This window comes from Ulvibacterium sp., assembly GCF_028285715.1.
Taxonomy (GTDB): domain Bacteria; phylum Bacteroidota; class Bacteroidia; order Flavobacteriales; family Flavobacteriaceae; genus Ulvibacterium.
In genome coordinates this window covers 519,044-576,714 of record NZ_JANQOO010000035.1, presented here as the reverse complement: position 1 = coordinate 576,714, position 57,671 = coordinate 519,044, and the positions used below count along the sequence as shown (strand labels likewise).

General features: G+C 42.2%; 52 protein-coding genes (2 of these 52 running past the window's edge). 24 read left to right on the top strand and 28 right to left on the bottom strand.

Going from position 1 to position 57,671, the window contains the following annotated elements; genetic code table 11:
* The 5 genes from Q0993_RS20475 to Q0993_RS20455 form a co-directional block, all read left to right on the top strand.
* A protein-coding gene (locus tag Q0993_RS20475; RefSeq protein WP_299536869.1) for a Gfo/Idh/MocA family oxidoreductase crosses the window boundary here: on the top strand, positions 1–294 show its 3' end. 795 nt of this gene lie to the left of the window's left edge; 294 of the gene's 1,089 nt are visible here — the last part of the coding sequence; its start codon lies off the left edge, out of view; the stop codon is at positions 292–294.
* 321 nt (positions 295–615) lie between these two features.
* On the top strand, positions 616–1,341 hold the full coding sequence (locus tag Q0993_RS20470) for a hypothetical protein (RefSeq protein WP_299536866.1): 726 nt from the start codon (positions 616–618) through the stop codon (positions 1,339–1,341).
* A 264-nt stretch (positions 1,342–1,605) separates the two neighbouring features.
* The gene (locus tag Q0993_RS20465; protein WP_299536863.1) at positions 1,606–2,847 is read left to right on the top strand and encodes a cell envelope biogenesis protein OmpA; all 1,242 of its coding nucleotides are present in this window, start codon (positions 1,606–1,608) and stop codon (positions 2,845–2,847) included.
* Between the two features lie 205 nt (positions 2,848–3,052).
* Complete coding sequence (locus tag Q0993_RS20460) at positions 3,053–4,858, top strand: PorP/SprF family type IX secretion system membrane protein (protein ID WP_299536861.1); 1,806 nt, start codon at positions 3,053–3,055, stop codon at positions 4,856–4,858.
* A gap of 845 nt (positions 4,859–5,703) precedes the next feature.
* Positions 5,704–6,333 carry a response regulator transcription factor gene (locus Q0993_RS20455; RefSeq protein ID WP_299536859.1) on the top strand — a complete coding sequence of 210 codons (630 nt, stop codon included), beginning with the start codon at positions 5,704–5,706 and terminating at the stop codon, positions 6,331–6,333.
* Positions 6,334–6,532: 199 nt separating this feature from the next.
* Here Q0993_RS20455 and Q0993_RS20450 read toward each other — a convergent pair whose 3' ends face one another.
* Positions 6,533–7,465, bottom strand: a complete 933-nt coding sequence (locus tag Q0993_RS20450; RefSeq protein WP_299536856.1) for a hypothetical protein — start codon at positions 7,463–7,465, stop codon at positions 6,533–6,535.
* A gap of 150 nt (positions 7,466–7,615) precedes the next feature.
* The gene (locus Q0993_RS20445; RefSeq protein WP_299536854.1) at positions 7,616–8,197 is read right to left on the bottom strand and encodes a recombinase family protein; all 582 of its coding nucleotides are present in this window, start codon (positions 8,195–8,197) and stop codon (positions 7,616–7,618) included.
* Positions 8,198–8,610: 413 nt separating this feature from the next.
* Here Q0993_RS20445 and Q0993_RS20440 point away from each other — a divergent pair, with 413 nt between their 5' ends.
* Both Q0993_RS20440 and Q0993_RS20435 read left to right on the top strand, forming a co-directional pair.
* Positions 8,611–8,781, top strand: a complete 171-nt coding sequence (locus Q0993_RS20440) for a DUF6747 family protein (RefSeq protein WP_299536852.1) — start codon at positions 8,611–8,613, stop codon at positions 8,779–8,781.
* 748 nt (positions 8,782–9,529) lie between these two features.
* Entirely contained in the window at positions 9,530–9,673 is a 144-nt protein-coding gene (locus Q0993_RS20435; RefSeq protein ID WP_299536850.1) for a hypothetical protein, read from the top strand.
* 357 nt (positions 9,674–10,030) lie between these two features.
* Here the strand turns inward: Q0993_RS20435 and Q0993_RS20430 are convergent, their stop codons facing one another.
* The 7 genes from Q0993_RS20430 to Q0993_RS20400 form a co-directional block, all read right to left on the bottom strand.
* The gene (locus Q0993_RS20430) at positions 10,031–11,347 is read right to left on the bottom strand and encodes a serine hydrolase (protein WP_299536847.1); all 1,317 of its coding nucleotides are present in this window, start codon (positions 11,345–11,347) and stop codon (positions 10,031–10,033) included.
* A gap of 371 nt (positions 11,348–11,718) precedes the next feature.
* On the bottom strand, positions 11,719–13,254 hold the full coding sequence (locus Q0993_RS20425) for a YifB family Mg chelatase-like AAA ATPase (protein ID WP_299536843.1): 1,536 nt from the start codon (positions 13,252–13,254) through the stop codon (positions 11,719–11,721).
* A 5-nt stretch (positions 13,255–13,259) separates the two neighbouring features.
* Positions 13,260–15,659 (bottom strand): penicillin acylase family protein, encoded by a 2,400-nt coding sequence (locus tag Q0993_RS20420; protein WP_299536840.1) that lies wholly within the window; start codon positions 15,657–15,659, stop codon positions 13,260–13,262.
* Positions 15,660–15,755: 96 nt separating this feature from the next.
* Positions 15,756–17,756, bottom strand: coding sequence for a protein-disulfide reductase DsbD (locus Q0993_RS20415; RefSeq protein ID WP_299536837.1), 2,001 nt, complete (start codon positions 17,754–17,756; stop codon positions 15,756–15,758).
* Entirely contained in the window at positions 17,753–19,060 is a 1,308-nt protein-coding gene (tilS, locus tag Q0993_RS20410) for a tRNA lysidine(34) synthetase TilS (RefSeq protein WP_299536834.1), read from the bottom strand. Before tilS ends, Q0993_RS20415 begins: the two co-directional genes overlap by 4 nt.
* A 94-nt stretch (positions 19,061–19,154) precedes the next feature.
* The gene (locus Q0993_RS20405; RefSeq protein WP_299536832.1) at positions 19,155–20,453 is read right to left on the bottom strand and encodes an anthranilate synthase component I family protein; all 1,299 of its coding nucleotides are present in this window, start codon (positions 20,451–20,453) and stop codon (positions 19,155–19,157) included.
* The gene (locus Q0993_RS20400; protein ID WP_299536830.1) at positions 20,450–20,989 is read right to left on the bottom strand and encodes an NADPH-dependent FMN reductase; all 540 of its coding nucleotides are present in this window, start codon (positions 20,987–20,989) and stop codon (positions 20,450–20,452) included. Before Q0993_RS20400 ends, Q0993_RS20405 begins: the two co-directional genes overlap by 4 nt.
* A gap of 164 nt (positions 20,990–21,153) precedes the next feature.
* On the opposite strand from Q0993_RS20400, the gene Q0993_RS20395 reads away from it, so the two are divergent.
* The 6 genes from Q0993_RS20395 to Q0993_RS20370 all read left to right on the top strand — a co-directional run bounded on the left by Q0993_RS20395 (position 21,154) and on the right by Q0993_RS20370 (position 27,435).
* A complete protein-coding gene (locus Q0993_RS20395) occupies positions 21,154–22,338 on the top strand; it encodes a heparan-alpha-glucosaminide N-acetyltransferase domain-containing protein (RefSeq protein WP_299536827.1) in 1,185 nt (394 codons plus the stop codon).
* 57 nt (positions 22,339–22,395) lie between these two features.
* Positions 22,396–22,626 (top strand): CDGSH iron-sulfur domain-containing protein, encoded by a 231-nt coding sequence (locus tag Q0993_RS20390; RefSeq protein ID WP_299536825.1) that lies wholly within the window; start codon positions 22,396–22,398, stop codon positions 22,624–22,626.
* A gap of 120 nt (positions 22,627–22,746) precedes the next feature.
* On the top strand, positions 22,747–24,507 hold the full coding sequence (locus tag Q0993_RS20385) for a serine hydrolase (protein ID WP_299536822.1): 1,761 nt from the start codon (positions 22,747–22,749) through the stop codon (positions 24,505–24,507).
* A gap of 90 nt (positions 24,508–24,597) precedes the next feature.
* Positions 24,598–26,097, top strand: coding sequence for a DUF5060 domain-containing protein (locus Q0993_RS20380; RefSeq protein ID WP_299536819.1), 1,500 nt, complete (start codon positions 24,598–24,600; stop codon positions 26,095–26,097).
* A 9-nt stretch (positions 26,098–26,106) separates the two neighbouring features.
* On the top strand, positions 26,107–27,015 hold the full coding sequence (locus tag Q0993_RS20375; protein ID WP_299536816.1) for a family 16 glycoside hydrolase: 909 nt from the start codon (positions 26,107–26,109) through the stop codon (positions 27,013–27,015).
* A gap of 48 nt (positions 27,016–27,063) precedes the next feature.
* On the top strand, positions 27,064–27,435 hold the full coding sequence (locus Q0993_RS20370; protein WP_299536813.1) for a nuclear transport factor 2 family protein: 372 nt from the start codon (positions 27,064–27,066) through the stop codon (positions 27,433–27,435).
* A gap of 52 nt (positions 27,436–27,487) precedes the next feature.
* Here Q0993_RS20370 and Q0993_RS20365 read toward each other — a convergent pair whose 3' ends face one another.
* A complete protein-coding gene (locus Q0993_RS20365) occupies positions 27,488–28,096 on the bottom strand; it encodes a TetR/AcrR family transcriptional regulator (RefSeq protein WP_299536811.1) in 609 nt (202 codons plus the stop codon).
* A 73-nt stretch (positions 28,097–28,169) separates the two neighbouring features.
* On the opposite strand from Q0993_RS20365, the gene Q0993_RS20360 reads away from it, so the two are divergent.
* The gene (locus tag Q0993_RS20360) at positions 28,170–29,033 is read left to right on the top strand and encodes an alpha/beta hydrolase (RefSeq protein WP_299536808.1); all 864 of its coding nucleotides are present in this window, start codon (positions 28,170–28,172) and stop codon (positions 29,031–29,033) included.
* 120 nt (positions 29,034–29,153) lie between these two features.
* Here the strand turns inward: Q0993_RS20360 and lpdA are convergent, their stop codons facing one another.
* A complete protein-coding gene (gene lpdA, locus Q0993_RS20355; RefSeq protein WP_299536805.1) occupies positions 29,154–30,560 on the bottom strand; it encodes a dihydrolipoyl dehydrogenase in 1,407 nt (468 codons plus the stop codon).
* 165 nt (positions 30,561–30,725) lie between these two features.
* Between lpdA and nhaC the strand changes: the two genes are divergently transcribed.
* The 7 genes from nhaC (at position 30,726) to ribB (ending at position 38,941) form a co-directional block, all read left to right on the top strand.
* Positions 30,726–32,213, top strand: a complete 1,488-nt coding sequence (gene nhaC / locus Q0993_RS20350; protein WP_299536803.1) for a Na+/H+ antiporter NhaC — start codon at positions 30,726–30,728, stop codon at positions 32,211–32,213.
* Positions 32,214–32,329: 116 nt separating this feature from the next.
* A complete protein-coding gene (tpx, locus tag Q0993_RS20345) occupies positions 32,330–32,836 on the top strand; it encodes a thiol peroxidase (RefSeq protein WP_299536800.1) in 507 nt (168 codons plus the stop codon).
* Positions 32,829–33,194, top strand: coding sequence for a diacylglycerol kinase (locus Q0993_RS20340; RefSeq protein WP_299536798.1), 366 nt, complete (start codon positions 32,829–32,831; stop codon positions 33,192–33,194). Before tpx ends, Q0993_RS20340 begins: the two co-directional genes overlap by 8 nt.
* A gap of 62 nt (positions 33,195–33,256) precedes the next feature.
* Complete coding sequence (locus tag Q0993_RS20335; RefSeq protein ID WP_299536797.1) at positions 33,257–35,620, top strand: DNA translocase FtsK; 2,364 nt, start codon at positions 33,257–33,259, stop codon at positions 35,618–35,620.
* Between the two features lie 6 nt (positions 35,621–35,626).
* Complete coding sequence (locus tag Q0993_RS20330) at positions 35,627–36,271, top strand: outer membrane lipoprotein carrier protein LolA (RefSeq protein WP_299536796.1); 645 nt, start codon at positions 35,627–35,629, stop codon at positions 36,269–36,271.
* 4 nt (positions 36,272–36,275) lie between these two features.
* Entirely contained in the window at positions 36,276–37,799 is a 1,524-nt protein-coding gene (locus Q0993_RS20325; RefSeq protein WP_299536795.1) for an LptF/LptG family permease, read from the top strand.
* On the top strand, positions 37,796–38,941 hold the full coding sequence (gene ribB / locus Q0993_RS20320) for a 3,4-dihydroxy-2-butanone-4-phosphate synthase (protein ID WP_299536793.1): 1,146 nt from the start codon (positions 37,796–37,798) through the stop codon (positions 38,939–38,941). Before Q0993_RS20325 ends, ribB begins: the two co-directional genes overlap by 4 nt.
* Here the strand turns inward: ribB and Q0993_RS20315 are convergent.
* The 13 genes from Q0993_RS20315 to Q0993_RS20255 form a co-directional block, all read right to left on the bottom strand.
* Positions 38,935–40,140: a DegT/DnrJ/EryC1/StrS aminotransferase family protein gene (locus Q0993_RS20315; protein WP_299536792.1), complete on the bottom strand. Its 1,206-nt coding sequence runs from the start codon at positions 40,138–40,140 to the stop codon at positions 38,935–38,937. The two genes, ribB and Q0993_RS20315, sit on opposite strands and share 7 nt — an antisense overlap.
* Positions 40,141–40,211: 71 nt before the next feature.
* Complete coding sequence (locus tag Q0993_RS20310; RefSeq protein ID WP_299536789.1) at positions 40,212–40,847, bottom strand: NAD(P)H-dependent oxidoreductase; 636 nt, start codon at positions 40,845–40,847, stop codon at positions 40,212–40,214.
* A gap of 51 nt (positions 40,848–40,898) precedes the next feature.
* Positions 40,899–41,654, bottom strand: coding sequence for a sulfite exporter TauE/SafE family protein (locus tag Q0993_RS20305; protein WP_299536786.1), 756 nt, complete (start codon positions 41,652–41,654; stop codon positions 40,899–40,901).
* A 90-nt stretch (positions 41,655–41,744) separates the two neighbouring features.
* Positions 41,745–42,524 carry an HAD-IIA family hydrolase gene (locus Q0993_RS20300; protein WP_299536784.1) on the bottom strand — a complete coding sequence of 260 codons (780 nt, stop codon included), beginning with the start codon at positions 42,522–42,524 and terminating at the stop codon, positions 41,745–41,747.
* Positions 42,525–42,613: 89 nt separating this feature from the next.
* Positions 42,614–43,513 carry a DUF5777 family beta-barrel protein gene (locus Q0993_RS20295; RefSeq protein WP_299536781.1) on the bottom strand — a complete coding sequence of 300 codons (900 nt, stop codon included), beginning with the start codon at positions 43,511–43,513 and terminating at the stop codon, positions 42,614–42,616.
* On the bottom strand, positions 43,503–44,048 hold the full coding sequence (locus Q0993_RS20290; RefSeq protein ID WP_299536779.1) for a YceI family protein: 546 nt from the start codon (positions 44,046–44,048) through the stop codon (positions 43,503–43,505). Before Q0993_RS20290 ends, Q0993_RS20295 begins: the two co-directional genes overlap by 11 nt.
* Positions 44,041–44,466: a hypothetical protein gene (locus Q0993_RS20285; RefSeq protein WP_299536776.1), complete on the bottom strand. Its 426-nt coding sequence runs from the start codon at positions 44,464–44,466 to the stop codon at positions 44,041–44,043. Before Q0993_RS20285 ends, Q0993_RS20290 begins: the two co-directional genes overlap by 8 nt.
* 132 nt (positions 44,467–44,598) lie before the next feature.
* Complete coding sequence (locus Q0993_RS20280) at positions 44,599–45,795, bottom strand: hypothetical protein (protein ID WP_299536773.1); 1,197 nt, start codon at positions 45,793–45,795, stop codon at positions 44,599–44,601.
* A gap of 163 nt (positions 45,796–45,958) precedes the next feature.
* The gene (locus tag Q0993_RS20275; protein WP_299536771.1) at positions 45,959–46,276 is read right to left on the bottom strand and encodes a hypothetical protein; all 318 of its coding nucleotides are present in this window, start codon (positions 46,274–46,276) and stop codon (positions 45,959–45,961) included.
* Positions 46,277–46,291: 15 nt separating this feature from the next.
* Entirely contained in the window at positions 46,292–47,143 is an 852-nt protein-coding gene (locus tag Q0993_RS20270) for a DUF5777 family beta-barrel protein (protein ID WP_299536768.1), read from the bottom strand.
* Between the two features lie 24 nt (positions 47,144–47,167).
* On the bottom strand, positions 47,168–47,563 hold the full coding sequence (locus Q0993_RS20265) for a hypothetical protein (RefSeq protein ID WP_299536765.1): 396 nt from the start codon (positions 47,561–47,563) through the stop codon (positions 47,168–47,170).
* Positions 47,560–48,126, bottom strand: coding sequence for a YceI family protein (locus Q0993_RS20260; protein WP_299536763.1), 567 nt, complete (start codon positions 48,124–48,126; stop codon positions 47,560–47,562). The genes Q0993_RS20265 and Q0993_RS20260 overlap by 4 nt, the downstream gene beginning before the upstream one ends.
* A gap of 22 nt (positions 48,127–48,148) precedes the next feature.
* On the bottom strand, positions 48,149–48,514 hold the full coding sequence (locus Q0993_RS20255; protein WP_299536761.1) for a hypothetical protein: 366 nt from the start codon (positions 48,512–48,514) through the stop codon (positions 48,149–48,151).
* Between the two features lie 287 nt (positions 48,515–48,801).
* On the opposite strand from Q0993_RS20255, the gene Q0993_RS20250 reads away from it, so the two are divergent.
* The 3 genes from Q0993_RS20250 (at position 48,802) to Q0993_RS20240 (ending at position 52,433) form a co-directional block, all read left to right on the top strand.
* Complete coding sequence (locus tag Q0993_RS20250; RefSeq protein ID WP_299536759.1) at positions 48,802–49,902, top strand: LytTR family DNA-binding domain-containing protein; 1,101 nt, start codon at positions 48,802–48,804, stop codon at positions 49,900–49,902.
* A 155-nt stretch (positions 49,903–50,057) separates the two neighbouring features.
* The gene (locus Q0993_RS20245) at positions 50,058–50,699 is read left to right on the top strand and encodes a hypothetical protein (protein WP_299536756.1); all 642 of its coding nucleotides are present in this window, start codon (positions 50,058–50,060) and stop codon (positions 50,697–50,699) included.
* A 102-nt stretch (positions 50,700–50,801) separates the two neighbouring features.
* Complete coding sequence (locus tag Q0993_RS20240) at positions 50,802–52,433, top strand: hypothetical protein (protein WP_299536753.1); 1,632 nt, start codon at positions 50,802–50,804, stop codon at positions 52,431–52,433.
* 14 nt (positions 52,434–52,447) lie between these two features.
* Here Q0993_RS20240 and Q0993_RS20235 read toward each other — a convergent pair whose 3' ends face one another.
* The 4 genes in view from Q0993_RS20235 to Q0993_RS20220 are tightly spaced (at most 47 nt apart) and all read right to left on the bottom strand, a layout consistent with a single transcriptional unit that may run on beyond the window.
* On the bottom strand, positions 52,448–53,068 hold the full coding sequence (locus tag Q0993_RS20235) for a potassium channel family protein (protein ID WP_299536750.1): 621 nt from the start codon (positions 53,066–53,068) through the stop codon (positions 52,448–52,450).
* 47 nt (positions 53,069–53,115) lie between these two features.
* Positions 53,116–56,232 carry an efflux RND transporter permease subunit gene (locus Q0993_RS20230; protein ID WP_299536748.1) on the bottom strand — a complete coding sequence of 1,039 codons (3,117 nt, stop codon included), beginning with the start codon at positions 56,230–56,232 and terminating at the stop codon, positions 53,116–53,118.
* A 28-nt stretch (positions 56,233–56,260) separates the two neighbouring features.
* Entirely contained in the window at positions 56,261–57,352 is a 1,092-nt protein-coding gene (locus Q0993_RS20225; RefSeq protein WP_299536746.1) for an efflux RND transporter periplasmic adaptor subunit, read from the bottom strand.
* A gap of 23 nt (positions 57,353–57,375) precedes the next feature.
* Positions 57,376–57,671: the final stretch of a TolC family protein gene (locus tag Q0993_RS20220; protein WP_299536744.1), read on the bottom strand. It continues 2,032 nt past the right edge of the window; the window shows 296 of its 2,328 coding nt (coding positions 2,033–2,328); the start codon falls outside the window, past its right edge; it ends in the stop codon at positions 57,376–57,378.

Sequence of the window (57,671 nt, the reverse complement as noted above, 5' to 3'; positions counted from 1 at the left end):
GCATGCCATACCAGTTTTGGTATCCGTATGAACTATCTAAATATCACTTATGATAAGGGGTGGGTTAAAATGGAACCACACTCCTCTTATGGTGGCAACAAAGGTTCAATGTCCAACGGAACGCCAATCAATTTTCCATTGGAAAACCAACAAGCCAAACAAATGGATGATGACGCCCTCGCCATCAAAAACAATTCTGCCTTGATCGTTCCCGGGGAAGAAGGATTGCGGGATATTCGTGTTGTTGAGGCAGTCTACAAGTCGGCCGCAAAGGAATGTTTGGTAAAGATGTAAATTGAGGACAGGGCGATAGTGTACTTATTATGATTTAAGAGTATCACCACCAATTACATGTGCTTGAGAGAACGAGTCTATGACTTTTTTGTAAGAAAACTTCTCTGTATTCCAGCTTTTTACAATACAATATTCTTTTTTTCGTTAATTCTTTATCAAAAAACATTTCAAGAAATTCCGCAGGTGAAAGCTTCCTATATTAAGTACTTTGGGATTACATGGAACACATGTCTTCTAATTTTTGGTATTAGCTTATCATTTATTCAAAGTGCCCAGGCAAACCATAATCTTCTAGCCTCCCATAAAGCGGATTTGTTTAAAATGCCTAAAACTGCCATCAAAATTACCTACCCCCATGGCCAAACGATTTGGAATACTGCGGACACGGTGACATTGAAATGGACTACGAGGAACATTGAACGGAACAAAACCATAAAGTTCTATTTATCCAAGGATGATATGGTAGTACAAGAACTTGGTATTTTCGAAAATTCGGAATATGCGGAAGGGATTGTACTTCACAGAGGCTTGCCTGCTGGAGACAATTATCGGGTTATCGGTATTGAACTCTTCCCCGATGATAAATATAGTATCGCCAAATACGCCACATCGTTTTTCACTATTAAAAAAGCCCCTAGGCCAACGAAACAGGCAGCGCCAAAACCTATAGAAAAACCGGCCAAACCGGTTGTTCGCAACATTTTTGATGGTCGAAAGCTTACCTATGTAAAAGAATTAACCGTAAAAGGTAAAGAGATACGCATAAATCTATGGGACCATGGTCGGAAGGATGGTGACATCGTTTCCATATACCTAAACGGGGAAGCGGTGGTCTCTGAATATTATTTGGAATACCGAAAGAAGACCTTTGAGGTACAACTAGATCCTACCAAACCCAACGACCTCTTCCTTTACGCCCACAACCTCGGTAAATTCCCTCCCAATACGGTTTCTATAGAAATTCTGGATGGAGCGGACTCTGAGAATATTGTTCTCAATTCAGATTTAAAAAGTTGTGAAGCCGTTTTAATCAATGTTAAAGAATAAGCAGTTGTTCAAAATCTTTCAAAAAAGGTCGATTTTTGACCGAGGCTTTTAGAGATTTCTTGAATATTCCCGCAAATCAAGTTATAACTATTTGATTTACAATGGTTTTTAAAAGTCTTTAAAGCTAAAATAGCAATACTTTCCGGATTCGATTTTAACAAAATAAGAGGTAAGAGCACCCGAAACCTATGAATTTTTGTTAAGTAAGGGGCCAAGACAATTTGTGAACTTTGTCGATGATTATTAACCCTTTATCGATCCACTATGAAAAATACCACGACCCACAACCTCATCTTCGGATGCCTTGCACTCTTCCTTTCATGTGCGCTCTCCGCGCAACGAAACAGTGCAACAGACCCCAATGTTCTAGATCTCTATAGTACCTACCAACAACTGGACAGTTATCTGGAAATGAAAAGAATGGGCTATGATGACCAAGCCATCTTTGAAGACTTGGGAAATGCCAATTTTTTAGCCGAGAACTATGAGAAAGCCGTTTTTTGGTACACTAAACTAAAGGACATCAGCAAAAGCGGTACACTTGAAACCAGCTATCAGAAACGATACCATCATGCCCTGAAGAAGACCACCGGAACTGCTTCCGCGAACCAGTCGGATAATAGGGACTGGGTGGCCGATGTCCGAGCAGATTATCAATTGGAGGATAAATCCACAAGTAAATATTGGGATTTTGAATTCGGCCCGAACGGTGAACTTATTACAAGCGCGGAAAAGCCTATAGACCAAAACCTTACGGCTTTATTGGACAATGAAACAGATAACCCGAACGGTTACAAGGCGCCTGTAGCCCTAACCGCAAATGGTACTGTAGCCTATTTCAGCAAGTCGGTTTTAATAAAGCCCGAATATGGTATTTTTTCCAAAAAAGAGAAAATACAGAAAATATATAGGGCCGAAAAGATCAATGGTCAATGGAAGAACGTAACAGAACTTGCCTTGTGCCCAAAACGGTACTCGGCTACCCACCCCACTATTTCTGAGGATGGCAAACGTTTGTTCTTTGCATCCAATATGCCCGGAACTTTTGGCAAGTTTGATATCTACGTCGCTGCTATACAGGGAGACGGAACCTTTGGAGTTGCCAAAAACCTTGGCGAAAAGGTGAATTCAAAAAAGAACGACCTTTATCCGAACCTAGCGGCCGGTAACACCTTGTTCTTTGCCTCGGATGGACGAAACGGATACGGTGGCCTTGACTTGCATATGGCCCAGGTAGGTAGAAAAAAAGTAGATTGGTCCGTGAATCTCGGTAGTGATATCAATAGCAAGGAAGATGATTTTTCCATTGTCCTTCCCACAAGGGATAGACAAGGCTATGTAGTATCCAATCGCGGAATGGACCAGGACCACATACAGCGTATCGCTTTTACATATGACCGTAAAAAATATAGATCTCATTTGAAAAGCGAACATGATATCCTCGAGGCATTGTATAGCGAAAACAATATCGACTACTCCTCTACTCTTTTTGAGGACGAACAATAAGAAATTCGTTTGTTAACCACTGCTATCCCCTATCATATATATCCTGTTCAACGAGAATACCAACACCCGAACAAATTTTAAGATATATAGGGGATAGTAATTAAGCGATCGGATCTTAAGGAGTCCACTACCTCAATTCCGACCGTAGTAAATTAAAAGGTATTTCGGAGCCTTATCCGATAACACAACCATAATATTTGCCAAGATGAGCCGTATAATCCATTTAATGAACAAGATAGGTTTACTTCTTCCAGTCCTGTGCATCGTACTGGTCAGTAATATGGCCCATGGTCAGGAGGAAGAATCCACCTTAAGCTCTAGCAGTACATATCACAATCAATTGTTTTTTAATCGATTTTTGATCAATCCCACATTTTCATTGGTAAGGGAAAACAAATCCTACATAAATCTGTTGCATAGAAATCAGTATGCCACTTTTGAAGATAACAGCCAGAACTACTTTCTGGGCTTTAGCAACAAATTGAACGAGAACACCGCATTGGGCATCAGTGCCTACACCCAATGGTTAGGCGTGGTGCAAGAGTTTGGTTTCAATGCCAATTACGCTACTTCGGTACGATTGAGCCCAAATAGCAGACTCAGTTTTGGTACCAATATCACCTATTTCAATAAAGGACTGGACCAGAATCGTGTTGTAACCACGGAATCGGATGAGCGGATCAATGAATCCAGAAAAGAGAGTAATCTGGCCATTCAGCCGGGGATTACGCTTTCCCTGGGCAGATTCGATTTTGGCCTATACGCTACGGATATGTTGCGGTACAATCAAACCACTAATAGTTTTTTGACCAGTCTTAATGATAAAAGTCTTAAGGCATCGCTCCAATACACGCATTCTTTTGAGGCAACACGTGGATTATTTGAGGAGGCCCGTTTAATGCCTTTGGTGCAATTGGGCAAAAATCCAGATGGAAGTTTGGCCTATGTAGGTTCCGTATTACTCGATTTACCGAACTATGGCTGGTTACAGACCAATTATGATAATACCTATGGACTGGCTATGGGGTTCGGGGTAAACCTGAACAAAAAAATGTCACTGGGCTATTTGGTAGAAAAGGACATTACCACGCAGGACACAGATTTGGGATGGAACCATGAAGTATCCTTGGCCTATACCTTTCAAGACCGAACTACCAGTCTTGGGGGGCTTGTAGACGCATCGCAGGACCAGAAGATCGATGGCATCGTGAGAAACTACGAGGAGCAGATCTTACAACTTATCGAGGAGAACAAAAAACTGGCCCAAAGGGACAAAAGGGAGTTGACGGATCAAGTATCGAAAAAAAATAAGAAAGTTAAAAAGGACAGGACCGTGACGGCAGATGAGGAGGAGGATTACGCTGGCTCCCTAGCCTATGAAAATCGTCTGATTCTGGATGAACTCATCCTAAGGCAGGATTCCATTGAGGCCGCACGTACGGCAGCCTTTGAGAAACGATTCGAAACTATGGTACGATTGTTACGAAACGATGTCAAAAACAGTATCAAGTCCCTTTCGCCAGAACCTAATAGCCCCGTTCATACTCAACTGGCTTCAGCCACAAAGACCGGAACGGAAATCAAAAAGAAGCTAAAGAACAAGGAAGAGGTAAACCCGGTTAAAAAAACATTGACAAGAGACTACAACGACCCCCTCGCCGTTTTGGAGAATACAAAACGTAAGGATTATGAAGAACTACCTATTAAAAGATTGGATCAGTCCAATATTGTGGGTGTAAAGTCGGGCTACTACGTTATAGCCAATGTTTATAAGAATAAAAAATACTTAAATGCCTTTATGAAACGTTTAAAAGACCAAGGATTGGATGCCAGGCACTTCTATAATAAGGAGAACGGGCTGCACTATGTATATCTGGCCGATTTCAATTTTAAAGACGAGGCACGAACAGCTTTTGTATCTGACTTGGATGGAAAATATCAAGATGAGAAATGGATAATGGAAGTAGCCGATAACAATTCCGCCATTGTTTATAATACCTATTCAGAGTAACATGGTCTGAAAAAGATTACGATTAGTGGGTCCTAGTTTTTGTGGTTGGAAACTGGGTAAAAAAATAGCGGGGCACGTCCCCGCTATTTTCTATTTATACCTCCTGAATATTTTTACACGCCTAGGCACAATATACATACACTACACGTCGTTAAGATTATAGTAAAAAGACGTATACCCCCGAATATGATTTCTTTACTTTCTTTTGTGACCTTTCCAATAGGCTGGTCCCAGTCCGATGCAATGGAATCGTTTTCAGCATAACCACTTTAAATCTGCAGACCAAACAGTCGGTTTATCGACCAAATGCACGAAAAAGTCTATAAAGTGTGCATTTGAACGAAAATACGCACGTGGGATATGTTTTTTTAAAAATTTTTATCTAGGTTTAAAATCAGATAAGAGCATTAAAAACTATTGTCTAACCCCAAATCCCACTACATGAAAACACCACTACATTTTAATTTCAGCCAAAAAAGTAGCGCCAGTAACTACTCTAGACTTAGAGTCTTTATAAGAGATTTTCTGGCACCGTTCTGTAACCCCTTTTAGATGATTTAAGCCCAGCTTAACACCCGAGCACTTTTATTCTTTTAGTGCAAGAGGGATACTGTTCCATTTAGGCTTCATGCCTTATAAAAGGAAGTCCGCACCATATTATGGCAATACAATGGTCATGGACGTTACCCACAAACCATATGGATTTTAGGGCCGTATCTGCTTGTGCTATGGTATAATACCGTTAAATATGATGCAATTGAGAATTACAACCATAATTTCCCCACAACCACAGCTACCCATGGCTTTTGCGAAGTTTACGGGTATGCTACAAAACCCAAATCATTATGTACCAGGACCCACTAAAAATTATTGTTATTGACCATGAACGATCATTTTACACCACTTATGAAACCTACTTTGACTCGTTTCTGGAATATGCGTTAAAGGGCGTCTACCCCACCATAAAAGACGCCCTATGCGCATATGACCACATATTTCCGGATGTGATCTTTTCGGAAATAGGATTGCCCGATCAATGCGGCATAGATAGCATGCGACTATTTCGGGAAAAGGACCCGGAAGTCAAAATTATCATGTTAAGCAACAACAATGACTTTGAGCTAATTAAAAAGGCCTTTAAACAAGGAGCTAATGGCTATGTTACCAAGCCCCTCAATGAAAGAAGTTTGTTTAACGCATTGGATGCCGTACAGCGCGAAGGTGCGACCTTAAGCAGTGATATTGCCAAAAAGCTCATTGCCATGTTCCAAAGAAAATCAAGGCAGTACTTTTCGGAACGGGAAAATCAGGTCATCGACTACCTTTCCCAAGGTGCCACCTACAAAACCATTGCCGAAAAATTATTCGTTACGCCCAGTGCGGTAAACTTTCACATTCAGAACATTTATCTAAAACTGGACGTCAATTCCAAATCGGAGGCACTTTCCAAATTGAGGGAGTTGGAGTATGCATAGACGTCAACTGAAAATTCAAGTGTCAAGCCCAAGTTCGATGGTCCAAAAAACCCAAACCCCGAAATTCAAATTTTAAGAGCATGGCCTAAATTTGCCTCGGATGAAATTTGGGATTTGACACTTGCTATCAGTGCGGCGGTCACTTGTAGCACTCTAGGGCTTCTACGATTAAGGGGGAAGCACCTTAAACGGCTTCCCTTTATTTTTTCATAACTTCTTTTTTATGTTTGTCCGCACCTTCCTTGGATAAAACCAATATTTCCGGTTTGTCTTTCCTAAGGCTTATCTGCCAATCATGGAACACTACCCAAGTGTCGTTTACAAAAATCGGAGTTCCATAGGCCTTGATCAAGGCCTTTTTTACTCGACCTTCCTCCTGTTTCGCCGTTAGGATCCAAAGTAGGTAAAGTTCATCTTCCGTGTTGAACTTTGCCTCAATCTTCCTTGGGAAACCGGCATATTCCATTCCAAAACAGTTGAGTTGGGTTTCGCCATTGGGGAATTCCCTTTTGTCCAAAAGAGTTGTCACCGCTTTAAGCCGCGGTTCCAATTCCCGAAGCAACGCCCCAAACTCGAAAACCTCTGGAATATTGCCTGAAGCCTTATATTTTGGTATCTCCGGCGCTGTACCCAAGTATGGATTTTTCCAAGCGAATAAATTGGGATGTAAGCCTTCTTCCGTAAGAAAAAAAGCTTCACTTTCCTTTTCATTGATTATCATATTATCCTTTCCTGTATAGAATTTGTACCCCTGGTAAAACTCAATATCGGAAATCTTGGAAACGCCCTCCCCTTTTGCCGATATGAAACTTAATTGGCCATCCGAGAAAGTAAAGACCACTTTGTCAAAAAAGTAATAGCCATAACGACTACAATCGGAACACACGAGATGCTGTTCCGTAAATTGGGCCAAAGGAAAAGTGACCGCTTCAGTGTCAACTTTTATTTCCTGCATTGAAACACAGAGCTTTTCCAAACTCTTTTTGACCGTTTCCAGATTATCGGACATTTTAATTTCACCAAACAACTCACCTATTTGGGCCGAACCATCCCAAGGGCTTAAACCAATGATAATTGCCCCCAATAGTATCATTCCACGAAGATGAAAAGAGTGCTTACCTTTTATTTTCATGATTCTTTATACTTTGGTATAAAGACGATGGTTGTTAGGTGATCGTTACAAAAATTCAGGAAAGTTAAATCTTAAGGAACTTTGTTGAAACTGCAGTTCCGAGATTAGTAGGTAGCTTATGCAACGTATTGGTAAGCCGTAATCTTGTCCCTATTTGATCAAGGCCTTTACTTTCTGCACGGTACCTATGCTTACATCGCATAGCCTACTGGTATTGCGCAAGGTGTGGCCTTCCCGGAGTCGTTTAATGACATGGCTGTATTGGGCCAGGATTTCTTCTTTGGATTTTTTTGAGCCCTTGGCCCGGCCCTTATAGACACCTTGGGCCTTGGCCCGCTCAATACCTTCTCTTTGACGCTCTTGCATGTTCTTGCGCTCCATTTCGGCAATGTTGGCCAGAACACCGATGATAAGCTTAAAGGTAGGGTCGGGTTTTCCGACGACCAGGGATTCCAGGCCCAAATCATCGACTTTTAGGATAATCCCATTGTTATCAAAATGCCTTAGGGTGGTGAGTATATCCAAAAGGTTGCTCCCTAGCCTATCGATGGCACGCACACTAACATAGGTTATGCTTTCATCCTCTAGGAGTTCCTTTCCTTTTGGTCTATTATGAAAAGGCACCGAAGCATTACAGATGTCCAAATACAGCTTTTCATGGCAGTACTTGTTGTGCAACCAATGTTCCATTTGCTGATCGGGTGCATCAATACGAATATATCGTGCATTCATGGGAGTTTCTTTTGTAATTTGTGAATATCACCATAAAAATGGAGTGGCCGGACCTAATATGGTTCTATGGCCAATATATTCGATTTATGGAAAGCACAATGTATCAAATTTAAATTCAAGTTCAAACTTCTAATTTCGTATTTCGTACTTCCAGTATTAAAACTCCATTTCGTATTGGTCCCGTTCAACTTTGTATCCATTTAGGACCTTTCAAGGGACTATGACTACCATTTATCCTATACATCCGCATTTTGTCCGATTCGATATATACTAGTGTAATCGATGAAATGCAGTCATTTTCGTCGTTCTTTTCCTGTATTGCCATTTACCTAATTTTTTTTTCGATTTATCCAAAACCCAAATGTCCCTCCGTAATTCTTGACAACTTTGTAGCTCACACAAATCTTATCTGTATGAAGACATTTTTACTCTTAAAGGAAATTTATATCGAAGCCTTCAGGGACCTGGGGAGCTGGATAGTGGAAAACTATTTTAGGGCATTCGCCTGGTTTAGCTTTATAATGCTGGCCGTGGTATTCTATGCTTTCATTTTTAGGGTAGTTACCGGATTTGCGTTCGATTAATGTATACTAGGGTTACCTGTGAATCAATATAGTACTTAGGTTACCCATTTGGACGAAACTTGTTCGTGTTTTCTATTCTAAGTTGTTTTTGACTGTTACTGTTCTTTTGCTTTTCTATTTTTTGGATGAGCTCAATTTTTGAATCCGGTTTACCAAAATGAGGTTTCCCGGGTTCCTAGTAATGTTTGTTATTCTGTTGTAGCAGTTGCAGGCCCTCTTTTTTACAAGGGGGCTTTTTTTCTGATGTGGGTGTAAGTTTCAAAAACGTGGTACAAATTCCAACCCGAGCTCAAACTCAAGTACAACTGTCAAATATTAAGGACAAGTGTTAAGTGTTGATTATCTATTGCTTGGTGCTTACTGCTTCGACTGTCCTTACGCCAACCCTCTTCGTTATTGCAAGAAAACCAGAAAGGCCTAAAAGCTTCAGCGACACACGTACGCTGAGCATGACATATTTGGTGTTTTGTGCTTCTTATTTGGGTTTCGGGTTTAAATTGTTCTATTTTCCTGTACTTCAAACTTCTAATTTCGTATTTCGCACTTCTAATTTCGTATTTCGCACTCCTAATTTTGTATGTCGTACTTCTAGTCTTATACTTCCGACTTTTTTGAGATTTGTGGTTTGGGGTCGGTGAATTTCGTTTTCATTGTAAACCATCTATATTTTTTTACCCATATTTCGGAATTGCCTATTGTTCAAACGTAGGAAAAAAACTATCTTAGGCATTCCTATAAAAAATGACGAATGTCACTTGATGCTATACCCAAAAAGGAAAGAAAAAACCGACTGCACAAACTTGTACTCCTTGGGCTTGTGAAACCCGATGGAAAGGGCGATTGGGAACTTACCGATGAGGGGCAGGAAATCATAAGTGGCAAAATCCGGTAGTGGCACGGTCGCTTAAGATCGACCTCAAGATTCCGTTAATTTATACAGAGTGCTTTTCCTATTGATATGCTGAATCCATTGCACCCAGCAAAGTCTTCATGAAGTTTAACGTTTCTGAAAGCAAAGTCCGAAAATAAAGCTCAAAATCAGGTAAGATGTAGTAAGTATTAAGTGTTGATCGTTTGCAATTCGCCGTTTGTGCTCGTTGCTTTGGTTGCGGGTTTCAATTGTTTTATTCTCCCGTACTTCAAACTTCCCATTTCGTATTTCGTACCTCTAGTTTCGTACTTCTAATTTGTTTTTTGAATTTGGGATTTCTCTCCGAACTGGAAATTACATTCCTATCGGTAGTTTAGTTCATGTTCCAGCTGATCCCGAGGATTGGGAGCTGACCATTGACTGATTCGGAGGTGTTTCTTTCGTATGGGCTCGAATGGCCTCCTGAACGATATTGTGAAGGTCGGTAATTACACGTTGGGCTATCCTGGATTGGTTGTTCAGCAGTACGCAAATACCCAAGTCTTCTTCAGGAAAGACTGCTATTTCATTGCGGAAGCGGTTAACACTTCCCCCGTGGTGCCAAATCGTATTTTCCACCTCGGATTCACCGGATCTATAGGTATGGATTCTCCAGCCAAAACCGTAATGCGAGGCCTTATGTCCGGGCCAGCGTTGGTAGTATTTCTGTCTCCCGGGTATCTTAATAAAGGGTGTAAAGGCTTCTTGTAAGGCTTCGCGTGTCATTACATCAGGACGATGACCGAGCAAAAACTGCATCCATTTGGCCATATCCTCGGCGTTCGAATTGATACCTCCGGCAGCAACGGCATTGAAGTAGGAGTCGGTTAGCTTGCCGGATTTCCATCCACGTCTTGCCTTGACATGTGGTTGGGCCTTATTCTCTGTCTTCTTGAGTGCATCAAAGTCCATGATCGTCGCGCACATTTCAAGCGGTTTAAAAAAGCGTTCTTCCAAGGATGTGGTAATCTCCTGCCCGGTAATTTTTTTCATGATTTCCCCGGAAAGCGCAAATAGCGCATTTTGATAGCTATACATTTCCCCGGGTTTACTTATGGGCTGTACCTCGGCAAATCGGCCTGCAATCTCATCCATGGATAGTCCGGCCTCAACAAGGTTCGTGTAGCTGTGATAAGGTGCCCCTGAGGTATGTGATAATAAATGGGCCAGGGTGATGCTTTCCGTATTTTCCCGATCTCCCAACTCAAATTCGGGAAGGTACTCCATAACCTTATCTTCCCAGGTCAACTTTCCTTCATCCTTTAAATCTGAGGCAAGCACTCCTGCAAACCCCTTTGAAAGCGAACCCAGTCGGAAGACCGTTTGGCCGTCTACCTTTTGGCCCGTAAGGCTATTCTTTGTCCCGAATCCATCGGCCAAAAGCACCTGTTTCCCGCGTACAATACTGACACCGGCACCCACAACTTCCCCAGAGGCTATGGCTCTACTGAAATAGGAGTCAACGGCCTGCTGCAAGGCAATTTGTAATTCCTCATTTAAAGTTGTATTGTTTTGTTCTAGAGATACATATACATTTTTATCCAAAGTTTCAGTTGAAGTATTTGTGTCTAAAATGGAGTTGTTGCCACTTGAAGTTAGAACAAATAAGAAAAGCAATAAAATCGCCAAACTGGCGAGGATTTTAAATTGGTTCATGTGCAAAAATAGCTTTTGTCTTGGTTTGGTATGATAAAGGACGTTTGGATATAAAACCCATTAATTCGTTAATTATTATACGTGGCGGTATTTTTATCAAGAACAATCTAAAAATAGGGAAAATACCTTTAAGTCGTATACCCGGCCATCTGGATATTAGAAATTCCAAATGTCAAAACCCAAAATCCAAGGATGAAATTCAAGTTCAAGCTCAAGCTCAAGTATCAAATGCTGAGTGATAATTGTTGGGTTGCGGGTTTAAGTTGATCTTTTTCCCGTACTCCACACTTCCCATTTCGTATTTCGTATTTCTAATTTTGTGTTTGGAATTTGAGATTTGTTATTTGGGATTTGGATTTTATTATTTGCGACTAGCCCAACCAACCTTCACGATCCAAACTTCGGTATTGAATGGCCTCTCCGATATGGTTGCCATCAATGTCCTCTTTGTTTTCCAAATCGGCAATGGTACGGGCCACTTTTAATATCCGATCATAGGCCCGGGCAGAGAGGTTCAAACGTTCCATGGCATTCTTCAGTAGCTTTAGCGAAGCTGTGTCCAGCTTACAAAATTCCCGAATCTGCTTGGTATTCATCTGGGCGTTGTAATGTACCTTTTCCAAATCCTTAAAGCGTTGCGTCTGTATTTCCCGTGCCGCTATCACACGGTTTCGAATGTCCACGCTACCCTCCCCTTTTCGATCCTCGGACAACTTTTCGAAGGGTACGGGTGTCACCTCTATGTGGATGTCGATCCTATCCAATAAGGGACCGGAAATTTTGCCCAGATACCGCTGCATTTCTGCCGGAGAAGAGGTTACCGGAGCATCCGGGTCGTTAAAATAGCCTCCGGGACTGGGATTCATACTGGCCACCAACATAAAACTACTGGGGTAGGTCACCGTAAATTTGGCACGGGAGATGGTCACCTCCCGATCTTCCAGAGGTTGGCGCATCACCTCCAGTACCCCTCTTTTAAACTCGGGGAGCTCGTCCAGGAACAAAACCCCATTGTGGGCCAACGAGATTTCCCCGGGTTGTGGGTAAGTCCCGCCACCCACCAAAGCCACATCCGAAATAGTATGATGGGGGCTGCGGAAGGGGCGTTGACTCATCAGCCCCATATTCTTGATCTTGCCCACCACACTATGGATTTTGGTCGTCTCCAAAGCCTCATGCAAGGTCATGGGCGGAAGAATGGAAGGCAACCGTTTGGCCAACATGGTCTTTCCAGCTCCCGGAGGACCGATCAAGATAATATTATGACCGCCTGCGGCGGCAATTTCCATACAACGCTTTATACTTTCTTGACCTTTGACATCGGAAAAATCGAATTCCGGAAAATCGAGGCTTTTATAAAATTCCTTTCGGGTATCCACAACAATCTGCTCCAAGGGTTTTCCCGTATCAAAAAAATCGATGACCTCTTTGATATTATCGGCCCCATAGACCTTTAAATCGGACACTATAGCTGCTTCCTTCGCATTTTCCTTGGGCAAGATAAATCCGTCAAAACCCTCTTCCCTGGCCTTAATGGCAATGGGCAGGGCGCCTTTAATAGGTTGCAGACTGCCATCGAGCGACAATTCGCCCATGATGATATACTTTTCCAAGTTTTCGGATTGAATCTGCCCGGAAGCGGTCAATATCCCCACGGCCAGTGTAAGATCATAGGCCGAGCCCTCTTTCCGCAAGTCGGCCGGGGCCATATTAATCGTAATCTTCTTACCGGGAATCTTATAACCATTATTGAGCAAAGCGGCGGCAATACGGTAATTGCTTTCCTTAATGGCATTGTCGGGAAGACCGACCAAATGATACCCTACGCCCCTATCTACATTAACTTCCACAGTTATGGTCGTGGCCTCTACGCCAAAAACGGCACTCCCATAAACTTTTGTAAGCATAGGTGTTACTCTTCTGTAGGTCTAAATGTAAGTAAAGATTTTGAAGTGGCTTCTATTTCTTCCCTATTCATCATCATTTTACGGAATTCTCCCTTCACATACATTTCGGCCTGATTCTCGTAATAGGGACTAAAGGGATTTCCGGATTGGCCCGTGGGTAGGATACTCATGCTATTCTCGACATCGGAAAAATCGATTATCCTACGTGTGGAAGGTCCTGAGAGCACATCATACCTTAGGGTTTCATTAAAGTTGAATTTCATATTGTTTATGACCTCCCTTGTACCATTTACGGGAAAAGGACCTACATTGAAGAGGGAACGAAAAATGGCTACTTGACCGATGGGATGACCGTGTTCCAGGGTATGAAACTTGTTCCATGTCCAGTTTCTTCTATCGGAACCAAATTCCCTCTCCAAGGATTCTAATGCCTGGGCAAAGGATTTTTGTACGATTTCCTTTTTGGTTTCTACCTTTTCGGATGTTCCAATATCATCCCACCAAATGGAATTTTCTTTTGCGGCCATGGGCGAAATTAATCTTTTGAGGAAATGTGTGGCCATGACCTGTTCGAACAATTCGTTGCCCAATTCATCTGCAAAAGTGTTTTTAAGGAAATGATAGATCCATCCGGTGTACACGGTGGCTTCTACACTATTTAGGGGATAATCACCTTTCCAGGCAACCAAGGCGTCCAACTCTTTGGTCTGGATACTATTGAGCTGTTTTAATTCCAAGGACTTCACCAAATTGTCCACAATCTCCGGATGTACCGGGGATGTGACATCCATTATCATCTCGGCTACCATTTCCCGATCCCAATTATTTTTTGTTTCCAACAATTCAACAATGCGCCGGGCGCGATTCTCGGGTAGATAATACCCTGGATACAGCATCCCGGCAATGGAATCCGGCTGATTGTTGGCAGAGTACACATAATTCCAAGGCGGATTTATGGCCTGGGGGTTTTGAGAAAAGTCCAGATAATCCTTTTCCACAGGCATCCCGGTAAGCGGTTCATAAACCAGCTTGGTGTTAACATCCTCCGGAATTTGATATAGCTTTGCGGTAGCCCACCAAGCGATATTTCCTTCCGCATCCCCATACATAATATTCAGACCGGGCGCATGAATGGTGGTCAGGGCAGACTGAAACTCCAGCATATTGGCGGCATGAACCATATCATATAAGGCATGCATTACTTTATTCTCTACTTGGGTATAAATCCACGACATGCTTATGGGACGCTCACCGGTTACTTGGTCTGCAATTCCATTAAGTACGGGACCATGGACCGTTTTCCTGAAAGCAAAGGAAACATCGGAGGAATCCTTCACTTTTATAGTTTTGGACACTATTTCATAATCAGTCCAGCCCCCAGTTGTTCTATATTTTGAGCTATCCGAAGGATGCGGTTCCTCAAAGTAAAAGTCCACATCGTCATTTTCGAACATCGTCATGCCATAGGCCAGTTGCCTGTCATGCCCTAGGATCGGGAAAGGTATTCCGGCCATATGATACCCATACTTTTCATAGGTAGGTGTCACCACATGGGCCTCGTACCATACGGCGGGTTGCGCGAAGCCGATATGCGGGTCATTCGCAAAAATGACTTTTCCGTTCTTGGTCTTGGATGGCGAAATCACCCAACTGTTGCTGCCTTCAAAAAGGGGAAGCGCTATATTCCCAAGAGCATCCGAGACCATTGCAGTAATTGTATTTTCCGAAGAATCAACTGGAAGTCCTTTGCGATTTTTGATCCAAAGGGTACTGGTATCTACGTTGATTTCCAAATCTTTGAGATATTCCGGACCCAGTTTGTCTTTGATATTGGTCAATAAAGGATCTGTTTTATGTGCCATGGCAAAGCTAAATGCCATATACCCAACGGTATTATAGACATCCCTTAAGGTAAAAGGTTCTTTTTGAAGCCCGGTAAGATAAAACTCCAAAGGTGTGGGGCCTTTCGAAACGAACTGGTTGATACCCTCCAGATAAGCCTTTGAAAGCTGGACCATCTCACTGTCCATATCCAAGAGGGACAGTGTCTCCGAGGTGGTATCATCAATTCCAAGGGATAGAAAGAATTGATCGGTTTTAATCAAATCCTTCCCAAAGACCTCGGAAAGGCCTCCCCTGCCTACCCTTCGTAGCAATTCCATTTGCCAGAGGCGATCTTGGGCATGGGCAAAGCCTAATGCCCTAAAGGCATCTTCTTCGGTATTGGCGTAGATATGCGGAATGCCATAGGTATCGTAGTATACATCTACTTTTTCGGAAAGACCCAAAAGTTGCCGCTCTCCTTCATAGGTGGGGGTAAGTGAATTAATGAATATCCCTCCGCATAAAATGAAAATACCCAGGATTCCCAGAAGAGTCCAGCCGAGTATTTTAAATTTTCTCATCTGTACTATTTTTACAGTTAAGATAGAGGTATTCCCAACAATAAAAAACACCTTTAGCAGTGCTTTTTGTTGCAAACATCAAAAGCTAGAATGATTTTACAGCTGTGGGGCCTTGGCAATGGCCTTTTTAGATTGTTCAAAATTTTTCAGCCCTTCGGTTAGCCAATTGCGATAGGTATCCTTATCCGTGTATTGCACCGCCATGTTCAATATTTCCAAATCGGGGGTCAATACCACATAATACGGTTGGGACGCTGCGCTGAAGTTTATGGTTTGAAAGGTACCCCATTTTTGACCTATCGTTTTTATGGACTTCACCCGGCCTGAATCGAACTCAAAATTGAACTGCTCCGATTCCGGGAGTTCCTTACGGTCATCCACATAAAGCGATATAAGGACATAATCTTCCTTTAATACCGAATAAATATTCGGTTCGCTCCATACCTTTTCCTCCATCCTGCGGCAATTTACACAGGCCCAGCCCGTGAAATCCAATAAAATGGGCTTATTGACTTGCTTAGCATAAGAAAGACCTTCCTCAAAATCCTTAAAACAATCAATGCCCAAGGGACAATCACTCTCGCTCGTCTGCACACTATAAAAATCGGGAGGTGGAAAACCGCTTAGCAATTTTAAATTGGAAACATTGAAGAGCCCTAATATCAGATATAGGGAAAAGATTGCACTTACCACAGCGACACCTCTTCGTATGGGGGTCAATTTCTGCTTCGGTCCATCATGAGGAAAGCGAAAAACTCCGAAAAGATAAAGTGTCAACAACAGAAACAATACCACCCATATTCCTAGGAAGATCTCTCTTTTAAAGATACCCCAGTTCCCCACCAAATCAGCATTGGAAAGGAACTTAAAGGCCAGTGCCAGCTCCAAAAAGCCCAAGACCACCTTCACCGTGGTCATCCAACCCCCTGATTTTGGCAACGAGTGCAACCATGCCGGAAAAAGGGCAAAAAGGGCAAAAGGCAAGGCCAAGGCCAATCCAAAACCCAACATACCAGCGGAAAGATTGGTAGCAACATCGCCTTCGGCCAAAGTAGTACTACCCAACAATCCCCCTAAAATGGGCCCTGTACAGGAAAAGGAGACAATGGCCAATGTAATTGCCATAAAGAAAATACCCAAGGCTCCTCCAACTTTGTTGGAGGCGGAATCCATAGCATTGGCCCATGAACTTGGTAAAGTCAATTCATAATAACCAAAGAACGAAAAGGCGAAGAATACAAATATCAAAAAGAGAAAAAGGTTGAGCCAAATATTGGTGGCTATGGTGTTCAGTATTTGTGAATCGATGGAATCAAAAAGATGGAAAGGTATACTCAACAAAAAGTAAATCAGGATGATAAAGAAGCCATATAACAGGGCGTTGGCAATACCCTTGGATTTTTTTTGGGACTGCTTCGTAAAAAACGATACCGTAAGCGGTATCATCGGAAATACGCAGGGGGTCAATAAGGCAATGAGGCCACCTAGAAATCCGAGACCAAAAATAGTCCACAAACCCGATTTGGATTTGGAACTCCCAACCTCAGTCGCTCGCAATAACTCCTTGTTCTTTAAATCAAGGGTAAGCGAAGCCCCTAGGGCCTTACTTCTTTCGTCCACCGATTTGTTCTCCGTAACAATGGCACCCCCATCCAATGAAAATGCAAAGTCCTTTTCGGCAGGAATACAAACCTCTTTACAAACTTGATACCAGAGGTTTACATCAATTTGCCGAACATCTGGATTTAATAATCGAATTCTTTGGGTGAATACGGCTTTCTCTTTAAAAAAAGTCTCATCGACCTCAAAAACATCACTGTATTCGGTTATTGTTTCGCTTTCCCGGGTTTCGCCAATAAGCTCATAGTCCTGGCCTGCAGTGCCGAACTTAAATTCACTGGGTAGGGAACCTCCTTCCGCGGTATGCTGTGAATATACATGCCAACCTTCGTAGATCCTTCCCGTAAATACAAGTTCATATTCGGTATCCGAGATTTTGTTGACCTCATTGGACCAAAGCACGGGATTTTCATCATCCTGGGAAAAGGACAATAAACCATTAAAAACCAGTACGATAAGGAATATGATGTTTTTCATATATCGAGTTCGATCTTTAGAATATTTTGTGTATCCCCGTTGACTTTAAAACGTTCATCGGCCCTTTTTCCTACTATCCAAATAACGGCATCGCCAGAACATAACAACCATTGCCTTTCCTTGGAAAGAGTATCCATTTTTTCATCCTTAAAGAATTTGGACACCTTTTTTCTCCCCTTCATTCCCAATGGATAAAAATAGTCGCCTTTTTGCCATTTCCTTAAGGTCAGTGGATACTTTAACGTTTCTTTGGCCACATATAGTACATTTTTTGGGGTTTCCTTAACACGGGATACTTGGGTTATTTTTAAATGAATCGGAGCATGAATTTCCTTTGCATCCTGCAAAATGGGATACGCTTTAGGGGATTCTTCCTGGATTTCCGCCAACAAAAGAAAATCCCTGTCCTTGAGTAACCTATGGGTCTTGGAACGCACTTCCTTGCCGCTCATGGCCGTAAGCAGTGATTTTACATCCTTCCATTCCGTAAAACCATATTCCCGGAACAATGCAAACAAATGAGGTTCCAAGGGCCGCAGCTTCAGTAAAGCGTTTACATGGATTTGTATTGCGCCATCCTTACTCCCAAAAATTCTTTCCTTGATTTGGTCAATGTATAACTCCGCCAATTGGGAGGTTCCGCTAATAAACTGTTGGGTATTTTTGAAATTTTTTAAAAAAGTCGGATGAAGCTCCTTTAGTTTGGGCACTAGTTCATGTCGGATTTTATTCCGAAGATACTTGGTATCCGAATTACTTCGATCCTCGCGCCACATCAGATTTTCGATTTTGGCATAACTCAGGATCTGCGATCTTGTAAAGGGCAACAAAGGTCGGGCCAACGTCTCGGTTTTTTCCGGAATCCCCGTAAGACCGTCGATTCCCGTCCCTCTGGAAAGATTGATCAAAAAGGTTTCCAAATTATCATCCGCCTGATGGGCCGTCACCAAAATTTTAATATCGTTTTCCTGCATTAATTCCCTAAACCATCGGTAACGAAGTTCCCGTGCCGCTATTTGAACTGATACTTTATTAAATTTAACATAATCATTTGTTTCAAAAGAAGTTGAAAAAAAAAGTTTGGACAACTCTAAAGTGAAGTTCCTTACGAATTTTTCATCCGCATCGCTTTCCGGGCCTCTCAACTGAAAATTGCAATGCCCTATGGCAAAATCCAATTCGGCACGGTAACAGAGATGGGCCAATACTACGCTGTCCACTCCCCCACTACAGGCAAGCAGAAACCGTTCCGACAATAACTCGGGGAACCTTGTCCTGATATGTTCTTTGAATTCGGCTAACACAAAACAAAGGTAGCGGAAAAGTTTATTGTCGGAAACAAGAAGATACTGGAGGAAAAATGTATGTTTTTTGGTAATCTACTTCAATGCCCCTAACCTAGCCTTCCAGTACTTCTCGCATAGCCTTGGCCTTTACAAGGCACTCCTCGTATTCATGTTCCGGATCTGCCATAGCCGTAATGGCACTACCCACGGAAAAAGACACATATTCCTTTGTGGCATTGTACAAAATACTACGTATGACCACATTAAAATCGAAATCACCTTTTGGGGTAAAATAACCCACGGCACCACTGTAAAGGCTTCTTTTAAAGGACTCCAATTCCTCAATGATTCTCATCGCCGAAATTTTAGGCGCCCCGGTCATACTGCCCATTGGAAAAGTCTCCTTAATGATTTCCACAGGATTTTTAGTTGGCTCCACCCTTGCGGTAACAGTTGAAATCATTTGATGTACTTGTTTGAAAGTGTACACCTTACCGAGCTCTTCCACAGCCACACTTCTTTTAAGCGCACTTTTGGACATATCGTTCCGGACCAAATCCACGATCATAATATTTTCGGCACGCTCCTTTTTGTCCCGGGCCAAGGAAAGCCTTAATTTTTCATCTTCAATTTCATTAGGGGAACGCCTGGCCGTACCTTTAATCGGTTGGGAAATAATTCGGGTTCCCATTTTTTTAAGGTAGCGTTCAGGAGAGGCCGAGAGCAAGTACTTGTCGTTTAACTTCAGATAAACCGAAAAAGGAGCCCTTGAGATAATGTTTAGCTTTTGATAGATCCGTAAAGCATCGATTTGAGTATCCTTGGAGTAGAACTCCTGACAAAAATTGGCCTCATAGATATCACCACGATGGATATGGGCCAACATCTTTTCCACCCTGCTGAAATACTCATCCTTGAAAATACGCATATGTATCCGGATATCTTTGGAGGTAGGGACCGCTTCCGGATTCGCAAAGTCTCCCCCTAACAAGGATCCGAAGTCCTGCTCAATTTCATCTTCCAGCGTATGCAGGTATATGAAATCTACTAAGTTTCCTTTCAATCGGATAATTTTCTTGGGCTGAAAAAAAAACAATTCCGGAAAATCCAATCCATCTGGATTATTGGAACTCAATTGTTCTACATCATTCTTAAGGTCATAGGACAAATAGCCGAACAACCAATCCTTTGTCTTCGACTGATATTGCTGTAAATCCAGAAACGCATCATGGAAATTACTTTGTATAGAAGTAAACGCATCAACGGCCAGAATGGCGTCGAATGAGCTATATACATCGGCATGGCCATTGCCTTCCAGCCAAACAATTTCCCTAAACCGCCGGGACCAGTTTAAAAGGGAGTCCTTAAATTTTTGGATGTCCGCTACCGTGTAGGAAACCGTTTTTCTCAAGCTTGGATTTTGGATAAGAATTCCGCTACTATATTTTGATGCAGCTGTGCCAACCCATGATCCAAAATACCTTTGTGAACGTCAAAGTTGGTGCTGAAATTGGGTAACGAAAAGGTCAAAATTTCAGAAGTGCCAAACCTTACCAAGGTTTTCTCCGCAATTTCCAAAGCACCGGCACCTCCCCTTTTTCCTCCTGAAGTGGACATCAGCAATAGGGTTTTATCCTGTAAAAATTTGCGTTCCACACGGGAGAGCCAATCGATCAAGTTCTTAAAATAGGCAGACGGATTGCCATTATGCTCATTCACGGAGATTATGAGTCCGTCGGCTTTGCCTATATCGCCTTTGAGTTCGACTAAAGAGTTGGAAAATCCATTCTCTTTTTCGTAGTCAATACTGTACATAGGAAATGGAAAATGAGCCATATTCAGTAATTGAACGACCTGGTCATCTACTAGTGAAGCTGTGTATTTTACCAATTGATAATTAATGGAAGTTGAAGAATTGCTCCCTGCAAATGCCAATATTGTAGCCATTTAAGCGTTTTAATCGTTATTCGACGAAAATAGCGTAAATGCAATTGAATTGCGAGCATTTTACATAATTTTGCAACGCAAAACATCCAAACCCACTGTTTCACAAGTATATAGGTCGTTGAACTTCTATTTGGAAGGAAAGTATAAAGACCGAAAAGCCGAACATGGAAAGAAAGTCCGCCAGATTATATTTTATAGATGCCATGAGGGCATGGGCCATTCTCATGATGCTCCAAGGACATTTTGTAGATGGACTTTTGGATATGGGGTTTCGGGACAACTCCGCTGGGGGTTATACTATTTGGAAATATTTTAGAGGTATTACGGCCCCAGTATTCTTTACGGTGTCCGGATTTATCTTTACCTACCTCTTGGTACGTGTTCCACAAACAGGCTTTGATAATCCAAGGATTAAAAAGGGGTTAAAACGTGGACTGCAGTTACTACTGATAGGATATCTATTACGTCTGAATCTTTTTGGACTACTACAAGGTCAAATCTATGATGCATTTTATTTGGTAGATGTGCTGCACTGTATTGGCCTTTCCATTTTGGGCATTATTGGCCTTTATTTGATAACGTACAAACAAAAGAGGTGGCTGTTCCCGGCGGCCTTGGCCACGATTACCGTACTGTTGTTTTTGTTAGAGCCCTGGTACAAGCAATTCTCGTATTCGTTTTTGCCGGATGCCCTGGCCAATTATTTCACCAAGGCCAACGGCTCAGTATTTACTATTTTTCCTTGGTTTGGCTATACGGCTTTTGGTGGATTTTTATCCCTGCTGTTCACCCGATTTAGGGATTTTAAGTATTTATACCCGATAGCGATCGGTTCGGCAACCGTAATAGGGCTTACGCTAATATTTTATTCTTCCCATTTCTTTTTATTACTATCGAAATATACTGACATACAATTATTTGAACGTATTTATTTCAATAATTACTTATTTATTCGACTAGGGGATGTTTTTCTGGTGCTTGCCGTGTTCATGCTCTTTAGAGGCTTCTTGACCCATAAGACATTGATTAAGATTGGGCAAAGTACGTTGTCCATTTATGTGGTTCATTTCATTATTCTTTATGGAAGCTTTACGGGCTTGGGCCTATATCGATTTTTCCATCACTCTTTAACACCACAAATTGTTATTCCCAGTGCTTTGGTGTTTATGTTTCTTTGTACGTACACCGCTTTGCTATATGAAAGGCACAAGGTTACCTTAAAATCGAGCCTGATTTCTTTCTTTGGATATATGTGGGCCAAGATGGAACCGCTATACCTAAACGTACATAAAACAATGAGAGCCTCCTTAGTTAGAATACTCCGGCTATTTGGATTGGTTAAAAATTAATCCCTCTCTTTTTTCGCTATTATCCTATTGTGTATTTTAGTCTAAAACGAATTGGATATGAGCGATACAAAGTATTCCCCTATTCCCGTAGACCTTGAAGCCGGAAAGCGTTATTCCTGGTGCAGTTGTAGTCACAGTAATGAACAACCTTTTTGTGATGGCTCACATAGGACCAATAAGGCAACACCGCCCTTGGTTTTTGAAGCGGAAGAGACCAAAGAAGCCTGGCTATGTACCTGCAAACAGACCAGCACCCCGCCATTTTGCGATGGCTCCCATAATGGGTGATTCTTTCTGGATATCCCAGGGGATCTGGCGGATACGAGGAAATGACATATAGGTGACACCCAAATGTCATGATAAAGACCGGATGTGGTCGCTAGTTTTGTAGTCAACGAAATTTGGACCATGGAAAACAATACGCTGGCTAAAAACCTAATCTATCAACGCAAGCTAAAAGGATACTCACAGGAAGATTTATCCGAAAAGACCAACGTCGCGGTGCGTACCATACAGCGCATTGAGAAAGGAAATACCAAACCACATCTGCAAACCATTAAGCTACTGGCGGCCGCCCTCGAAATTAAGGTAGAAGATCTTCTTGTTCTCGAAAACCCTAAAATAGAAAACCTCCAAAAAAAATGGTTGTTGTTATTACACGGCACGCCTATTTTAGGCTTGGTGTTACCCTTATGCAATGTGCTTTTTCCCTTGTTTCTTTGGATTCATAAACGGGAGGACAACCCCATTTATGACGCACATGGCAGAAGGGTCATAAACTTTCAGATTACCATGACCATTCTGTTTCTGCTGTCCTTTATAGCCCTCATTACCGTTGAGGGTTTGGGATTTTTCCTTTTCATGGGCGTTATTCCCTATACGCTCATTGTAACGATACTAAACATTGTAACTGTCTTAAACGCTAAAAAGTGTTATTACCCCTTGGCCTTTCCCTTCTTAAAAAAAGGGATGCACGAAAGCTCCAAAACCATTGGACTTCTATTAACCTTTTTCATTTTTGGCCTTATAGGTTGCAATTCCAAGAGCTCGCAAAATATATCCCAATTGCCCGGCACCACTATTACTCGGGATTCCCTAACCGCTAAAATCGAACAGCTCACGACTGATGCCCAGGTACATGGTCTGGCGGTTTCTATCTTTAATGGGAATACGGCCACTTATCAAAAAACCTTTGGATATCGGGATTATAAAACCAAAATGCCGCTTACAGATTCGACCAATATGTATGGTGCCTCTTTGAGCAAAGCGGTTTTTGCGGTTTTGACAATGAAATTGGTGGAGGAAGGTATCATTGACTTGGATACGCCTTTGGAATCCTATCTTCCCAAAAAAATATATGAATATGAACCCATGACCCGGTGGCACGATGATTTTTCCGATTTGGCGGCAGACACTTTATATCCTAAAATTACGGCGCGTATGTGCTTGGCCCACACTACCGGGTTTCCGAACTGGCGGTGGTTTGAGGAGGACCGGAAGCTAAGGGTTAAGTTTGAGCCGGGAAGCCGTTATCAATACTCAGGGGAAGGAATGGTATACCTACAGGTAATCCTGGAAAAAATCCTCAGCAAAGATTTAGAGTCCTTGGCCCAAGAATACATTTTTAAACCGATTGGTATGGAAAACTCGGGGTATCAATGGTATACCCGTTTTGAAAAGGATTTCGCCTATGGGCATTCCACCAAAGGGCAACTTTACCCCAAGGATACGGATAATGAGCCCAGAGGACCTAGCACCCTAGAGACCACTGCAAGGGATTATACCCGATTTTTGGAAGCCGTACTGCAGGAAAAACTTATTTCCAAGTCGTCTTGGGCAGCATTGTTCAGACCCCAGATCCGAATACGTTCCACAAAACAATTTGGGCCACTATCAAAAAAGGATACTACACTGTATGATGCCATTAACTTAAGTTATGGGTTGGGATGGGGCTTGTTTGAAACCCCATACGGTTTTGGAGCTTTTAAGGAAGGACACGGCGATGGATTCCAGCATTACTCAGTCATCTTTCCCCAAACCGGAAAAGGGATACTGATCATGGCCAACAGTGATAATGGGGAAAGCATTTTTAAGGAGCTTTTGGAAGTTGCCATAGGCGACACCTATACTCCTTGGGAGTGGGAAAACTACATTCCATACAATCAATAGTGGTACACTTCCCATAATCGTTTTTTTGAGTATCAAATTTTCAAGCAGTTCAATTCTTTTATTATATTTTCGTCCATAAGGTCAGCTATTATGAGAATTGGTACATCGCTTCTATGGACTGTTTTCCTATCTAGTTTTTTCCTTGGGGCCCAATACCAAGTAGAAAAATGGGATGTTTTCGAATTGCAATTAAATGGAAAAAAAGAAGGTAATCCATTCACTGAAGTGCAGCTTACCGGCAAGTTTTATCATAGACAGGACACTGTTACGGTTTCAGGGTTCTATGACGGGGATGGTAGCTACAAACTACGTTTTATGCCCCATAAGGAGGGCACTTGGCGGTACATTACCGAAAGTAACGATACCCAGCTTCACCGGCAAAAAGGTATGTTTCAATGTATCCCGCCCAAAAGCGGAAATCATGGTCCTGTGGCCGTCAAGGGCACTTTTCATTTTGCGTATGCCGATGGAAAACCTTTTTACCCCTTAGGTACTACAGCGTACGGATGGATACAACAAAAGCGAGAAACCCGTGAAAAAACCTTGGAATCACTTAAAAAATCCCCTTTCAATAAAATTAGGGTAGCATTACTCCCTCATGCACCAAGTGGCATGGACTATGATCTTTATCCCTACGAGGGAAAGGTGAAAGATTGGGATTTTACCCGATTCAATGTGGATTACTTTGCCCGTTATGAAAGGTATATCAAGGAAATGCAAAAGTTAGACATTCAGGTAGACCTCTTTGTTTTCCATCCTTACGATAAAGGAGTTTGGGGGTTTGACACGATGAACAAAAAAGAACAATACCTTTATTTAAAGTATGTAAATGCCAGATTTGGGGCGTTCCGTAACATTTGGTGGTCCATGGCCAATGAATTTGATCTGATGTTGGAAAGGACGACCGAGGATTGGGACGGGTATTTCCGGTTTTTTCAAGAAAATGACCCTTACAATCGGCTACGATCTATCCATAATGCTGCAAACTGGTATGACCACAGCAAGCCATGGGTGACCCATGTGAGTGCCCAGAGCGAGGCTTGGTGGAAAAGTACCACCCTTCGGGATACCTTTAAAAAGCCCGTACTTTTTGATGAATTCTGTTACGAAGGTAACGGGGACAACCGCACAGTGGCCCTCAACGGGGACATGATTCGACATCGTTTTTGGCTGATGACCATTCTTGGGGCCTATGCCACGCACGGGGAAGCATTTCAACAAAAGGACACAGGTTTCCAATTTTTTCGTCAGGGAGGCAATTTTGAAGGGAGTTCGGCACAAGAACTCCACGTATTAAAGAAAGTGCTCAACAACATCCCCGGTCATTTGAAACCCTTGGGAACGGACTGGCGCTTAAATTGGATCCGGGCTGGAGTAGATAAGACCTATTATCTATATTATTTCGGCGAGTATCAAAATAGCAGTTGGACGTTCATGGAATTGCCAGAAAACCTTAAATACCAGGCGGATATCATCGATACCAAAACCGGTACAATTGTTAAACAGGAACGTACTTTTGGTAAGGGAGATAAATTGGACCTTCCCCGAAAGCCCTATATGGCCGTAGTATTACGACTGGCTGCACAATAAATTTTGCTTATGACCAATCTTAAGACCTTTTTTCGCCTTCTCGTTCCCATCTTGTTTTTGTTGATGATATTCAGTTGTTCGGAGGACAAGGACAAATGGATACCAATCTATAAGGGAGAGGATACCCTGGCCTTTAGACATTATTTGGGCATACCAGACTCTTCCGTGCGTGTTCCAGGGCTTAAAAAAGATAGTTTGGGCAATTACGTAGAGGGATTGGGATATAATGACCCTTTGGCCGTGTTCACCATTGATACCCTTGATGAGGAAAACGTTATTCGAATATCGGGCGAGGTAATCGGCGGATTGATTCTTAAGGATAGTATGGCCAACTATCACCTTAAATTAAAGTTCAAATGGGGGGACCTAAAGTGGAAATGGATGGAAGGTCGGCCCAAAGACGGGGGCATTCTGTACCATCAGGGAAAGGTTAGGCACGAATTACAAATCCATGAAGGGGACGTAGGCAGTTACTGGGCAAAGAATGTGATTTTGGATATTCCCGCCACGCCGACCACGGCTATTCCCACGGCCATTAAAAAAGCGAAGCCCTATCTGGAGCATTTGGTAAGCACTTTAAAGGATACTATGCTGCTATTTGATCAAAACGCAGGGTTACACCATTTTGAGGGTAAAAACGAATGGCAAATCGTAATTGCCAGCCCATACAACGAAAAACCCCATGGAGCGTGGAATACCTTGGAACTTATCTGTTGGGAAAATCATGCCGTACATATGATCAATGGGAAAGTAAATCTAATTCTCCTCAATTCATTTTACAAAAAGGGGACGACCCCGGAACCTCTGGTTTCGGGTAGATTAACACTCCAATCGGAAGGTGCGGTAATTTATTTCAAGGATATATTTTACAGGAAACTGGAAAAAACACCCAAGGTTTTGTCCAAATACCTGGAATAGAATCCAATGAAACCATATGTGATAGGAAGACTACAAAAAACACAACTGATGGAGGAAAACAAACAAAATGCCATAGCCTTCTATAAAATGGCCTATGAAGGAAATCCCAGAAAAGCAGTGGAATTGTATATAGGCGACACCTACATTCAGCACAATCCGGATGTTGCCAATGGCACAGAAGGATTTATAACCTACTTTGAGAGAATGCAAGCGGAATATCCCAATAAGTCCATTGAATTTGTCCGATGTATTGGCGAAGGTGATTTAGTGGCGCTGCATACCCATCAGGTTTGGCCTGGAAACGAAGAGTACGTAACCATGGATTTTTTTCGGTTTGATGCCAATGGGAAAATATGCGAGCACTGGGATGCCATACAACAGATACCGGATACATCAAAAAACCCCAATACAATGTATTGATACAACAATCTTATACTATTGGATAAATTAAGGGTGCAGCTCTAAAATCAAGCTATTCTAAATACGCTTTATATTCCTCTAGCCCCTTAGCGGTAAGATAAGGCATTAACAGGTTATTGACATAGACAGTATACTTTGTTTTAAGTTCCAAATCGACAAAATTTTCCGGACGAAGATTAAGAAAGAAGAAAGTCCGCATTGCACCACTTAAATCCATCAAATAATTCAAATCTTTGGGTGTTAGCTCCTTTCTTAAAATTCCTTGGATTTGTAGTTGTTCCAAAATCTTCATGAAATTCCCTTTCCTATAGGCGTTGTTTTCTTCGGCCTTTTTATAAACAACTCTATAGCTCCTCCTGATCTCTACGTAATCCACATAAAAGAACAGGTACTTCATTGAAATGTCAAATGTTTTCTTTGGTGCATCTAAAATGGCGTGGAGTAAATTTTGGGACTGAAATGATTTTACGATTTCTGCGGTCTCAATCGCCATGTCCTCGAACAATTCAATAATAAGATCATTTTTGGTCTTGTAGTGATAGGTGATATTTCCATAGCTTTTTTCCAGAGCCGAAGCCACCGCTCTCAGAGTGATATTTTTAACGCCCTTTTCATTAAACAGGGTCGTCGCCTTTCGTTTTATTTGATCTCGTGTATCCATGCGATTTTCAAAAATAGGCCAAATGGACTAAACTTGAAATATTTATCCTATATTTGGTCCACAATTTAACATCATGGGAACAATATACAAGAGTGAGCAGGCCAAAAATGGTTTAATGAAACTCTACGATGAAAAATTGGAAAGTTTACGCATCGATTATACTGAGGTTGATGTCGATACCCAATTCGGGAGAACCCGGGTAATCCAGACCGGTAATGTAAAGGGCAAACCAATTGTACTTTTTCATGGATTTAACGCGGGGGCGCCACTTACGTTGGAAGCTATTACGGATTTGCGGGGCCTATATTCCTTTTTTGCAGTTGACACCGTAGGACAGGTTACAAAAAGTGAGGAAACAACAATGAAAACAAAGGGTGATTCTTACGCGGTTTGGGCGAATGAAGTCATTGAAAAGTTAAATATCGAAAAAGCCAACGTTATTGGCATTTCCTACGGCGCATTTATCGTTCAAAAACTAATTACGCACAAACCGGAAAGAGTGGAAAAATGTATTTTTGTGGTCCCCAGCGGTATCGTAAATGGCAAGATTTGGGATTCCATCACCAAACTGACCATTCCCCTTTTACGTTTTAGAATAACCAAAAAAGATAAACACCTAAAGGCTTTTACCAATGCCTTTGCCCCGCAGGAAGATCATTTTTTATTTCAACTATTGAAGTCCTTAATGCTGGGTGTGAAACTCAATACAAAAATACCGACTTTGCTAAAAAGAAAGGACATAGCCCATTTTAACCACCCTGTTTATATTATTGCAGCTTTGGACGATGTTTTCTTTCCTGGTAAAAAAGTAGCGAAAAAAAGTAAGTCACTTTTTACCAATTTGAAAGAGGTCTATTTCTTAAACGATTCAAAGCATATGCCGTCTAAAAGTTCATATTCCGAAATACAATTGAAAATCAGGGAATGGGTCAATTAAGACCATTAATATTGGAGGTAGCTAGGACCAAAACCACTGTCAAAGCAAGTACAAAACAATTTACATACCCAAAAGTCAACCTTCGGTCAGAACAGTTACCCCTCACTCAATAACAATTCTTTAAACGTGCAACGCTCGATCCGCCGTAGCTGCCAGCGCAGCTTCCTTAACGGCTTCCGCATAGGTGGGATGCGCATGGCTCATCCTGGCGATATCCTCGGCCGAAGCACGGAACTCCATTGCCGTTACTGCCTCTGTTATTAAATCTGCACAACGCGCACCGATCATATGTATACCCAATACTTCATCGGTTTTTGCATCGGCCAAAATCTTTACAAATCCATCGATATCCATACTGGCCCTGGCACGCCCCAAGGCCCGCATAGGAAATTGGCCCGACTTGTAATCCACACCGGCTTCCTTCAATTCTTCTTCGGTCTTCCCTACAGCGGCCACTTCTGGCCAGGTATAAACCACCCCTGGAATAAGGTTGTAGTTAATATGCGGTTTTTGCCCAGCCAAAATTTCGGCGACCATAGTTCCTTCCTCTTCCGCCTTATGGGCCAACATGGCACCACGGATAACGTCCCCAATGGCATAGATATTGGCCGCGCTGGTCTGCAAATGTTCATTTACTTCCACCCTGCCCCGATCATCAAGTTTAACTCCCGCCGCTTCGGCGTTGAGTCCGTCCGTATAGGGTCGTCTTCCCACGGAAACAAGGCAATAATCTCCTTTAAATTCAACCTCTTGCCCTTTTTTGTCATCAGCCTTTACGACCACCTCGTTGCCCTTGCGCTCTACCGACTTTACTTTATGGGACAGATAAAACTTGGTTTTCTGTTTTTTCATCACCTTCATCAGCTCTTTCGAGAGTGCACCATCCATTGTAGGGATAATACGATTCATATATTCTATTACGGAGACCTCGGCCCCCAAACGTTTATACACCTGTCCCAATTCCAGTCCTATAACCCCGCCTCCAATGATTATTAGGTGTTTCGGGATTTCCTTGAGTTTCAAGGCCTCCGTGGAGGTAATAATACGTTCCTTGTCAATTTTGATAAACGGTAAGGTAGATGGTTTGGACCCTGTGGCTATAATAATGTGCTTGGCCTCTATGCTCTCGGTTTTTCCATCATTCGTGGTAATGGTAATATGGGTACTGTCCTTAAAGCTGCCCAAACCTTCGTAGACATCGATCTTGTTCTTGTCCATTAAAAACTCAATGCCCTTTGTAGTTTGGTCCACTACCCCCTGCTTTCGTGCAATCATCTGTTCCAGGTTCACCTTTACTTCTCCCGGTATATCGATACCATGTTCCTTAAAATGTTTTACAGCATCCTCATAGTGGTGGCTTGAATCCAATAGGGCCTTAGAGGGTATACAACCTACATTGAGGCAAGTACCGCCCAAAGTAGGGTACTTTTCGATAATCGCTGTCTTCATTCCCAACTGTGCGCAGCGGATGGCCGCAACATAACCTCCAGGTCCAGAGCCTATAACGGCCACATTATATGAATTCATAGAGTAACTTGCTTTAATTTGAAGTACAAAAATACCACGATTTTTTGGGTTGACCATACCTTGGAAACAGATACCCGAATTACCTATTTGAATGGCACATCCGAGGCCCAACTTGCATAGCCCTTTGTAAAATCGTAATATTACCTGATAACTCAAACCCGAAGTATGAAGGACCCAAAATCCGGTAAGCGCCAAAAAGATGCACGAATTCTTGAAAATAAGGAGCTTAACATTTGGGAAGCCTTAATTCCGGTTGTAGCCTTGGTAGGCATGCTGGCTTACAATGTCTATGTTTTTGGTGACGATGCACTTAGCGGTTCCAATCAATTTATTCTTTTGTTGGGCGGGGCGGTAGCCGCCATTGTAGGTTTCTTCAACAAGGTCTCCTACAAGACCATGTTGCTGGAAGTGGCCGAAAATGTAAAATCCACTACGGCAGCCTTGCTCATATTGTTAATGGTAGGGGCCTTGGCCGGGACCTGGCTGATCAGCGGAATAATTCCCGCTATGATTTATTACGGATTGCAGATATTGAATCCCACTATTTTTTTGGCGGCTTGCGTAATCATTTGTGCCATTATTTCCATTGCCACGGGCAGTAGCTGGACAACCGCCGCTACGGTGGGTATTGCCCTTATAGGTATTGGGGATGCCTTGGGCATTTCTTTGGGGATGACTGCCGGTGCCGTACTTTCCGGCGCCTACTTTGGGGACAAACTTTCCCCGTTGAGCGACACCACTAATCTGGCTCCTGCCATGGCAGGAGGCGAGCTGTTTGACCATATCCGATACATGTTGTATACCACGGTGCCCACCATAAGCGTCACTTTGATCGTATTCATCATCATTGGGTTTACTCTGGATACCAGCGGAACTGCGGATATTGATTCCATCTTAACTTCTATAGACGCCACATTTACTATCAACGGATGGTTGTTCCTAGTACCTTTAGTGGTCATCTTCCTTATTGTAAAAAAGACCCCGCCCTTGGCGGCCCTGCTCATAGGAACTCTTTTAGGCGCTCTTTTTGCCCTTTTATTTCAACCCGAGATAGTAGCCGGGATCACCAATGCAAAGGACCTATCCTTTCAATCAGGGTACAAGGGAATTTTAAAGGCGATTACGGTACAAACGTCGGTGCCTACGGATAATCCCGCCCTTAATGATTTATTTTCAGCCAAAGGGATGTCGGGCATGTTGGGTACGATTTGGCTGATTGTCTGCGCCATGGTCTTTGGAGGCATCATGGACGGTATCGGGGCCTTGTCCCGTATAAGCAGTTCTTTATTGGCCATGGCCAAATCCGTTTTTGGACTTTTTGCCAGTACGGTAGCCAGCTGCTTGGCCTTGAATGTAACGGCATCCGATCAATACTTAGCCATTGTTGTTCCGGGGAAAATGTTTGCCAAAGCCTATCGAGATCGCGGATTGGCCCCGGAAAACCTAAGTCGAACCCTGGAGGATTCCGGTACGGTAACTTCCGTCCTGATTCCTTGGAACACCTGCGGAGCCTATCATAGCGGGGTACTTGGGGTAAGTGTAGGCGAATATTTCTTTTATGCCATCTTCAATTGGCTGAGTCCGTTCATGACCCTGACCTTTGCCTTGTTTCGAATAAAAATAAAGCAACTGACCACTTCCATGGCTCAATAGGGAAGCCTTAGCACCCGCTTTTTTAGCTTAAGAAAATTTCAATATTTTCTGCGAATATCGTTTACATTTCATTTCAATATTTCATAATTTCACATCAAATTTAAATTGATAAATTCATGGCAACAGTAACGCTTAAAGGAAATGAAATACATACTATCGGAAACCTACCTTCCAATGGAGGCAAAGCGCCCGATTTCAAATTGACAAAAACCGATCTATCCGATACTTCTCTATCCGATTACTCCGGAAAAAAGGTGGTATTGAACATATTTCCCAGTATAGACACCGGAACATGTGCACAATCTGTGCGGCAATTCAATGAAGAGGCCGCGGAATTGGACAATACCGTGGTATTATGTATCTCTAAGGATCTTCCCTTTGCCCAGACTCGTTTTTGTGGTGCCGAGGGAATTGAAAATGTGGTCATGTTGTCCGATTTTAGGGATGGGAGTTTTGGCAAGGACTATGAAGTAGAGTTCACTGATGGCCCTTTGCGTTCGTTGCTTTCGAGAGCCGTGGTGGTCCTGGACGAAGACGGAAATGTACAATATACGGAACAGGTGCCGGAAACTGTGGACGAGCCCAATTATAAGGCCGCACTCGAAGCCTTAATGGATGCCTAAGGAGTCCTTTCTGCGCAATCGGTTAAACGGGGTAGGCTATGCATTTAAAGGAGCCTTTTTATTGATCCGGACCGAAGCCAGTATAAAGATTCAAATTTTCATAGCCTTTGTGGTAACCGCAGCGGGATTCTACTTTGAGATTTCCACAACGGAATGGATTGTACAAATTCTGGCCATAGCGTTGGTCCTGGGCATTGAAGGTCTTAATACGGCAGTCGAAAAACTTGCGGATTACATTCAACCCGAGTTTGATCCCAAAATAGGTTTTATAAAGGATATTTCTGCAGGCGCGGTCATGTTGGTTTCCATAGCGGCTTCCATTGTTGGGCTTATCATTTATCTGCCTAAAATTTTTTGACTCCCGAATTGGAAAGCCTTCGCCCCTAAATTTGTATTTTAGCCCCTAGAATAAAAGATTTCATGGCAAAGAAGGGAAGAAAATCCAAGCCCAAATCCGTTAAAAAAGGAATATCCCTAAGGCTCTCCAAGCAAAACAAGATTATACTGGGAAGTTTATTGATCCTTCTTAGTATAGCCCTGTGTTTTTCATTTATTTCATTCTATTTTACCTGGCAAGAAGATCAAAGTCTATTGACCGAGTTTGCGGACCGTAATGAACAGGCCAAAAACCTTTTGAACAAATTCGGTGCCAGCGCAAGTCACTTTTTCATGTACAAGGGGTTTGGAGTGGCCACTTTTGTATTTCCCTTCCTTCTCTGTATTACGGGTCTGTATCTGTTTTTGGGAATTAAAGGACAGGGACTTTTGAAAAAATGGATCTGGGGTTTCATTTTCCTCATTTGGTTTTCCATAGCCCTTGGTTTTTTTGCTAGCGAGCGTCCACTATTGGCCGGTCTTGTAGGCTATGAGATGAATGATTTTCTGCAAGACTACACCGGTAAGATCGGTGTGCTTCTTCTCTTGCTTTTTGGTTTGGTCTTTATTTTGGTCCGCCTGTTCAATTTCTCCCCAGAAGAAATTGGTGTTTTCTTCCGGACAAAAACAGCTTCCATAGCCTCAGAATTTAAAAGCAAAAAGAATAATGACACGTTGGAGATGGAACTGAGTGTTGAAGATGAGACACCTATAGTCGTAGACGCCTATACCCATAAAGAGAATATTCCCCACTTGGAAAAGGAGCCCGAAGATAATTTTGAGGTGTCCGTTCCGGTAGACGAAAATCCAAAGGACGATCTTGCGATGGAAGTGGAAAAAATTGTGGAGGAAAAAGAGGAGAAGAAGAACATAGCTGAAAAATTAGTCGATGATTTTGGAGAGTTCGACCCTACGCTGGAACTGGGCAATTACAAATTCCCGACCATTGAACTTTTGGACCAACACGGAGTAAGCGGTGGTATTACCATAAACCAAAAGGAACTTGAGGAGAACAAGAACAGGATAGTCACTACGCTTAAAAACTACAAAATCGGCATCGCCCAAATAAAGGCCACCATTGGTCCTACGGTAACCCTTTATGAGATTGTACCGGAAGCCGGAGTCCGTATTTCCAGAATAAAAAATTTGGAGGACGATATTGCCCTTTCCCTAGCGGCCCTTGGCATACGGATTATTGCCCCGATTCCTGGAAAAGGTACCATAGGTATAGAGGTGCCCAATAAGAATGCTACGGTAGTTTCCATGCGTTCCGTCATAGCATCCAGCAAATTTCAAAAGGCGGAAATGCAGCTTCCCATTGCTTTTGGCAAGACCATTAGCAATGAAACCTTTGTGGTAGATTTGGCCAAAATGCCCCATTTGCTAATGGCCGGGGCCACAGGGCAAGGTAAGTCTGTTGGATTGAATGCCGTCATTACGTCCCTACTCTACAAAAAACATCCTGCCGAGGTGAAGTTTATCCTTGTAGATCCCAAAAAAGTGGAGCTTACACTTTACAATAAGATAGAACGTCACTTTTTGGCCAAATTGCCCGACTCGGAAGAGGCTATTATTACGGACACTACCAAAGTGATAAATACCTTGAACTCTCTCTGTATCGAAATGGACAACCGATACGAATTGCTAAAATCGGCCATGGTACGTAATATCAAGGAATACAATGCCAAGTTTAAAACACGGAAATTGAATCCACACGATGGCCATAAATTTTTACCTTACATTGTTCTTGTCATCGATGAATTTGCAGACCTGATCATGACTGCCGGCAAGGAAGTTGAGACTCCCATAGCCCGTTTAGCGCAGTTGGCCAGGGCTATCGGCATCCATTTGATCATTGCCACACAACGGCCCTCCGTAAATGTGATTACGGGTATCATTAAGGCCAATTTCCCGGCTCGCATCGCTTTTAGGGTCACTTCAAAAATAGATTCCCGTACCATTTTGGACACCCAGGGAGCCGACCAATTAATAGGTCGGGGAGATATGCTGTTCACCCAAGGGAACGATGTTACCCGCTTGCAGTGTGCCTTTGTTGACACTCCCGAAGTAGCTAAAATAACGGAGTATATTGGTTCCCAAAGGGCTTATCCACATGCCCACGAACTTCCGGAGTACGTTGGTGAGGATTCTGGCACAAGTATTGATTACGAAATTCAGGATCGGGATGCCATGTTCCGTGAGGCGGCCGAAGTTATTGTAACGGCTCAGCAAGGTTCCGCCTCCTTGATACAGCGAAAATTAAAATTGGGTTATAACCGGGCAGGACGTATTATTGATCAGCTGGAGGCCGCTGGAATCGTAGGTCCCTTTGAGGGCAGCAAGGCAAGACAGGTACTGGTTTCCGATATCTATGCCCTGGACCAATTGTTGAATAATGAATTAAATTAAGGCAGTATGAAGAAGCTTTTTTTATTTGCAATTACCGTTTTAGTCTATACCGCCGGTTTTTCCCAAGATTCCGGAAAGGCCAAAACTTTATTGGATGAGGTATACAACAAAGTTAGGGGTTATGGAAATATCCAAGTAGATTTCAAATATGTATTAAATAATACAGAAGCTGCAATTAATCAGGAAACCCGAGGGGATGTTACCTTGGAAGGGGACAAATACCTAATCAACTTCATGGGGTCCCAACAATTGTACGACGGTAAAAAAGTGTATACCATTGTCCCGGAAAACGAGGAAATCACCATTGAGAATAGGGTAAATGATGAAAATACGGTAACTCCGTCCAAGATGCTTACTTTCTACAAGCAAGGACACAACTATGAGTGGGACATACTCCAGAATGTACAGGGCAAGAAAATACAGTATGTAAAATTGATTCCCATTGATACCGATACGGAGATTCAATCCATATTGTTGGGTATAGATGTGGAGACCAAACATATCTACAAACTGATAGAAACCGGTAAGAACGGTACCACAACTACCTTCATTGTTAATTCTTTTAAAACAGACCAGCCCTTATCAAAAACCTTATTTACCTTTGATGAGGACAAATATGAAAATGATGGGTACTACATCATAAGGGAGTAAGACATTGAGAATTCTAGACGAATACATCTTATCGAGATTCCTATTCAATTTTTTTAGCTCGTTTGTTATATTGATGTTCATCTTCATTTTTCAGACGATATGGCTTTTTATTGATGATTTTGCCGGTAAAGGCCTGGACTTGGTCATTATAGGGAAGTTTTTCTTTTACATGATGCCCAATCTTACTGAAAAAGTACTCCCCCTTACGGTTCTTTTGTCTTCCATTTTAACCTTTGGTACTTTTGCGGAGAACTATGAGTTCGCGGCCATGAAGGCCTCAGGTATTTCCTTGCAGCGGTCCATGCTAAGCCTTATCGTCTTTATGGTTATTTTAGGAGGGGTAACCTTCTACTTTGCCAACAGCGTTATCCCGGCATCGGAGCAGAAGATATACAATATGCGTAGGAACATTGCCAAGGTAAAGCCGGCCGTGGCCATTGCAGAGGGAGTTTTCAGTGATTTTGAAGGAGCCGACATGAACATCAAGGTTGAAAAAAAGTTTGGCGAAAACGATAGGTTTCTTGAAAATGTAATCATTCATAATAAAACAAAGACCAACGTCAATAATACAGTAATTAAAGCTCGGACAGGGGAACTTAAGAGCAGCGAACAATCGGATATCCTTCAATTGGTTCTTAAGGATGGGCATTACTACGAAGATGTTGTTAAAAAGAAAAGTGATGAAAAGCGAAAATATCCCTTTGCCAAGGCCAAATTTGAGACCTATATCATGAATATTGATCTTTCCGAATTCAATAATGTGGATCTGGAAGAAGATGTTAACACCACTACGGACAAAATGAAGAACGTTTCGCGGCTGATCAAGGATATAGATTCGCTGGAAGAGAACAATCTTCGTATCGTACGATCCTTTTCCAAAAGTATTTCCAACAGAATCGGGGCCTTTGTTCCTTTGCAGCCTTTGGATACCAATTTGCATAAATCAAGAATAAAAAGTGTTAAGGATACGCTAGCCGTTTCAAAAACGGAAGAGATTTCGGAAACTGTCAATGATTCCATCGCACAATATGCAGGAAATATTGTGGACTTGTTTGAGAGTTGGCAAAAAGTACAATTGATCAATACGGCAAAAAACAATGCCTCGAATATTTTAACCGCTGTTAAAGCCAAGAAGAAGGAGTTGCAAAAGCGCTATGAAATTTACAATCGACATATCCTTTCCCTTCATAAAAAATACGCCCTGGCCCTTTCCTGCATTATTTTGTTTTTTGTAGGTGCTCCCTTGGGTGCCATTATTAGAAAAGGTGGAATAGGACTTCCAATGGTCATTGCCATTATGCTTTTTTTAGTCTATTACTTCATTGGGGTGTTTGCTGATAATTATGCCAAGAAAAATGAAATACATCCTATATTGGGCGCATGGTTGTCTACCATGATAATGTTACCTTTAAGTATATGGTTGACAAAAAGGGCCACGGCGGATAAGGGTCTTATGAATTTTGCAAGTGTGTTGGACAGGATCAAGGATTTTTTCAAGAAAAGAACATCAAAACCTACCACCTCATGATATCGACGATGGAAAAAAACATTCAACTCAATACCATAGAAGAGGCCATAGAAGAGATTCAAAATGGAAAGGTCATCATAGTGGTCGATGACGAAAACCGAGAAAATGAAGGAGACTTCATTGCGGCGGCCGAAAAGGTGACCCCGGAAATGATAAATTTTATGGCACAGCACGGTCGCGGGCTTATCTGTGCCCCTCTGACCGAAGAACGCTGCGATTACCTACAGTTGGATATGATGGTACAGAATAACACGGTAATGCATCAGACCCAGTTTACCGTATCGGTAGATTTGATAGGTCACGGATGTACCACTGGGATTTCTGTGCAGGACCGCGCAAAGACGATTTTGGCCTTGACCGATGAGAATACAAAACCCCATGATTTGGGCAGACCAGGGCATATATTTCCCTTAAGATCCAAGAGTGGCGGTGTCTTGCGGCGTACCGGACATACAGAAGCCGCGATAGATTTGGCAAGACTTGCCGGACTGAAGCCTGCCGGGATTCTGGTAGAAATCCTAAACGATGACGGTACCATGGCCCGTTTGCCCCAATTAGTGGAAGTTGCCAAAAAATTTGACCTGAAGATTATTTCCATCGAGGACTTGGTAGCCTATAGGATGCAACACGATTCCCTAATCGAAAAAAAGGAGGATTTTCAATTAAAGACCCGTTTTGGGGATTTTAGACTCAGGGCCTATAAACAAACCACGAACAACCATGTTCACATTGCTTTGACCAAAGGAACTTGGAAAGAAGGTGAACCGGTCTTGACCCGCATCAACGCAACCTTGGTGAACAGTGATATTTTGGGTACCCTTACGGACAAACCCGAAAAAAAATTGGAGGATATGTTCCAGGCCATCAATGCAGAAGGAAGGGGAGCCTTCGTCTTTATCAATCAGGAGTCCCAGTCGCTTAACCTAATCAAACGCTTGTCCGAGATGAAAGAGTTACAAAAAAAGAATATCTATAAAGCCCCGAAAATAAGTATGGATACCAAGGACTTTGGTATTGGGGCCCAAATCCTACATCACCTGGGCATTCAGAAATTAAGACTTCTCACCAATTCCGTACATTCCCAACGCCGTGTAGGCATGGTAGGTTATGGTTTGGAAATAGTGGAATATGTACCCTATTGATTACGTTTTAGCAAATCCCCGATGATTTCGGCCATTTTTAGGGCCCTGTGGCGTACCTCACTCTCCGACCATCCCAATTTTATGAGGCAGGAAATGTTTCGACTGATCCACCCATCGGACTGGGAAAAATCAGATTTTGAGTAGTTGGGTAACTGTTCAAAAACTTCTTTTGGTAGCTTGCCCAAAGACGTTTTATGTAAAAAATGTTCCCATTTGCGGTAATAATGCCAGTTATTGTCAAACCAATAAAAACAGCCATCTATACCGTTTTCACCTAGAACTGCATGAACCTCTTTGGTAATCTTTGCACTTGGCAGAAAGAAACTCAAAAAAGCATAGCTTTCCTCTCCACCTTGGGGAACACGCCTAAAGGTGATTTCGGGAATGTTTTCTAAAGTTTCCCGTAAAATTAAGTAGTTCTTTTTTTGAATGGCCAGAAAGTCATCCAATCGCCGGATTTGCGCCAATCCCACGGCAGCGTGAAGTTCCGATATCCGAAAATTATAGCCCAAAAAGGGATGCCCTTCCGCTCCCCTATCCTTTCCTACGTGGTCATGCCCATGATCGGAATAATGATCGGCATTTGTATAGTATTCCTCATTATTAGTAATAATGGCGCCGCCTTCTCCACAGGTAACGGTCTTTACATAATCGAAGGAAAAACAGCCCATATCACCGTAACTGCCCAAGGGTTTTCCCTCGAAAGTACCTCCTATGGCCTGGCAGGCATCTTCCAGTAACAAGAGTCCATGGTTTTGACAAATGGACTTTAAGGCTTTCAAATCTGCCATGGACCCGCACATATGAACAGGCATTATCGCTTTGGTCCTTTTGGTAATGGCCTTCTGTACGGCCTGGGGATCCAAGGTTAGCGTATCGTCTATATCAACTAAAATTGGAACGGCGCCCAGGGCCAGGATAGATTCGAAACTTGCTACGAAGGTAAAATTGGGCATGATTACTTCGTCCCCCGCTCCTATTCCAGCACTTGCCAAAGCTATGGTAAGTGCGGCAGTACCACTGCTCACGACCTGGGCATAACGCACTTCCATACGTTCGGCCAAAGTCTTTTCCAACGCCAGCGCTTTCCAATGTCCATTGCGTATCCCATCAAATCCATAACGCATCAAAACACCAGAATCCAACACCTCATTTACTTCCTGTCTCTCCTTATCACTAAAAAGTTCAAATCCGGGCATATAAAGGTTTAAGGTTTAAGGTTTAAGGTTTAAGGTTTAAGGTTTAAGGTTTAAGGTTTAAGAAAAATATACTAAAACATTTCGATAATGCTATCTTCCATCTTCTTTCGAACCTTTTTAAAACCGGAGAACATATCATCTTTCGCCCTATACCCCACCGGTAGGACCAATATGGAATTCAAACCCTTTTCGGGAAGCCCCAATAGTTCGTCATAACCTTTTGGATCAAAACCCTCCATGGGACAGGAGTCGATTTTTTCCATAGCGCATACCGTCAAAAGATTGCCTAATGCTAAATACGCCTGATTGATACACCATTGGCGAATTTCAGAAGTGTCTTTCTGTGAAAAGTTATTAAGGAGTGACTCCAAATAGGGTTCCAAAATCTCGTCCGGTGTGTTTCGAATTCTTTTGATCCTTTCAAAATAATTCTCAATGAAATCGGCATTAATTACACTTTCAATACAAATCACCAGAATATGGGATGCTTGGGCCACTTGTTGTTGACCATAGGAATGGGACACCAAACGTTCCTGTAGTTCCTTACCCTTTAAAACCACCATTCGAATTGGCTGCAGCCCATAGGAAGTAGCCGTAAGATTGAAGGCTTGTTTTAACAGTTCAATTTTTTCATGGGGGAGAATACGTTCCGAGTCAAATTTTTTAACGGCGTAACGCCATTCCAGATTTTTTATACTGTTGGACATAGTAGTATTTTAATTTCCAATACAATTGAAAGCTCAATTTGTTAAAATGTGTTATCCAAAAAACCAAAGCTTTATGGACATGGCAATGACCATGATGACCAAAAATGTTTTAATAAAGCCATCCCCTTTTTTTACCGAAATCCTACTGGAGAACCAAGCTCCAGTCCCGTTGCCAACGGCCAATATGAGCCCAACTTCCCAATTCACCTTGTCATTGATGACGAATACGATCAAGGCTGCTATAGTATAGATAAGCACCACGGCGACTTTAGTAGCATTGGCCCTTACCAACGTCATTTGGTTTACATAGTGCAAAAATAGGATAATTATAAATCCTAGACCCGCGTTGATGAATCCACCATAAATTCCAAAAAAGAAAAAGGCCAAGATACCGATCCAAAGGTATTTGCCGGTTATCCTTTCCTGCAATTCCATCAGTTTCATTTTAGGCTTAAAAACGATGATAAGGACAACGATAACCATAATAATGGCCAAAATCCTATTAAAGGTCTCTCCTTTGATATCTACCGCAATGTAAGCACCGATAATGGCACCCAGTAAAGCAGATAAGCCCAAATACAGATTAAACGGAAAGGTGGAGACCCCCTTGCTTTTGAAACCGACAGTCGCCAAACTATTTTGAATGACAACGGCAACCCTATTGGTTCCATTGGCAATACTGGGAGGCAGTCCCAGGAAAATCAATACCGGCAATGAAATCAAGGAACCTCCTCCGGCTACGGTATTGATAAACCCAACGGCAAAACCTACAAGAACCAGTAGCGGATAATGGTACCATTCTTCCATGGATGTAAAAATAGCCCCAAAAAATAGAATGTAAAGGGATTCTATTCAAAAAAGGCAAAACCTTATTTGTGATGCTCTTTACAACTGTACTTATTGCATTTCCAGAGCCGCTTTTAAATCGAGATGGGCGACAGAATCAACGACCATATCCGGTTTAAAGGGATAGTCATCCAAAACGTCTTTCTTGGATACCCCGGACAATGTTAAGATAGTTGTATAGCCTAACTGTACACCCCCCAATATATCGGTATCCATGGTATCCCCGATGATTATGGTTTCCCGAGCCTCCAATCCCAAGGTCTTTCTAGCAGCCCGCATCATTACAGGACTTGGTTTCCCTACAGAGAAGGCCCTCTTTCCGGTAGCCTCTTCCAACATGGCCACCACGGCCTTGATTCCCAAATTTGCCCAACCCTTTTTCTTCGGGGAAGGGTCTAGGTTTGTGGCTATGAGTTTTGATCCAGATAGTATCATATCCACGGCGTTATTGACCATTTCTAATGTAAAATTCCTGCCTTCACCTACCACTACATAGTCCGGATTTTGATTTACCAAGGTATACCCTTGTTGGTGTAAACTGGTAATTAACCCTCCTTCCCCGAGAACAAAGGCCGTTCCTTTGGGGTTCATAAAAGAAAGGAACCAGGCAGTGGCCATGGCACTGGTATATACATTCTCTTCCTTGATATGTATACCCATCTTGGATACCTTATTCACAGTATCCAAAGGGGTTCGTTGGCTATTGTTCGTCATGAACAAAAAAGGGATGTTTTGCTTTTGCAACGTGGCGATGAAAACGTCGGCTCCTTCGATCATCGTTTCTCCACTGTAAATTACGCCATCCATATCTATCAAAAAACCTTTTTTCATCGTAAAACTTTTTTATGAGTCTATACTAATTTACCCAAGCTAAGTTAGTAATACCAAATGGGAAGTCCTTTTTAGAATCTAAAAGAAAATCACTTCTTTTTAAGGTGACGCTTAAAATGCAGAATATACGTCATGTTGAACCCAAAGTTTAAATTGGGGTTTCTAAAATTGAAGTTGTTGCGTGTTTGTGTTATAAACGAATCTTCGACCATGCGAACGGCATTGGTCAACATAAACTGAAGCATTACATCTCCGATTTCCCAATTTATGCCCAATGCAAATGGGCCATAGGTATCAAAGGATTCTATAGGATTTGCAGTATAGTAATACTCGGATACTACAGACACATGATTACCCAGTTTGTATCGCCCTCCGAAACCTACGGCAAAATGACTTTGGGGATCCTCCGGTGAATATTCCAGTCCCCTATGAATAAAAGTAGGTGCTATTTGAAGTGAGAAATTGGGGGAAATTTTCTTACCGATAAGCAGCTGCGAGGTAAATGATAACCTATTGGAAAAATCATCCTGAATGGTCGGTGAAACCAGGCCTTCACTGAAATAACTCGATCCCTGGAAAAATGTAATGCTTACGGGAGACCCTTTACCGTCTTTGCGTTGTTTCACTAATTTGTACTTCAGGTAGGCATCAAACAAACCATCATAGGTGGTTCCGCCAAATCCCACTAAAAATCGATCTGAAACACCGTATTCCAAGGCGATTCTTGTACTTAATCGATCCGCGGCAAAGCTTTGGCTTCTATCAGCAGGGGTGTTCCAGAATCGATTTGCCACAAAGACGTCCAAAATCCCCTTTTTTCTGGTTTCTATGGAGTGTCCGAAGGTAATCCTGGAGAATTTAAACGTCGCTTGGGTGTATTGGGGGGTATCCTCATATTCCTTATCGAGTATCCCAAGAAGGTCTTGCCCCGTCGCAACAGTCGTAGCGCAGATGCAAACTAAACACAAAACTATGATTCTAGCTTTCATAAGGCTGATATTCAAATCTAAAATCCACCGAGATTGTCTTTGCAATGTTCCCTGCAAGAAGTGGTGGTATTTTAATGCTATAATCCTTTACATAGGCCTCGAAAGTACCCGATACCACATAGGTGCCTTGAATGTTTTCAATCTTGGCCTTAATTTCCAATTCCTTGGATGTTCCGTGCATGGAAAATGTGCCCTTTACCATCCTGGTCTGTTCACCTTCCGCGGAAGGGTCAAAGTCCAAGATCTTACCCTCAAAGGTAGCTTTGGGATAGATATCCGATTCTATATAACTCTCGTTAAAATGCTCCCGCATCAATGCCTTTTCAAAGATAAAGGCATTCATAAGCATGCTAACGGCTATATCGTGTGTAGACAGATCTATAATACTCAAGACTTGATTATTCTCGGCCTTGATGTTTTCCACGGACGTGTATGAAAAAAATGCGACTCGCCCTTGCCGGGCAATAATCCTTTCTTCGGTCGGCGGTTGCCCATAAAAAATGAGCAGAAAAAAAAGTGGAATCACTTTACTCATTGATTATTCTTTGGGAAATAATACAGTTCAAAAAAATTGCATCCTTTAAAAACCCCTTGAAAACTCCCTTTAGCCTTATAGTGTCCTTTGGTCTAAAGTTTTTAATCCCTTGCGTTTGGTCGGTCTGCATATCGCATATTACACAGGCGGATTCATCGGCACCTCCTTCCAATAATATGGTCATTCGGTTATTTATGCTGTTGATTTCTTTTATAGTGCCTTCTATCTCTACAATTTTTTCGGGCTCAAGATAAGTATCATTTTCTCTTTTAAAATGAGAAATAAGCGTTTCCGCGTTTAAATGGAACTCCGGTTCGGCCTCTAACATATTTACATCTTCCGAACCGTATAGGCCACCTAGCAAAAGAAGGCTTCCCACCAAGGCTGCAAGCATCAATAATCCAATAAATTTATCCAATCTTTTCAATTTGAATACAACAGATTTTATGGCGCTCCAAATACTTCCGTTCCCAATACGGGTCAAAATCAAAACCTAGGGTTCCGGCCGGAACCCTAGGTTAAAACTAACAAAAAAACGCAATTTTCTTTTTCAATCTACTATCGTTAGGGTTCCCGTCATAGAACCATGGAACTCGCAATTGTAAAACAAAGTATCAGGTGCATCATCGGGAACGGTAAATGTTACCGTCCCAGACGCCTCACCATTATTGGTCACTCCGCTATTGTACGCATTGTCCGTACCGGTACTTTGGACACTTTTAATAATAAATGGATGACCGGGAGCATTAATATTGAATTCATAGGTTTCCCCTCTTTTTAAAGTCAAATCCGGGTTTACCGCATTGTCCAGACCTTCCCCGGAAAGAATATAGGCCGAAGCTCCCTGATTGGTAACCTCATAGACCTTGGTACTACCTCCTGCATTAGGAGCTACCTCGGTATCAGGATTGACTATGGGCCAGACACCCGCTGCCGGAAAGCCTACACCAAAGTTGTCGCCCCGTTGGGCGTCTTGACCGAAATAGTAGAGCGGCCAGCCCTTATAGGTAAGCTGTTGCCTTCCAAAGACGTTGATGGAACCAAAATCCGACACATTTAAAATACTAGGGATATTCTGCAAGGTTTCATCAACTATGGGCCATACCGCATCGTTGGAGAAGTCCTCATTTGTAAAATTGTTGACCCCGTTAGTATCGTTGACGAATCGGTACAAAGTGTTACCCTCTTCATCTGTCATATAGAAGGTCTGTGCATCGCCCGGTTCATAGGTATCGGTGAGGTTGGTCTCGTTCCCATCAGAATCCCTGCCAACCAATTGGGCCTGGACCATCATGACGGAGTAATCGGGTTTGGCCACATACCACACATCATTGGCGCCATCACCATTTACATCACTTGCAGAGGCATCATTTGCAAACAAATAAAGGGGCCAGCCTTTGTACGTGGTCTGCATTTCCCCATCGCTTCGGGTAATGGTTCCGAAATCCGCGGCATCAAGACCGTTGTCCAGGATAAGGTTCGCTTCATAAAATATGGGCCAGGCATTAACGCAGCCATCCGTGCAATTGGACTCTCCCTTACTATCAAGTGAAAAGAAGTAGAGTGAAAAGCCCTCCGAATCGGTAAGGATATTACCCAAGGTAGCATCATTCCTCAATTGTACCGTTCTAACTTCGGCAGGTGGCGGGACATTCTCTCCCGAATCATCATCCCTGGTACCGTAGTCATCGCTGCTACAACCCAGCAACGCTAAAAATGTAATGGATACTAAAAAAAACTTTTTCATTTCAATTATTTTAAAATTAATATCATGTCAAAACAACTATTTATCAATGCCTTATGCCACAAAATGTAGGTCAAAGGGAATAATGGGGCTTAAAAGGGAATAAAACACCATAAACCATAGTGACTTTTTTTTCTGTGTTTGCGAAATTGTATCCACGCGGTGCTTATTCTATTTTGGTCAGTCCTGCATGGGTATTTTGAAAGAGGGTTTCCCTACTATTTATTGAACATTGACACCATGGATGTACATAAGTCCCAATGTCAATTCGATCCCCTTTTGGAGGATACCCCAAGGCCATCAAGGTGTTCAGTGCCGTGGAAAGTTCATTGGCTCTCACAAAATTGAACACTATCAAGGAATCAAAGGGATAGAGATAGACATTAGTAATATTTTCAATTTTTAGCAGTTCGACCTTGATCTTTGCCGAACACTTTGTACAAAATGAATTTTGCACTTCAATTTTTGCCATTCCTGATTTCATATCTAGTTGTATTAGTCAAAAAACCCTGGAAAGGTTGAATCCAAAGAATACATCCCCATTGCCCCAATCCCCTGTGGCCTGACCTAAAAAGGTGTTTGTATTCATGGGCTGGGCATTGGTAAAGTGCAATTGAAACACATGGCCCCCGGTTTCCAAATCAAACCCAATGGACAGCGGATTTTTAAAGGGTGAATCGGCCGCTCTGTTTAGGTGTAGCGCATAGTCAATATTAATGGACCACCTTTTTGTCAGTTTATGCCTTCCCCCAATACCAATGGCATATTGCGAGTTTTCCTGGCCATTAAAGGCCACAAGGTTATCGTGGAAAAACGTGGGAGCCAATTGCAAGGAGAGATTCTTGTTCAGTTTTCGGGAGATAAGGGCCTGCGTGGAATAGCTCAACCTATGTTCGAACTTAAGCCCAGGCAAGATTTCCTCTTCCAAAGCAGTGTTTAGCAATACGCTGTTGAATACTACTATACTAAAGGGGAACCTTCCCTTTCCCTGCCTGATAAGCCTTAACTTTAATGAACCTTCATACGTCTTTTGAAAGGAGCTACGGGAAATCCCGATGTTTATACCGTCCGATACGCCGTAGATAAAATTGAGTCTTGTTACGGCCTGGTCCAATCCAAAAAAATCATCTATCCCCGTTTTTACTGATCCAAACCGATGGGATACCACAAAAAAAAGTTGCTTTTTGGAAACCATTTTCGTGGATTCAAAATTTACGATTTTCAGTCCCTTAAAGGCAGCCATTTCGTATTCACCCCCGGTGGGGACATTATCTATTTCGTCCAATAGATCATTTTCCTGTGCCAAGGCCAAAAATGGTAGCAAGATGATTAGCATATTCAGTTTTCTCATTTCTAAAAAGGTTATTTGTAATTGTTAGTTATTATGGATTAGAGTAGCCTGGTCAATTTTAACCAGTTCTAGAAGGTCATCATAACCTACGCATCTTCCCTTTATGGTTATTTGGCCGGCTATGGATAAATCGTTCGGAGTATCCGTAAGAAAATTGATCTGTACTTTATTATCGATGACTATGGCATTCTGCTCAAGAGCCGTTATTTTTCCATGTAATTGTACCACCTGGTCCACATACTTCGCAATTTTACCCTCCTTACCGAGGTCGTTATGTATTTCTTCGGCAGACACGGTATGGGCCACCCGTTCCGTAGCAATATCCCGATGACCTTTATAGATGTAGTTATATGTAGAGATTCCAAGAATTAGCAGAACAAGCGCACCGGCCAAAACCGCATATATTTTTTTGCCCCTCATTTTTTTGCCAACTTAAAATCCAGTTTCACAAGAACTTCCTTCGCAATTTTGTTCCGTACAATCTTGGGTATTTCAATAGCAAAATCACTTGGAGCTACGGTAAACTCCCCGGTTATGGAAATGATATCCCCAATTTTCTGGGTTTTCAACACGGTGTATATTTCTTTCCGTTCTCCTCGTACCTCAAGTACACCTTGAACAGGTACCTCTGTTACATTTTCATTAAGTTGAAGTACATTTAGATCTACCAAATTGCCGATGAATTTGGCCTTTGGATAGAGATCGGATTCTATATAGTTTTCATTGAAGTGTTCCTCCATCAAGGAGTTTTTGAAATGGAAGCCTTTGATGAGGGCCAAAGAGGCAATCTGGTTGGTCTCCGTACTTAAAATGGCGGTAACGGATTCATTGGCCGCTTTCACTTCCTCAAAGAGCCGTTCGGATGCCTCAAAAATTACAATTCCGTTTTTATCGATGTACTTCTCCTGGGCCTGAAGTGAAGCAGTAGCCCCATGTACAAGAACCAGGATTAACAAAGACAATTTGATGCTTATACCTTGCATTGTAGTATCCTTTTGCCGTGTCCTATTGTTCCAAAAATCCTTCGTCTATCCATTGATCTATCAGATCAATGGTGGTCTGTGGCAATCTACCTCCTGGAGGCATGGCGCCTGCTTCCCCGGTCTGCTTGTTGATAGCCCTGGACAAGGAGCCATTATCCGCACGGGTACTTACTTGTTGAAAATTCGTAAGGGAAAAAGGCGCACCATTCCGTGTGGGGTCGGAATGGCAGTTCAGACAATTACTGTTTATAATCGCCCTAATATTTGCGTTATAGGTCACAGGGCCATTTGGTTCTTCTGTTTCCATCAAATCATCCTCACTATCACTTGTACAGGACATAAGTGTTAGGACCAATAGAGACAGCATAAATTTTACATTCCTCTTCATAGTATTCACTTTTAGGTTATTAATCGTTTGCTCAAAAGTTTAGTGATCCATTATGCGGAATTCGCCAATTTTGATTTCCTAAAACTTTTTTCAAAGCAACTATTTGTCCCCGGTTTTTGAAAACAAAATCTTTCCGAAAGGGAAGAACAGGGTTTTACAGGGAAATATGGACTTTAAAAGGAATTGGATAAGATGGGGAAGACAGAACTGATCCTAAAGAATGACCGTCAAACGGTTATGGTGAAAATCAAATTGCTATATTCGAGAAAAAATTGTCCCTGAACGTAATGCGAAAAGATAAGCTTTACTTCCTCACCTTTTTGTCGATCTCGGTTATTTTCACCGCAATAGCCGGTGTAGCTCTGCATTATTTAATCAGGGCCAGTACGTACGAATTGCTTGAGGCCCATTTGGAATTTAGCAAAAAAGAGGCCAAAACCTTCGCTACACTTCTAAGTCATCAATTGGCAAACGGTGTTGCAAAAGACGCTACGGTCAGCTATACACAGACCAGCCTAAGAGGTACTGATCTTGAAAGGGGCTTTCTAAGTGTATACGACTGGTCCGGAAGGGTGATATGCCATCCTGATATTAAAAACGTTGGGCAACAAGCAAGTGCCAACAAGTCATTTGTATCGTCCGTGACCGATGATTTGAGTCCTGAAAATTTTTATGACCTCTTAATGGTGCGCCAGGGAGAATTGTCCGAGGAAAGTATCGTTCAGGAATCCGAGGTAATACATCTGTATCCCGTACAAAATTCCGATTGGATCGTAGCGTCCCATGTCAACATTACCAATATCTCGTCGCAATTGGATGAGATAAAGAGGAGATTCTACCTTATCTTTTTGGTAATGGGCCTTATCGTTATACTTTCCTATGTAATTACGGTTCGATTCATAGGAAGTGCCTATGAAAAACGGTTGGAGCTGAAAAACCAAAAATTGGAAGATGAGGTAATCAACCTTTCAAAATTGAACAGGGCGGTCGGGGATTATCAACAAAAGGTAAACGAGAAAAGGCCGCAGACCCATAGCAACGATAGCAATACCAAGAAAAGAATACTCACCTATATCCGCAATGAGCTTTTACCTATTCCTATTGGGGAGATTGCCCATATATATACTGAGAATACTATTACTTATGTAGTCCGCTTCAATGGCAAGCGTTCCACTTCCAATTTGAGTTTGGATGAACTTTTCTCCAATCTGGACAACAGTTACTTTTTTAGGGCCAATCGACAATTCATTATAGCTATATCCGCTATCAATAAAATTGTTAAGTATGGCAATAATCAGCTAAAAATACTGGTGAGCCCCAATTCTGAGGTAGATATCATCATAAGCAAAAATAGGGCCGCCGAATTTAAGCAATGGCTTAATTTATAAGTACTTGGGGATTGCATTGCCTCGTCCATTTTTCTTATCTTTTATTCCCATAGAGAAGTGCCAAACCTATGGTTTAACCGGCATTCTTTTTTTATCTATTTTTATGAACCCGGAAGTAATCATATTTCGGATTATCCAATCAAAATTGAAGTGCCATGAAAATAACCCGATTAGCCACAATGCTCCTTTTTACATTCTCATTAGTTAGTTGTTCCTCCTATCTCACCAGTTCGGAAAATGTGGGGAAAACGAAAAAGAGCTATGATAAAATTTTGGTGCTGGGACGTTCAAAAGATAATACGACCCGAATAAAATTTGAAAACCAAATGGTAGAACAACTTCAAGCAAATGGTGTCAATGCCATTGCCTCACACACCATTGACGGAACCAAGAACGTAAACCGGGAGTTTTCCGAAAGCGAAGTCCAAAATGTAAAGAAAAAGTTGGTTTCGGCGGGATTTGATGGAGCCATCATAACCAATTTGATAAATTCCCAAGAATATACCGATGTCATTCCGGGGAATTCTTCCACAACCTACATCCCCGCCAGATATGGAAGGTTTGGTCGCTATTATGCCTATTACCCAGTAACTACTTGGGAGCCCGATCAATTAAAGACAGGTATAAAGTATGTCCTGGAAAGTAGCCTTTATAATATCAAAACCGATGATGGGGATAACTTACAGTGGGTCGGCAGGTTTGAATTGAAGGATCCAACATCTTTGGAAAAGACTTCCGAAAATTATTCCAAAGAACTTGTCGGAGCCTTATTAAAGCAAAGTATCGATACAAACTAATACGTTACCTAGGTGCAAATTAAATGTCCCATCTTCATGGGACATTTTCATTTGGTGTAGGATTAATAAGTATCTTAAGGCCAGACCCATAAGTTTCGTTAAATGATCGGGAGAAAATCATCAAAATTGGTAATCGGCACCCTTCTTTTGGGAATCATTATAGCCTTGGGGATATTATGGGCCAAAAATCGGATACGTAATTTGATAGAGGCAGAAATTCTTCATTTTAACGATACCCGACCTTATACCCTTACATTTGACAGTCTTGAACTCTATTTATTAAAAAGTTCCGCCGAATTCCAAAATCTTTCCCTAATACCGGACAGTGTATCTGCCATGGACGAAGGACAAGATGGTTTTGAACACCCCCATATCTTCGTCCAAAGTTTGCAAATGAAAGGACTAAACACGTTCGCCATAGTTTTACGCAAACATTTGGTGATAGAAAGTATGGGTATCAATGGAATTGAGGTCCTGTACCAAAAAAAATCGAGTGCCGATCATAAGGCCCTTTCACAATATAAAAACAAATCCGAAAGGACAATTCTGCTCGATAAACTAAAAGAGATAAAGCTAGGTAGATTTTTTGTAAATGATTTCTCCTTCACCTTAACGCAATCCGATAAGGATACCTTGGCCTCATATACACTAAAGGAATTTGAAATTGATGGTATACGACTACAAAAGCGACCTGATATCCCCAGCCTATTCAGCATTAATACGGACGATTTGAGCTTGCGATTATCCAATCAAAGACTAGGTCTAGCCCAGGAAGAATATGACCTCGAATTGGGAGATGTACAGTTCAATGCCAAAAAGGGACTGTTAAAAATGAAGAACGTATCCTACGGGCCAATGCTTTCCAAAGAAGAACTGGGATCCAAATACCGTTATAATACAACGATTACGGAATCGCTATTGCCTAATGTGTCCGTATACGGTCTGGCCATTGAAAAGCTCTTCTTCAATCAAGGGATATACTTGGATAGCCTCATTTTAGAAAGTCCAAGGTTTGTAATCTATAAGGATAAAACTAGACCTTGGAACAAAAGCCAAAGACCAAAACTGCCCTCAGAATTGCTGAGGGACATCAAAGACCGATTTTATTTTGAAAAGATAGTCTTTAGGGAAGCATCCCTGGATTATACCGAAAAAACCGAAAATCACGGAAAGCTATTGAATGTACCAATGAGAAATCTATATCTTGACATAAGCAAAGGTGAACAAAAAAGGAACAGTATTCCATTGAAAGTGTCCATGGATTGCAAGGTCTTTGCAGATTTACCCTTAGCGTTGACCCTAACTTTCCCGGATTTTGAGTCCAGTGATGATTTTTATTTTACCGGCTCAACGGGTAGTACTACTTTTCAATCCTTTAACCCTGTACTGCTACCAACGTCCGGCATTAAGTTTGAAAGGGGAAACCTCCATGGCATGACCTTTAAAGGCAAGGCCAATTATTCTCATGCAGAAGGAAGTCTTACCATGTTATACGATAATCTACAAACGGCCGTGTTCAAGAAAAATCAAACCGAAAAAAATAGGACGGCCTCGTTTTTTGCCAATCAAGCGGTTAGATCCTCAAATCCTTCAAGAAGTGGAAGAACTATGGTAGGAACCATCGATTTTGATCGGGTAGAATACAAAGGGTTTGGAAATTTTCTCTTTAAATCCATTGAATCGGGGATCATAAATTCCGTATATCCGCTAGGAAAACGAAAAAGGGAGAAATAAAAACGGTCTCGAATTCAGTTATTCTTTTTATTCATGATGTACTTCTCCACCACCACGGCAGTGATGATAACGATATAAAATTGACCTATTAATCCCGTTAGGACAGTAGCTTTCTGTGCAATCGGGGTTAGCGGCGCAATATCGCCATAACCAATAGTAAGTAAGGTGATGTAACTGAAATAGAGCAAGGCATCCGATTTTTGCTCTATAGTCCCCAAAATAGCACTCCCGGAAAAAGAGGAAGGGTGAATAAGTTCAATGGATAAGAATATGAAAAAAGATAATAAACCTAGTGAGACATAGGCGCTCATTAGGCCAATTATAACATTTTTGCCTACTTTCTTTGCATGCCATACCTGCCTAATTATTTCCAAAGTAACCAGGGCATAGAAGAGCGTATAAATGGCAAGTCTTACAACTTGATAGTTGGCCTCTATACTTAATTTTTGGACTAAGGTATACCCGAAAAATGATACACCCAGGACAAAAAGAATCAGGTAGCCGACCAAAAACTTTCGAGTCTTTGACACCAAAAGAATACCAGAAAGAATGTTTACAAGAAAAAAGATATGTATTATCTCTTCCTGAAAAATTACTACTGGGAAAAGTAGGGAACCGAACAAGATAAGGAGCATACTTAAAAAAAATAGCTCAAACCGGATATGATATAATTTGTTGATCACTAGTCTTCCATTAGCGCCGGGTCAAAAGTATAGCCCTTGTACTCCACTTTGTAAACGGCACTGTAAAAAGTGGGAATAAAAATTAAAGTGATGACGGTTCCAAAGAGCAGACCGACCATTATGCTAACAGCCATACCTTCCCACATTTCACCTCCGCTAAGATATAGGGGGATTAAGCCCAAAACCGTTGTAAAGGTCGCTAAAAGGATAGGTCTAAATCGCTGAAGGCATGCCGTTATCACAGCATCCTTCTCATTTCTTTTAAGAATGTTCTGTTCAATTTCCATACGATCAATAAGCACAATAGCATTGTTGATTACTATTCCCGCCAATGAAATAACACCAAGGAAAGGCATAAAACCGAAAGGTTCCTGAAAAACCAATAATCCAATAACCACACCTATTATCGCCAAAGGTATCGTTAAACAAACCATAGTCATCTTTCGAAACGAATTGAATTGAATGATCAATAACAAAAGAATTATGAATCCGGAAAGCGGTAGATATCGAATTACGGCACCCATGTTTTCAGCGGTGTTCTCCGCATCACCCCCAAATTCATAACCGTAATCCTCACCCCAAGTAGTTTTTTGCTCGTCCAGCCAAGGCCTAATTTCATTGGTTATGGCAGAGGCATTGGCATCTTCCCGAAGTTCACTGGATACAATTACGGTCCTATAAATGTCCAATCGTTTGATCTTGCTATATTGCCATTGGGGCACAATACTGGCCACCTGAAGCAATGGTATACTTTTTCCGGTGGATTGGGAATATACATTCAAGGTTTCCAGGGATTCCAATGTCTGTTGTTGACTGGCCTCACTTCGCATAACAATGGGTATGGATTTATCGTCTTCCCGATACTCCCCGGTTTGAAATCCATCCAGGACGGTCTGAAGCGAAGTGGCAATATCCTGGTTAGATACCCCAGCCGTCTGTGCACGATTCTGGTCAATGTCTATTACAAATTTTTTACTTTTTGGGCCCCAATCATCCTTTACGTTCTTTGTACCGTTTATTTCCGTTAGCCTTCCCTTCACGGAATTCGCGATATTTGCTAGAACATCCGGATCAGGACCGGACACCTTCACTTCTATGGGCACCCCACCGCCGCCGGAGCCTAATAGACCTACCTTAATATCGGCATTGGGAAAATGCTCAAAACAATACTTGTCCAATTTCTCCACCATGGCATTGTTAAAGACAAAACTGGATGTGTTTACCAATAAATGGGCGTAACTTGAATTGGCTTCGTCCGGTGAATAGCCTAAATCATAGGATTCGGGACCCTCTCCAATATACGAGGACCAATCTACGATACCATCCGGTCTATTTTCGTTTACCTGTAACGAATCGGAAATGAATTTTTCAATTTCCAAAACCACATCCGAGGTTGTCTCGATTTTTGTGCCCAAGGGTAAATTGATATCAACCGTAATCATATTCCTATCGCTATCTGGGAAAAAGACAAAGGCAATTTTGGTAAAACCATAAAGGGAAAGGAAAAAGGCCACAAAAATTCCTATCAGCACAATCCATTTATGGGCAAGGGCCTTTAGAATTAGATTTTTATAATATCCTTTGAGAATATTTATAGTGCGGTCTATAAAACTTTCCTTTCTCTCGGATTTTGGAGTTATTTTTAAAAAGAGATAACAAAACAAAGTGATTACGGTAAGTGCAATGATCCAGGAGGATAATAGCGCCATGGAAATCACAACAAAAATGGGGCCTACAATATCACCCATGGTTGATTCGGCCAAGTAAAATGACAGAAACGCCGCCGAGGTGGTCAATGTTGAAATCAATAACGGAGTAAACAGTTCTGAACAGGCATCGATCGCCGCTTGTTTTTTGGGTACCCCCTGCTCCAACTTTACCATTATGGTCTCGGCCACCACTATGGCATTATCCACCATCATACCCAATGCCATGATCAAAGCTGCGAGGGTCACCTGATTCAGGCCCATACCGATAACACCCATAAGCATAAGCGTCATCACAACAACTATAGGGATTAGGCTTGCTATAATGGTCCCCGATCGTAACCCCAAGAACACCAACATGACTATCAATACAATGCTGATGGACTGCATTAGATTAACCACAAAGTCACTGATTTTTGCATCGATATAGGTATCCAAAGAGGAGAGTCGAGTAAGCTCCAGACCTACTGGCAATTTTTGCCGCCATTTCGTCAAAATCCTGTCCATGTCCTCCCCCAACTGGATAACATTGGAGCCATCCTTAAGGCTTACATGCAAGGATATGGCATCCTTTCCATTGACACGTACCTTTTGTGTAGGCGGATCAATATAGGACTGGGTAATCTTGGTAATATCCCCCAAAGGCAATAGTTGGGTGCCGTTGGCCCCCACTGGGATCAAGGTTTCCTTGATATCCTCCAAAGAGTTGAAATTTCCCGTAGGCTCCAAAATGATACGCTCATCATTAAGGTTGATTTGCCCACCACTGCTTAAAATATTCGTCGAAGCAATGATATTCTGCAATTTACTGGAGGACAGGTTATACTCCTTTAATTGGGCATTATCAAACTCCACAAAAATTCGTTCTTCCTGTTCCCCTCCTATCTCTACTTTTGCCGCATCGGGAAGCTTTATCAAATCGTCCTTGATATCATCCACATATTCCTTCATTTGGGAATAGGAAAAGCCATCGGAGGTCATCCCAACCACAATACCATATACTTCGCCTACACCATCATCCTTTAAATCGGGCTTTACACCTTGAGGCAAGCCTTCAATAGCGTTCAATTTTCTTCTTAGGCGGTCCCAAACAGCTTGCATGTCCTCCGGGGCAACCTCATCCTTTAAGGTTACCGAAACCACCGAAAGTTCAGTTCTGGAGGTGCTCGCCACTTCTTTTAGTTCCGGTAGTTCTTGGGCCACCTTTTCTATCTTGTCGGTAACCAAAAGCTCTACACGTTCCGGACTGGCTCCTGGAAAAAAAGAGACTACCGTTGCCACCCTTACCGTATATGGTGGCATACTATCCCTAGGTAATGATTGATATAGGGTTATACCCAGCAACATAATGGTACCCAGAATGGTAAACGTAATCCTGTTTTTATTTATCGAAAATTGGGTAAGGTTCATCGGCTTTTCTTTTTAGGCCCTTAGGATATTATTGTAAAGAAACATGCTGGCCGTCCAATAAGGTCTGTAGCCCTGCGGTGGCAATCCTTTGCCCAACTTTAAGCCCTTGCACGACCTCAAATCCATCGGAATTTAAACTGCCTACTTTTATCGGATTTTTCTTGACAACGGATTTTTCGCCTTCCTCCACTATAACATACACAAACCTTCCGGAACTATCCTCTCCAACGGCATGTGCCGGAATACGAAGTGCGTTGCCCTCGTTTTTATTCTCATCCAACTCAAAAGTGACACTGGCGGCCATACCGGTTTTGATTTCCTCGGTAGCCTCGTCCAACTTTATGCGAGTGGGGTACGTGGCCGTATTGGTGTCCACTGCCGGGGAAAGTTCTGTTACCTTGCCCATAAACGTCTTTTCGGCAACCGAAGGCAAGGTAATACGAACAGGCATCTCCAAGTGTACCTCATTGATAATGCTTTCCGGAAGACCCAATGCTATTTCCATCTCGGTTCCTGCATTCAAGACGGCAATGGTTTGCCCCGGGCTTATATTCTCGTCGACTTCAGCAGTCACCGAAGTGATTACACCGTCCTCTGGCGCATATAAATAGCCATAATTCACCTGCTCCTGTTGTATGGAAACACTTCTCTTGGCAGACTCATAACTTTGCTGTGCCGTTTTGTAGGAGTTCTTGGCCGATTCAAAATCGGTCAATGAGGCGCTTCCCTTTTCATATAGGACCCGGAACCGATCCAGGGAAAGTTTAGCCGTGTTCATCTGGGATTCGGCACTATTCAGGTCAGAAACGGATCGCTCATAATTCAGCCGGGATTCCACATTATCCAATTTTCCCAACAATTGTCCCTTTTTAACGGATTGGCCCAATCGTATGTCCAACTGCATTAAAATGCCTGTGTTCCTAAAACTCAGATTAATGATCTTTTCCGTTCTAGCGGTACCACTAAAAGTCCGTTCCTTACCCCCGTTGTCATAGGAAACCTCCACATATTCCACGGGTCTTACGAATTCTTCCTTTACCTGTTTTTCGCCCCCACAGGCCACTACCCCCAGAAGCGCGGTCAAAACAGTTATTTTTCTAAATGGTAGGTATCGTATCATATCTTTTGTATATGGCTTTAATATTAATCAAAATTGGCGTCCAGAAATTCCGTAAACCGTTGTCTAAAGGCGTTATTCTCCTCTTCGGTATGCAATAAAAAGTTGTAGCCCATAAAACGTTCCAATTGAATTGCAGTCAATAAAAAGTTATAAGTGGCACTGGCCTGTGCCAATTGGGCCTGCAAATAATTGTTTTGTGCATCGATTAACTGAATAATACTGACTGCACCTTCCGAATACGAGGTTTGTACAAGTTCCACAGCTTCTTTTGCCGCATTTACGGATACTTCAGAGAGTCGTATGTTTGAAATTTGGTTGA

Bases quoted from the DNA above. Each gene is read 5' to 3' on its own strand.
- Q0993_RS20470 (WP_299536866.1), top strand. From the start codon at position 616: ATGCCTAAAACTGCCATCAAAATTACCTACCCCCATGGCCAAACGATT.
- Q0993_RS20465 (WP_299536863.1), top strand. From the start codon at position 1,606: ATGAAAAATACCACGACCCACAACCTCATCTTCGGATGCCTTGCACTC.
- Q0993_RS20460 (WP_299536861.1), top strand. From the start codon at position 3,053: ATGAGCCGTATAATCCATTTAATGAACAAGATAGGTTTACTTCTTCCA.
- Q0993_RS20455 (WP_299536859.1), top strand. From the start codon at position 5,704: ATGTACCAGGACCCACTAAAAATTATTGTTATTGACCATGAACGATCA.
- Q0993_RS20450 (WP_299536856.1), bottom strand. From the start codon at position 7,465: ATGAAAATAAAAGGTAAGCACTCTTTTCATCTTCGTGGAATGATACTA.
- Q0993_RS20445 (WP_299536854.1), bottom strand. From the start codon at position 8,197: ATGAATGCACGATATATTCGTATTGATGCACCCGATCAGCAAATGGAA.
- Q0993_RS20440 (WP_299536852.1), top strand. From the start codon at position 8,611: ATGAAGACATTTTTACTCTTAAAGGAAATTTATATCGAAGCCTTCAGG.
- Q0993_RS20435 (WP_299536850.1), top strand. From the start codon at position 9,530: ATGTCACTTGATGCTATACCCAAAAAGGAAAGAAAAAACCGACTGCAC.
- Q0993_RS20430 (WP_299536847.1), bottom strand. From the start codon at position 11,347: ATGAACCAATTTAAAATCCTCGCCAGTTTGGCGATTTTATTGCTTTTC.
- Q0993_RS20425 (WP_299536843.1), bottom strand. From the start codon at position 13,254: ATGCTTACAAAAGTTTATGGGAGTGCCGTTTTTGGCGTAGAGGCCACG.
- Q0993_RS20420 (WP_299536840.1), bottom strand. From the start codon at position 15,659: ATGAGAAAATTTAAAATACTCGGCTGGACTCTTCTGGGAATCCTGGGT.
- Q0993_RS20415 (WP_299536837.1), bottom strand. From the start codon at position 17,756: ATGAAAAACATCATATTCCTTATCGTACTGGTTTTTAATGGTTTATTG.
- Q0993_RS20400 (WP_299536830.1), bottom strand. From the start codon at position 20,989: ATGGCTACAATATTGGCATTTGCAGGGAGCAATTCTTCAACTTCCATT.
- Q0993_RS20395 (WP_299536827.1), top strand. From the start codon at position 21,154: ATGGAAAGAAAGTCCGCCAGATTATATTTTATAGATGCCATGAGGGCA.
- Q0993_RS20390 (WP_299536825.1), top strand. From the start codon at position 22,396: ATGAGCGATACAAAGTATTCCCCTATTCCCGTAGACCTTGAAGCCGGA.
- Q0993_RS20385 (WP_299536822.1), top strand. From the start codon at position 22,747: ATGGAAAACAATACGCTGGCTAAAAACCTAATCTATCAACGCAAGCTA.
- Q0993_RS20380 (WP_299536819.1), top strand. From the start codon at position 24,598: ATGAGAATTGGTACATCGCTTCTATGGACTGTTTTCCTATCTAGTTTT.
- Q0993_RS20375 (WP_299536816.1), top strand. From the start codon at position 26,107: ATGACCAATCTTAAGACCTTTTTTCGCCTTCTCGTTCCCATCTTGTTT.
- Q0993_RS20370 (WP_299536813.1), top strand. From the start codon at position 27,064: ATGGAGGAAAACAAACAAAATGCCATAGCCTTCTATAAAATGGCCTAT.
- Q0993_RS20365 (WP_299536811.1), bottom strand. From the start codon at position 28,096: ATGGATACACGAGATCAAATAAAACGAAAGGCGACGACCCTGTTTAAT.
- Q0993_RS20360 (WP_299536808.1), top strand. From the start codon at position 28,170: ATGGGAACAATATACAAGAGTGAGCAGGCCAAAAATGGTTTAATGAAA.
- lpdA (WP_299536805.1), bottom strand. From the start codon at position 30,560: ATGAATTCATATAATGTGGCCGTTATAGGCTCTGGACCTGGAGGTTAT.
- nhaC (WP_299536803.1), top strand. From the start codon at position 30,726: ATGAAGGACCCAAAATCCGGTAAGCGCCAAAAAGATGCACGAATTCTT.
- tpx (WP_299536800.1), top strand. From the start codon at position 32,330: ATGGCAACAGTAACGCTTAAAGGAAATGAAATACATACTATCGGAAAC.
- Q0993_RS20340 (WP_299536798.1), top strand. From the start codon at position 32,829: ATGCCTAAGGAGTCCTTTCTGCGCAATCGGTTAAACGGGGTAGGCTAT.
- Q0993_RS20335 (WP_299536797.1), top strand. From the start codon at position 33,257: ATGGCAAAGAAGGGAAGAAAATCCAAGCCCAAATCCGTTAAAAAAGGA.
- Q0993_RS20330 (WP_299536796.1), top strand. From the start codon at position 35,627: ATGAAGAAGCTTTTTTTATTTGCAATTACCGTTTTAGTCTATACCGCC.
- ribB (WP_299536793.1), top strand. From the start codon at position 37,796: ATGATATCGACGATGGAAAAAAACATTCAACTCAATACCATAGAAGAG.
- Q0993_RS20315 (WP_299536792.1), bottom strand. From the start codon at position 40,140: ATGCCCGGATTTGAACTTTTTAGTGATAAGGAGAGACAGGAAGTAAAT.
- Q0993_RS20310 (WP_299536789.1), bottom strand. From the start codon at position 40,847: ATGTCCAACAGTATAAAAAATCTGGAATGGCGTTACGCCGTTAAAAAA.
- Q0993_RS20305 (WP_299536786.1), bottom strand. From the start codon at position 41,654: ATGGAAGAATGGTACCATTATCCGCTACTGGTTCTTGTAGGTTTTGCC.
- Q0993_RS20300 (WP_299536784.1), bottom strand. From the start codon at position 42,524: ATGAAAAAAGGTTTTTTGATAGATATGGATGGCGTAATTTACAGTGGA.
- Q0993_RS20295 (WP_299536781.1), bottom strand. From the start codon at position 43,513: ATGAAAGCTAGAATCATAGTTTTGTGTTTAGTTTGCATCTGCGCTACG.
- Q0993_RS20290 (WP_299536779.1), bottom strand. From the start codon at position 44,048: ATGAGTAAAGTGATTCCACTTTTTTTTCTGCTCATTTTTTATGGGCAA.
- Q0993_RS20280 (WP_299536773.1), bottom strand. From the start codon at position 45,795: ATGAAAAAGTTTTTTTTAGTATCCATTACATTTTTAGCGTTGCTGGGT.
- Q0993_RS20275 (WP_299536771.1), bottom strand. From the start codon at position 46,276: ATGAAATCAGGAATGGCAAAAATTGAAGTGCAAAATTCATTTTGTACA.
- Q0993_RS20270 (WP_299536768.1), bottom strand. From the start codon at position 47,143: ATGAGAAAACTGAATATGCTAATCATCTTGCTACCATTTTTGGCCTTG.
- Q0993_RS20265 (WP_299536765.1), bottom strand. From the start codon at position 47,563: ATGAGGGGCAAAAAAATATATGCGGTTTTGGCCGGTGCGCTTGTTCTG.
- Q0993_RS20260 (WP_299536763.1), bottom strand. From the start codon at position 48,126: ATGCAAGGTATAAGCATCAAATTGTCTTTGTTAATCCTGGTTCTTGTA.
- Q0993_RS20255 (WP_299536761.1), bottom strand. From the start codon at position 48,514: ATGAAGAGGAATGTAAAATTTATGCTGTCTCTATTGGTCCTAACACTT.
- Q0993_RS20250 (WP_299536759.1), top strand. From the start codon at position 48,802: ATGCGAAAAGATAAGCTTTACTTCCTCACCTTTTTGTCGATCTCGGTT.
- Q0993_RS20245 (WP_299536756.1), top strand. From the start codon at position 50,058: ATGAAAATAACCCGATTAGCCACAATGCTCCTTTTTACATTCTCATTA.
- Q0993_RS20240 (WP_299536753.1), top strand. From the start codon at position 50,802: ATGATCGGGAGAAAATCATCAAAATTGGTAATCGGCACCCTTCTTTTG.
- Q0993_RS20235 (WP_299536750.1), bottom strand. From the start codon at position 53,068: ATGCTCCTTATCTTGTTCGGTTCCCTACTTTTCCCAGTAGTAATTTTT.
- Q0993_RS20230 (WP_299536748.1), bottom strand. From the start codon at position 56,232: ATGAACCTTACCCAATTTTCGATAAATAAAAACAGGATTACGTTTACC.
- Q0993_RS20225 (WP_299536746.1), bottom strand. From the start codon at position 57,352: ATGATACGATACCTACCATTTAGAAAAATAACTGTTTTGACCGCGCTT.